This is a genomic window from Rhodoferax sp. BAB1 (assembly GCF_013334205.1).
Taxonomy (GTDB): domain Bacteria; phylum Pseudomonadota; class Gammaproteobacteria; order Burkholderiales; family Burkholderiaceae_C; genus Hylemonella.
Genome location: NZ_CP054424.1, coordinates 1589963 through 1646478, shown reverse-complemented (window position 1 = coordinate 1646478; position 56516 = coordinate 1589963). Strand labels below are relative to the sequence as shown.

At 65.8% G+C, this 56516-nt stretch carries 50 protein-coding genes, 1 tRNA gene and 2 pseudogenes (2 of these 53 running past the window's edge); 24 read left to right on the top strand and 29 right to left on the bottom strand.

What is annotated here, in order from left to right; genetic code table 11:
- Together HTY51_RS07905 and HTY51_RS07900 are read left to right on the top strand one after the other, a co-directional pair.
- Positions 1–627: the final stretch of a DUF4157 domain-containing protein gene (locus HTY51_RS07905; protein ID WP_217448254.1), read on the top strand. It extends 2379 nt beyond the left edge of the window; 627 of the gene's 3006 nt are visible here — the last part of the coding sequence; the start codon falls outside the window, past its left edge; it ends in the stop codon at positions 625–627.
- A 540-nt stretch (positions 628–1167) separates the two neighbouring features.
- Complete coding sequence (locus HTY51_RS07900) at positions 1168–4443, top strand: DUF4157 domain-containing protein (protein WP_254607020.1); 3276 nt, start codon at positions 1168–1170, stop codon at positions 4441–4443.
- A gap of 17 nt (positions 4444–4460) precedes the next feature.
- Here HTY51_RS07900 and argA read toward each other — a convergent pair whose 3' ends face one another.
- Positions 4461–5810: an amino-acid N-acetyltransferase gene (gene argA / locus HTY51_RS07895; protein WP_174252229.1), complete on the bottom strand. Its 1350-nt coding sequence runs from the start codon at positions 5808–5810 to the stop codon at positions 4461–4463.
- Between the two features lie 331 nt (positions 5811–6141).
- Here argA and hrpA point away from each other — a divergent pair, with 331 nt between their 5' ends.
- Positions 6142–10050 carry an ATP-dependent RNA helicase HrpA gene (hrpA, locus tag HTY51_RS07890; protein ID WP_174252228.1) on the top strand — a complete coding sequence of 1303 codons (3909 nt, stop codon included), beginning with the start codon at positions 6142–6144 and terminating at the stop codon, positions 10048–10050.
- A gap of 133 nt (positions 10051–10183) precedes the next feature.
- Here hrpA and HTY51_RS07885 read toward each other — a convergent pair whose 3' ends face one another.
- The 4 genes and pseudogenes from HTY51_RS07885 to HTY51_RS07870 all read right to left on the bottom strand — a co-directional run bounded on the left by HTY51_RS07885 (position 10184) and on the right by HTY51_RS07870 (position 13885).
- Positions 10184–10891, bottom strand: coding sequence for an ABC transporter ATP-binding protein (locus tag HTY51_RS07885; protein ID WP_174252227.1), 708 nt, complete (start codon positions 10889–10891; stop codon positions 10184–10186).
- A 9-nt stretch (positions 10892–10900) separates the two neighbouring features.
- On the bottom strand, positions 10901–12091 hold the full coding sequence (locus tag HTY51_RS07880; RefSeq protein WP_174252226.1) for an ABC transporter permease: 1191 nt from the start codon (positions 12089–12091) through the stop codon (positions 10901–10903).
- A pseudogene (locus HTY51_RS07875) lies at positions 12088–13280 on the bottom strand (efflux RND transporter periplasmic adaptor subunit). The gene HTY51_RS07880 and the pseudogene HTY51_RS07875 overlap by 4 nt, the downstream one beginning before the upstream one ends.
- The gene (locus HTY51_RS07870; RefSeq protein ID WP_174252225.1) at positions 13277–13885 is read right to left on the bottom strand and encodes a TetR/AcrR family transcriptional regulator; all 609 of its coding nucleotides are present in this window, start codon (positions 13883–13885) and stop codon (positions 13277–13279) included. The pseudogene HTY51_RS07875 and the gene HTY51_RS07870 overlap by 4 nt, the downstream one beginning before the upstream one ends.
- 140 nt (positions 13886–14025) lie before the next feature.
- Here HTY51_RS07870 and HTY51_RS07865 point away from each other — a divergent pair, with 140 nt between their 5' ends.
- Both HTY51_RS07865 and HTY51_RS07860 read left to right on the top strand, forming a co-directional pair.
- Positions 14026–14913, top strand: coding sequence for a DMT family transporter (locus HTY51_RS07865; RefSeq protein WP_174252224.1), 888 nt, complete (start codon positions 14026–14028; stop codon positions 14911–14913).
- 82 nt (positions 14914–14995) lie between these two features.
- The gene (locus tag HTY51_RS07860; RefSeq protein ID WP_174252223.1) at positions 14996–15700 is read left to right on the top strand and encodes a (2Fe-2S)-binding protein; all 705 of its coding nucleotides are present in this window, start codon (positions 14996–14998) and stop codon (positions 15698–15700) included.
- 14 nt (positions 15701–15714) lie between these two features.
- Here the strand turns inward: HTY51_RS07860 and HTY51_RS07855 are convergent, their stop codons facing one another.
- The gene (locus HTY51_RS07855; RefSeq protein ID WP_254607017.1) at positions 15715–16248 is read right to left on the bottom strand and encodes a MarR family winged helix-turn-helix transcriptional regulator; all 534 of its coding nucleotides are present in this window, start codon (positions 16246–16248) and stop codon (positions 15715–15717) included.
- 86 nt (positions 16249–16334) lie between these two features.
- On the opposite strand from HTY51_RS07855, the gene HTY51_RS07850 reads away from it, so the two are divergent.
- Together HTY51_RS07850 and HTY51_RS07845 are read left to right on the top strand one after the other, a co-directional pair.
- Positions 16335–17312 (top strand): tripartite tricarboxylate transporter substrate binding protein, encoded by a 978-nt coding sequence (locus tag HTY51_RS07850; RefSeq protein WP_174252222.1) that lies wholly within the window; start codon positions 16335–16337, stop codon positions 17310–17312.
- 367 nt (positions 17313–17679) lie between these two features.
- Positions 17680–18645 (top strand): hypothetical protein, encoded by a 966-nt coding sequence (locus HTY51_RS07845; RefSeq protein WP_174252221.1) that lies wholly within the window; start codon positions 17680–17682, stop codon positions 18643–18645.
- 61 nt (positions 18646–18706) lie between these two features.
- Here HTY51_RS07845 and HTY51_RS18845 read toward each other — a convergent pair.
- The 5 genes and pseudogenes from HTY51_RS18845 to HTY51_RS07825 form a co-directional block, all read right to left on the bottom strand.
- Positions 18707–18829: pseudogene (locus HTY51_RS18845) on the bottom strand (methionine aminotransferase); the annotation flags it as partial.
- Positions 18829–19212 (bottom strand): type II toxin-antitoxin system RelE/ParE family toxin, encoded by a 384-nt coding sequence (locus HTY51_RS07840; RefSeq protein ID WP_174252220.1) that lies wholly within the window; start codon positions 19210–19212, stop codon positions 18829–18831. The pseudogene HTY51_RS18845 and the gene HTY51_RS07840, both read right to left, overlap by 1 nt.
- Complete coding sequence (locus HTY51_RS07835; RefSeq protein ID WP_174252219.1) at positions 19205–19534, bottom strand: type II toxin-antitoxin system Phd/YefM family antitoxin; 330 nt, start codon at positions 19532–19534, stop codon at positions 19205–19207. The genes HTY51_RS07840 and HTY51_RS07835 overlap by 8 nt, the downstream gene beginning before the upstream one ends.
- Positions 19535–19683: 149 nt before the next feature.
- Entirely contained in the window at positions 19684–20115 is a 432-nt protein-coding gene (locus tag HTY51_RS07830; RefSeq protein WP_174252218.1) for an HAD domain-containing protein, read from the bottom strand.
- Between the two features lie 60 nt (positions 20116–20175).
- On the bottom strand, positions 20176–20637 hold the full coding sequence (locus HTY51_RS07825; protein WP_174252217.1) for an isoprenylcysteine carboxylmethyltransferase family protein: 462 nt from the start codon (positions 20635–20637) through the stop codon (positions 20176–20178).
- A gap of 227 nt (positions 20638–20864) precedes the next feature.
- Here HTY51_RS07825 and HTY51_RS07820 point away from each other — a divergent pair, with 227 nt between their 5' ends.
- The 3 genes from HTY51_RS07820 (at position 20865) to HTY51_RS07810 (ending at position 22619) form a co-directional block, all read left to right on the top strand.
- Positions 20865–21254 (top strand): hypothetical protein, encoded by a 390-nt coding sequence (locus tag HTY51_RS07820; protein ID WP_174252216.1) that lies wholly within the window; start codon positions 20865–20867, stop codon positions 21252–21254.
- 79 nt (positions 21255–21333) lie between these two features.
- Complete coding sequence (locus tag HTY51_RS07815; RefSeq protein ID WP_174252215.1) at positions 21334–21903, top strand: sigma-70 family RNA polymerase sigma factor; 570 nt, start codon at positions 21334–21336, stop codon at positions 21901–21903.
- A complete protein-coding gene (locus HTY51_RS07810; protein ID WP_174252214.1) occupies positions 21900–22619 on the top strand; it encodes an anti-sigma factor domain-containing protein in 720 nt (239 codons plus the stop codon). Before HTY51_RS07815 ends, HTY51_RS07810 begins: the two co-directional genes overlap by 4 nt.
- 19 nt (positions 22620–22638) lie before the next feature.
- On the opposite strand, the gene HTY51_RS07805 is transcribed toward HTY51_RS07810, so the two are convergent.
- Both HTY51_RS07805 and HTY51_RS07800 read right to left on the bottom strand, forming a co-directional pair.
- Positions 22639–23796 carry a pyridoxal phosphate-dependent aminotransferase gene (locus HTY51_RS07805; RefSeq protein WP_174252213.1) on the bottom strand — a complete coding sequence of 386 codons (1158 nt, stop codon included), beginning with the start codon at positions 23794–23796 and terminating at the stop codon, positions 22639–22641.
- A 13-nt stretch (positions 23797–23809) separates the two neighbouring features.
- Positions 23810–24763: a CysB family HTH-type transcriptional regulator gene (locus HTY51_RS07800; protein WP_174252212.1), complete on the bottom strand. Its 954-nt coding sequence runs from the start codon at positions 24761–24763 to the stop codon at positions 23810–23812.
- A 131-nt stretch (positions 24764–24894) separates the two neighbouring features.
- Between HTY51_RS07800 and HTY51_RS07795 the strand changes: the two genes are divergently transcribed.
- Positions 24895–25296: a GFA family protein gene (locus HTY51_RS07795; RefSeq protein WP_174252211.1), complete on the top strand. Its 402-nt coding sequence runs from the start codon at positions 24895–24897 to the stop codon at positions 25294–25296.
- A 61-nt stretch (positions 25297–25357) separates the two neighbouring features.
- Here HTY51_RS07795 and HTY51_RS07790 read toward each other — a convergent pair whose 3' ends face one another.
- The 12 genes from HTY51_RS07790 to lptF all read right to left on the bottom strand — a co-directional run bounded on the left by HTY51_RS07790 (position 25358) and on the right by lptF (position 39566).
- Positions 25358–26626: a TolC family protein gene (locus tag HTY51_RS07790; RefSeq protein WP_174252210.1), complete on the bottom strand. Its 1269-nt coding sequence runs from the start codon at positions 26624–26626 to the stop codon at positions 25358–25360.
- Between the two features lie 13 nt (positions 26627–26639).
- Entirely contained in the window at positions 26640–29744 is a 3105-nt protein-coding gene (locus tag HTY51_RS07785) for an efflux RND transporter permease subunit (RefSeq protein ID WP_174252209.1), read from the bottom strand.
- Between the two features lies 1 nt (position 29745).
- Positions 29746–30822, bottom strand: coding sequence for an efflux RND transporter periplasmic adaptor subunit (locus tag HTY51_RS07780; protein WP_174252208.1), 1077 nt, complete (start codon positions 30820–30822; stop codon positions 29746–29748).
- 78 nt (positions 30823–30900) lie between these two features.
- Positions 30901–31269 carry a hypothetical protein gene (locus HTY51_RS07775; RefSeq protein ID WP_174252207.1) on the bottom strand — a complete coding sequence of 123 codons (369 nt, stop codon included), beginning with the start codon at positions 31267–31269 and terminating at the stop codon, positions 30901–30903.
- A gap of 151 nt (positions 31270–31420) precedes the next feature.
- On the bottom strand, positions 31421–32533 hold the full coding sequence (locus tag HTY51_RS07770; RefSeq protein WP_174252206.1) for an ABC transporter substrate-binding protein: 1113 nt from the start codon (positions 32531–32533) through the stop codon (positions 31421–31423).
- 170 nt (positions 32534–32703) lie between these two features.
- Positions 32704–33345, bottom strand: coding sequence for an HAD-IB family hydrolase (locus tag HTY51_RS07765; protein ID WP_174252205.1), 642 nt, complete (start codon positions 33343–33345; stop codon positions 32704–32706).
- Positions 33330–34865 carry a glycosyltransferase family 39 protein gene (locus HTY51_RS07760; protein WP_174252204.1) on the bottom strand — a complete coding sequence of 512 codons (1536 nt, stop codon included), beginning with the start codon at positions 34863–34865 and terminating at the stop codon, positions 33330–33332. The genes HTY51_RS07765 and HTY51_RS07760 overlap by 16 nt, the downstream gene beginning before the upstream one ends.
- Positions 34865–35773 carry a lysylphosphatidylglycerol synthase transmembrane domain-containing protein gene (locus HTY51_RS07755; protein WP_254607016.1) on the bottom strand — a complete coding sequence of 303 codons (909 nt, stop codon included), beginning with the start codon at positions 35771–35773 and terminating at the stop codon, positions 34865–34867. Before HTY51_RS07755 ends, HTY51_RS07760 begins: the two co-directional genes overlap by 1 nt.
- Positions 35774–36047: 274 nt before the next feature.
- Positions 36048–36914 carry a decaprenyl-phosphate phosphoribosyltransferase gene (locus HTY51_RS07750; protein ID WP_174252203.1) on the bottom strand — a complete coding sequence of 289 codons (867 nt, stop codon included), beginning with the start codon at positions 36912–36914 and terminating at the stop codon, positions 36048–36050.
- A 38-nt stretch (positions 36915–36952) separates the two neighbouring features.
- A complete protein-coding gene (locus HTY51_RS07745) occupies positions 36953–37333 on the bottom strand; it encodes a sirohydrochlorin chelatase (protein WP_174252202.1) in 381 nt (126 codons plus the stop codon).
- Between the two features lie 5 nt (positions 37334–37338).
- Positions 37339–38445 (bottom strand): LPS export ABC transporter permease LptG, encoded by a 1107-nt coding sequence (lptG, locus tag HTY51_RS07740; protein ID WP_174252201.1) that lies wholly within the window; start codon positions 38443–38445, stop codon positions 37339–37341.
- Positions 38442–39566 carry an LPS export ABC transporter permease LptF gene (gene lptF, locus HTY51_RS07735; protein WP_174252200.1) on the bottom strand — a complete coding sequence of 375 codons (1125 nt, stop codon included), beginning with the start codon at positions 39564–39566 and terminating at the stop codon, positions 38442–38444. Before lptF ends, lptG begins: the two co-directional genes overlap by 4 nt.
- A 22-nt stretch (positions 39567–39588) precedes the next feature.
- On the opposite strand from lptF, the gene HTY51_RS07730 reads away from it, so the two are divergent.
- The 6 genes from HTY51_RS07730 to HTY51_RS07705 all read left to right on the top strand — a co-directional run bounded on the left by HTY51_RS07730 (position 39589) and on the right by HTY51_RS07705 (position 44001).
- The gene (locus tag HTY51_RS07730; protein WP_174252199.1) at positions 39589–41061 is read left to right on the top strand and encodes a leucyl aminopeptidase; all 1473 of its coding nucleotides are present in this window, start codon (positions 39589–39591) and stop codon (positions 41059–41061) included.
- Between the two features lie 20 nt (positions 41062–41081).
- Positions 41082–41519 carry a DNA polymerase III subunit chi gene (locus HTY51_RS07725; protein ID WP_174252198.1) on the top strand — a complete coding sequence of 146 codons (438 nt, stop codon included), beginning with the start codon at positions 41082–41084 and terminating at the stop codon, positions 41517–41519.
- Positions 41519–41821 (top strand): hypothetical protein, encoded by a 303-nt coding sequence (locus HTY51_RS07720; RefSeq protein WP_174252197.1) that lies wholly within the window; start codon positions 41519–41521, stop codon positions 41819–41821. Before HTY51_RS07725 ends, HTY51_RS07720 begins: the two co-directional genes overlap by 1 nt.
- A gap of 104 nt (positions 41822–41925) precedes the next feature.
- On the top strand, positions 41926–43101 hold the full coding sequence (locus HTY51_RS07715; RefSeq protein WP_174252196.1) for a branched-chain amino acid ABC transporter substrate-binding protein: 1176 nt from the start codon (positions 41926–41928) through the stop codon (positions 43099–43101).
- 109 nt (positions 43102–43210) lie between these two features.
- Positions 43211–43300 (top strand) — tRNA-Ser (locus tag HTY51_RS07710).
- A 230-nt stretch (positions 43301–43530) separates the two neighbouring features.
- Positions 43531–44001 carry a thermonuclease family protein gene (locus HTY51_RS07705; protein WP_174252195.1) on the top strand — a complete coding sequence of 157 codons (471 nt, stop codon included), beginning with the start codon at positions 43531–43533 and terminating at the stop codon, positions 43999–44001.
- Between the two features lie 25 nt (positions 44002–44026).
- Here HTY51_RS07705 and HTY51_RS07700 read toward each other — a convergent pair whose 3' ends face one another.
- The 3 genes from HTY51_RS07700 to HTY51_RS07690 all read right to left on the bottom strand — a co-directional run bounded on the left by HTY51_RS07700 (position 44027) and on the right by HTY51_RS07690 (position 45942).
- Positions 44027–44509, bottom strand: coding sequence for an acyl-CoA thioesterase (locus HTY51_RS07700; protein ID WP_174252194.1), 483 nt, complete (start codon positions 44507–44509; stop codon positions 44027–44029).
- A gap of 73 nt (positions 44510–44582) precedes the next feature.
- The gene (locus HTY51_RS07695; protein ID WP_174252193.1) at positions 44583–45494 is read right to left on the bottom strand and encodes an SPFH domain-containing protein; all 912 of its coding nucleotides are present in this window, start codon (positions 45492–45494) and stop codon (positions 44583–44585) included.
- A 16-nt stretch (positions 45495–45510) separates the two neighbouring features.
- Positions 45511–45942 (bottom strand): NfeD family protein, encoded by a 432-nt coding sequence (locus tag HTY51_RS07690; protein ID WP_174252192.1) that lies wholly within the window; start codon positions 45940–45942, stop codon positions 45511–45513.
- A 145-nt stretch (positions 45943–46087) separates the two neighbouring features.
- Here HTY51_RS07690 and HTY51_RS07685 point away from each other — a divergent pair, with 145 nt between their 5' ends.
- Positions 46088–48361 (top strand): arginine/lysine/ornithine decarboxylase, encoded by a 2274-nt coding sequence (locus HTY51_RS07685; RefSeq protein ID WP_174252191.1) that lies wholly within the window; start codon positions 46088–46090, stop codon positions 48359–48361.
- Between the two features lie 69 nt (positions 48362–48430).
- Here the strand turns inward: HTY51_RS07685 and fabI are convergent, their stop codons facing one another.
- A complete protein-coding gene (gene fabI / locus HTY51_RS07680; protein ID WP_174252190.1) occupies positions 48431–49228 on the bottom strand; it encodes an enoyl-ACP reductase FabI in 798 nt (265 codons plus the stop codon).
- Between the two features lie 57 nt (positions 49229–49285).
- On the opposite strand from fabI, the gene HTY51_RS07675 reads away from it, so the two are divergent.
- The 6 genes from HTY51_RS07675 to nusA form a co-directional block, all read left to right on the top strand.
- Entirely contained in the window at positions 49286–51133 is a 1848-nt protein-coding gene (locus tag HTY51_RS07675) for an extracellular solute-binding protein (protein ID WP_174254205.1), read from the top strand.
- A gap of 3 nt (positions 51134–51136) precedes the next feature.
- Complete coding sequence (locus tag HTY51_RS07670; protein WP_174252189.1) at positions 51137–52171, top strand: microcin C ABC transporter permease YejB; 1035 nt, start codon at positions 51137–51139, stop codon at positions 52169–52171.
- The gene (locus HTY51_RS07665) at positions 52171–53205 is read left to right on the top strand and encodes an ABC transporter permease (RefSeq protein WP_174252188.1); all 1035 of its coding nucleotides are present in this window, start codon (positions 52171–52173) and stop codon (positions 53203–53205) included. The genes HTY51_RS07670 and HTY51_RS07665 overlap by 1 nt, the downstream gene beginning before the upstream one ends.
- 56 nt (positions 53206–53261) lie before the next feature.
- Positions 53262–54866: an ABC transporter ATP-binding protein gene (locus tag HTY51_RS07660; RefSeq protein WP_174254204.1), complete on the top strand. Its 1605-nt coding sequence runs from the start codon at positions 53262–53264 to the stop codon at positions 54864–54866.
- Between the two features lie 188 nt (positions 54867–55054).
- Positions 55055–55630, top strand: coding sequence for a ribosome maturation factor RimP (gene rimP / locus HTY51_RS07655; RefSeq protein ID WP_174252187.1), 576 nt, complete (start codon positions 55055–55057; stop codon positions 55628–55630).
- Between the two features lie 20 nt (positions 55631–55650).
- Positions 55651–56516: the 5' portion of a transcription termination factor NusA gene (gene nusA, locus HTY51_RS07650; protein ID WP_174252186.1), read on the top strand. It continues 640 nt past the right edge of the window; the window shows 866 of its 1506 coding nt (coding positions 1–866); its start codon is at positions 55651–55653; the stop codon falls past the right edge of the window.

The window sequence follows — 56516 nt, the reverse complement described above, 5'->3', positions numbered from 1 at the left end:
TCTCCGGCAGCCAGCACGACAACCCCGGCGAGCCCTGTCGACGACCTGAATGTCGACGCGGCGCTGTCGCCGGGGGCTCCGATGGACCGGGGCGAAATGGGTATGAGCGGGCGAACGGTGGCGTCAGGCCGCAGTAGAAACTTCACATCGTTGACGCGAGCCGCCTTGAATCCCGCGCAGAGGCTAGCGGCAATCCGTTTGCACGGCCAACGGTTCGGCGCTGCCCTGCGGCAGGCGTGGTTGCAGACCCGCAATGCCCGTGAAGTTGCCGATCTGCAGACCATCGCCAATCACTGGAATGCAGGAAGACGAGACGAGGCCCGGACTTTGGCGCGCGCCACCTATGATCGGCACCGCGGAAGATTCTGGCGTGCAGTGCGCGCGGACCCGACGCTGCGGTCGATATTTACAGATGCTGGAATGACCTTCCCGACGGGGGGCAATCGACCACCAGTCTATGTTGATCCCGTCACCGGCGACGAGATCGATTTCATGTCACTGGAACATAACACGCGTTTGACGGATGATCCAACTCTTGCGCTCGATGCAAACAATCTGCAAACCGTTCTGGGCGATGAGAATTCGGTGATGCTCGAATGGATACGGCGCAATGATCCATTTCAGTAGCTCTCGGTTCAACGACGGGTATCTGATGGCATTCAACTAATGAAAGCTATTGTGTCGACAAAGGTGACCGACGACAGTAAGAAGCATCTGTCGGGTCACGCCAGCGGCTTGCCTGAAGCGATCCTTGCTTCAGGCTCTTCGCAATCTCCATCGCTTCTGCTTCAACGCAAGGCAGCATGTCCTTGCGGTGGCGGCTGTCCCGCTTGTCAGGCGGGCGGTGGTGGCATTCGAGTCTCCGTGTCGGGCGAACCTGCGGAGCTTGAAGCCGACCAGATTGCGGACAAGGTCATGAACATGTCACCTGGCGAGATTCGTCCTGTCGGCGGAGGACGCACTTCGGGGCCGGATAGAAGGAGGGAAAGTTCCGGAGAATCGGAGTCTCAGGAGGAAGCCCCCGCAACGCTTCAGATGAAGGAGCGGTTCGCTTCCGCTTCCCCTCTACCTCCGGGAGGAGGTGGGCCTTCAATTCCGAACCTCCTCAATTCAGAAGGGCATCCACTCGACCAGGAAGCCCGAGGGTTTTTCGAACCACGGCTGGGCGTGAACCTTGGTCAGGTTCGGGTGCATACCGATGCGACCGCCGCACAGTCGGCCCGCGGCATCAATGCAAGAGCGTATACGTTCGGAGAAGACATCGTCTTTGACAGTGGCGAGTACCAACCCGATTCAGCGACGGGAAAACACCTTCTTGCGCACGAACTCGCGCACGTCATCCAGCAGAGAAATTCCGGGAACTATCTATTCGCGCGGCAGGAGGGCGACGTTGCCGCCGCGTCAGCGGTGTCAGGCATGCCGGCCCAGGGGCAGATGTTTGTTGGCCAGACGCCGGGCGGAGTCTGGTACTACATGTTCAATCCGGCGGACTATGTGGGCTGGATACAGAGCCTGGAACGATTCGTCATCCTGCACATCAATAACGCTTTTCAAGGCGTGACGGAAGCAGCGATCCGTGCGTTCCTCGCTGAAGAGCATCATTTCTCACTCTCCCGAGACGATCCGACGACCACTGGTTATCCTCCCGATCGTCCGGTGCGCCTGTCGATTGCCTTGGACTTTCACCGGCAAATCGCAGGCTGGATGGCGTCTCACTATCCTGATGTCCGGGAAAGAGAAGTTCGAACCGGCTTGCAGGAGTTGCCGCCAGAGCCGGTCGGATTGGACAGCATTGCCCGGGAAGGGGCGCACCCAGAGCCTGCTGCTTCTGCCGATCCTGCTGCCGCCACGACGGATCGCCATATCTACCCCGCACGTACTGACCTGACGGTCATGGAGGGCAATGCCCGTCTGAGCCTGCTCTATCTTTTGATGATGCAGCATTTCACAAGCCTGCCGCTGAACGACGCCAACCGTGCGCTGGCCAGTGACGGCCTGACGCCTGAAGAGCTGGAAGCGCTGATCGATGATGACAGCCTGCGTCGCATTCTTACAGCCTTGTTCACGCAGGGGTGGGTTGATTTCGTGAATGCTGGTGGGAGCAGTCCCGATACTTTCGGCTCTCTGATTGAGCGGATACTGGAGCAATACACACGTGGCAATCCAACGGCAACGGCAAACCGTCTGCGCATTGGCCACGGCATTCCCGAGGGAGAAATACTGGGCATCGTCCATCGCAACAACGGCATCCTCTTGTACGACGATCTCGGTCAGCCGTTGAGATGGAGCTTTGCTCCCCGGGATCACGGCTATATCGGGTTTGCGGTTTCCGAGTCGGCGTTGCGTGAATCGATGGCCAGCAGCGAGCCGCCGATGACGCATCGGGAAGAGATCGACATGCTCACCCTCAACCTGTTCCTGCAGGCGACGGGGACACACGATATCGCCATGGTCGAGCAGGCCGCGTTGATAACGTTTCAGCACATCGAGACCGTCTCGGGAAGAATCCGCGAAGGCTTGCCGGGTGACATCACCGTGGCGCTCGCCGAGACCATAGGTGTTCTGACAGGTTTCATGGTCGGCCATGCCTTCACTGCGTTTGCGATGCGCAACCCGAGTCCCTACATCTTCGGGCTAGGCGTTGCCGTGGAAGTCCTCCTTCGTGGCGCAGGGTATGTCATGGGGATCCGGTTCCTGTCCGATGTGGAAGAGGTATTGCTGGAGGCCGGTTTTCATATGAGCCGAGTCAGGGACGATGAGCAAGGCAACCCGACCGCGCTCTCGGAATACCACATGAATATGGCGGCCGAGCCGATCCGTCAGCTGATCATTGACACCGCGGTTTTCATGGGGGGCGCCGCCTTTGCAGGCGCGGCGCGAAGCGCCACTGTTCGTGGCGCCGTGCTGCGCTGGGGACGGGTTGCCGGCATGGGACTTATGCTTGGTGTCGCGGACGCCGTTCCGGCCGCCCGGGGGGCGGGTGGTGGTCCGGGCAGAGTTGGTGGCGCAGGGCCCATGGTCGAAGCACCTGCCTTGGTCGAATTGCCGCTGATCCCCGAGTCCGAGATTTTTGTTGATCCGGCTCGCGCGGCCGAATCTCCGAGACTGACAACCGCGACACCTCCCGTCGAGACCGCCGCCGCTCCCGTCGCACCACCGGTTGCAGAGATAGCTCCCCCCGTCGAGGTAGCCCCGGCTCCTGCCGCCCCAGTCGCAGAGACGGCCCGCCCCATCGATGTTGCTGCCGCTCCTGCCGCGCCGGTCGCAGAGATGGTGCCTCCCGTCGAGACAGCCGCAGCTCCTGCCGCGCCGGTCACGGGGACGTCTCCCCTGGTTGAGGCGGTTGCGCCGACAACCACATCAACTCCGCCTGCGCCAGATGTTGCGTCGCCCGCCGCGCCCGGTATGCCCAACGCCTTGGTAGACGCCTATCTCGCCGACCCGACAGGCACCATCCGCCGGGCAAGGCTTGCCCGCTTGCGCGAGATCATCGAGACATGGCGGTCGGATCGGGAGGCATTGCGCGAACATCTCAGCACCGAAGCCGGGCGGGCGGCAATCAGGGCCATGCGCGACGAAATCGCCAGGCTTGAGCGCGAGACGGCAGCAATGCCTGTTGAAGAAGTCGTGCCGGAGGAGCCGGGATCTGAAACAGCGGCCGAAGCCGGTGCGGAATCCGGATCGGCAAGCCCCGAGTCTGCGCCGCCTGAATCGCCCGCAGCCGAAGCAGCCCCTGAAGCTGCCAGAACCCCGCGTGTTCTCGATCCTTCCGAGCGAGTCAGCGTCAATCCAGACGGATCGATCTATTACCCCGAAGGAACCCGCTATCACGGGCACACCGCCGCTGGATGGACGGAAATGACGGTTGCGGAAGCAGAAGCCCGAGGGGCTCGCCGGACTGCCATGCCCGAAAGAATTCCTTCAGGGGTTTACTCGTTCGAGCGGCCTGCTCTGGGCGATCAGAGGGTGGTCTTGCGGGCATGGCTGGGGTTCAGGGAAGTCCGCGCCGGACTGGAACGTCACATGAGGAGCGCCGGCGAATATGCGATTGAAGTATTGAGAGGCTGGCAGCGCGCTCATGCGTCGGGGGCGGGTCTTGGCGCCGAAAGCGGCGAGGCTATCCGCCTGGCACCGGAGTTTGTCAACCAGATACTCCAGAATCGTGGGATCGAGCGGTTCTTGCGCGATCTCAGGGATCGGATTCTTCCGGAGGGAGGGCGGATCCACGTCACGACGGTGGTGGAAACCCATCCTACGACGCTGAGACTGGCCGCGATCGAATACCGCGTCGAAGTGTTAGGCGAAAGTGGTTTGACATCTCTGGGAGATGTTCGTATTGAAGTGACCCCCGAGGGGAATGCTCAAGGATTCGCCCGATCTGCCGGCGGCGACACTTACGCCTCAACCCCGATATTCGATACCTCCGGCCGGCCCGTCAGGTGACGCCGGGCCCGCAGGTCCTACCCCAGCTTCTTCACCAGCACCTGAGACTTGCGGTCCCAGTTGTACTTGCGCTTGCGCGCCTCGGGCAGCCAGTCCGGGTCCACGTTCTGGAAACCCCGCTTGATGAACCAGTGCATGGTGCGCGTGGTCAGCACGAAGATGCTGTCCAGGCCCATGGCCTTGGCGCGCTGCTCGATGCGCTTCAGGACCTTCTCGCCGTCGCCCTGGCCCTGGGATTCGGGCGAGACGGTCAGCGCCGCCATCTCGGCGGTCCTGGCCTCGGGGTAGGGGTAGAGCGCGGCGCAGGCGAAGATCACCCCGTCGTGTTCGACGATGGTGTAGTTGCCGATGTCGCGCTCGATCTCGGTGCGGTCGCGCTTGACCAGGGTGCCGTCCTTCTCGAACGGTTCGATCAGCTGCAGGATGCCGCCCACGTCGTCGGCCGTGGCTTCGCGCAGTTCCTCCAGCTTCTCGTCCACCACCATGGTGCCGATGCCGTCGTGCACATAGACCTCCAGCAGCAGCGCGCCGTCCACCGCGAAGGGGATGATGTGGCTGCGCTCCACGCCGCCCTTGCAGGCCTTCACGCAGTGCTGCAGGTAGAAGGCGGTGTCGGTCGGGCGCTGGCCGGCCGGCATCTGGGCCAGCAGCAGTTCGGCGGCGGCCAGCGGCAGTTCGGTGTCGATGGGGTTGTCGTCGCTCTCGGGCTCGTTGGCGTGGATGCGGATGCCCGGCACCTCGGTCACGAAGATCAGCTTGTCGGCGTGCATGGCCATGGCCACGCTGGTGGCCACCTCTTCCATGGTCAGGTTGAAGGCCTCGCCCGTGGGCGAGAAGCCGAAGGGCGAGAGCAGCACCATGGCGCCCATGTCCAGGGTGCGGTTGATGCCGGCCACGTCCACCTTGCGCACCAGGCCCGAGTGCTGGAAGTCCACCCCGTCGACGATGCCCACCGGGCGCGCCGTGATGAAGTTGCCCGAGAGCACACGCACCGTGGCGCCGGCCATGGGCGTATTGGGCAGGCCCTGGCTGAAGGCGGCCTCGATTTCGTAACGCAGCTGGCCGGCGGCCTCCTGCGCGCAGTCCAGCGCCACCTCGTCGGTGATGCGCATGCCGTGCGAGTACTTGGCGGCGTGGCCCTTGGCCTTGAGCTGTTCGTTCACCTGCGGGCGGAAGCCGTGCACCAGCACCACCTTCACGCCCATGCTCTGGATCAGCGCCAGGTCCTGCGCCAGGTGCTGCAGCTTGCCGGCGGCGATGGCCTCACCCGCGATGCCCACCACAAAGGTCTTGCCACGGTGCATGTGGATGTAGGGCGCCACCGAGCGGAACCAGGGCACGAAGGTGAAGTTGAAGACGGCGGACATGCTGGGTAGGGCGGGCGAGGGTGTAATGGCAGGGATAATTAGGGCCTGCTAACGCCAATTTCGCAAGTGCGAAAGTGCTTAAAACCGCGCCAATCTAGGCGCGCGACGACGCCCAGGCAGGTCGCCTGGGCTAGGAGTGCAACAACGAGTGGCACGGTTTTAAGCACTTTCCCTTCGGGTTGCGGCCAAAAAAGCCATGCGGGGTGTTGCGCGGACTTGCCGGGGATGACCCCGGCGGCGTCCACGCGCCTACCGCATGACTTTTTTGATCCGCAACGCATCTTGCGAAATTGGCGTTAGCAGGCCCTGTGATTCTCCCTGAAGTTGCCCCTTGAGTTCCTCTCCCCTGAAAATCGAGTTCCCCGAGTCGCTGCCGGTGTCGGCCAAACGCGACGAAATCGCGGCCGCCCTGGCGCAGCACCAGGTCATCATCGTCTGCGGCGAGACCGGCTCGGGCAAGACCACCCAGCTGCCCAAGATCGCCCTGGCCATGGGCCGCGGCAAGCTGAACTACCCCGCCGGCCAGCGCGGCCGCCTGATCGGCCACACCCAGCCGCGCCGGATCGCCGCCAGCTCGGTGGCCAAGCGCATCGCCGAAGAGCTCAAGACGCCGCTGGGCGAGGTAGTGGGCTACAAGGTGCGTTTCCAGGACCGCCTGTCGAAAGATGCGTCCGTCAAGCTCATGACCGACGGCATCCTGCTAGCCGAGACCCAGACCGACCCGCTGCTGCAGGCCTACGACACCATCATCATCGACGAGGCGCACGAGCGCAGCCTCAACATCGACTTCCTGCTGGGTTACCTGCGCCAGATCCTGCCGCGCCGCCCGGACCTCAAGATCGTCGTCACCTCGGCCACCATCGACGCCGACCGTTTTGCCCAGCACTTTGCATCGAGCAAGGGCCCGGCGCCGGTCATCATGGTCTCGGGCCGCACCTTTCCCGTGGAGCAGCGCTGGCGGCCTTTTGAAGAAAGCCGCGAGTTTGATCTCAACGACGCCATCGCGGAAGGCGTGGACGAACTCTGGCAAGGCAACGCCGCGGGCGACATCCTGGTCTTCCTGCCCGGAGAGCGCGAGATCCGCGAGGCCGCCGACCACCTGCGTAAGCACCTGAGCCACAACGCCATCACGCGCAATGCCGAGGTGCTGCCGCTGTTTGCCCGCCTGAGCCAGGCCGAGCAGGACCGCGTGTTCGACAGCCACAGCGGCCGGCGCATCGTGCTGGCCACCAACGTGGCCGAAACCTCCCTCACCGTGCCCGGCATCCGCTACGTGATCGACACCGGCACGGCCCGCGTCAAGCGCTACAGTTTCCGTAGCAAGGTAGAGCAGCTGATGGTGGAGCCGGTCAGCCAGGCCGCCGCCAACCAGCGCGCCGGCCGCTGCGGCCGGGTGGCCAACGGCATCTGCATCCGCCTCTACGACGAGAAGGACTTTGCCGGGCGTGAGCGTTTCACCACGCCCGAGATCCTGCGCTCCTCGCTCGCCGGCGTCATCCTGCGCATGAAGTCCCTGCACCTCGGTGTGGTGGAAGACTTCCCCTTCCTGGAAATGCCTTCCGGCCGCGCCATTGCCGACGGCTACCAGCTGCTGGCCGAACTCGGCGCGGTGGACGAGCAGAACGAACTCACCCCCATGGGCCGGGAACTGGCCAAATTGCCGCTGGACCCGCGCGTGGGCCGCATGATCCTGGAGGCCAAGGCCCGCGGTGCGCTGGAAGAGGTGCTGATCATCGCCAGCGCCCTGAGCGTGCAGGACGTGCGCGACCGCCCCATGGAGATGCAGACCCAGGCCGACCAGGCCCATGCCAAGTTCGACGACGAGAAAAGCGAGTTCACAGGCTATTTGAAGCTGTGGAAGTGGATCAACGAGGCCCGGGGTGACAAACACGCCCACCCGGCCGGTGCAGGGGCCACCCACAAGCTGTCCAACCGCCAGTACGAACAGCTGCTGCGCCAGAACTTCGTCAACATCCGCCGGGTGCGCGAGTGGCGCGACATCCACAGCCAGCTGCTGACCGTGGTGACCGAGCACAAGTGGCAGATCAACACGGCCCCTGCCAGCTACGAACAACTGCACCTGTCCATGCTGGCTGGCCTGCTGGGTAACGTGGGCTGCAAGCTGGAGGAAGAGGCTAGCGCCGGTGAGTACCTGGGGGCGCGCGGCATCAAGTTCCACCGCCACCCAGGCGCGCACCTGAGCAAACGGCCGGGCCGCTGGATCGTGGTGGCCGAACTCGTGGAGACCACACGCCTCTTCGGCCGCGGCATCGCCAACATCGAGCCTGGCTGGATCGAGCAGGTGGCCGGCCACCTGCTCAAGAAACAACTGCTGGACCCGCACTGGGAAAAGAAGGCCGCCGAAGTGGTGGCGCTGGAGCGTGCCACGCTCTACGGCATCGTGGTCTACAGCGGGCGCCGTGTGAACTACGGCAAGGTGGACCCGGTGGCCGCGCGCGAGATCTTCATCCGTGAAGGCATCGTGGGCGGCGAGTGGGAAACCAAGCTGCCTTTCATCGCCGCCAATGAAAAGCTGATCCGCCAGGTCGAAGAGCTGGAGCACAAGTCGCGCCGGCAGGACGTGCTGGTGGACGACGAACTCATCTACGCCTATTACGACCAGCAGCTGCCGGCCGATATCTGCAGCGGTTACGAGTGCGAGCGCTGGTACCGCGAAGAAAGCAAGAAGAACCCGAACCTGCTGCGACTGACGCGCGAAGAACTCATGCGCCACGAGGCCGCGGGCATCACCACCAATGCCTTCCCCAAGACCCTGCGTTTAGGGGGAGTCGATTGTGCCGTCAGCTACCTGCACGAACCCGGTGACCCGCGCGATGGCCTCACCGTGAGCGTGCCGCTGTTCGTGCTGAACCAGGTCAACGAGGACCGTTGCGAGTGGCTGGTACCCGGCATGCTGAAAGACAAGATCCAGGCCCTGCTCAAGAGCCTGCCGCAGCGCCCGCGCAGCCGCTTCGTGCCGCTGCCGGAGTCGGCGGCCAAACTGGCCGAGACCATGGGCACGCCCGAAGCTTTCGGCCGCGGCGGCCTGACCGATGCGCTGCTCAAACAGGTGCGCGACATCACCAGCCTGGACGTCAAGCGCGCCGACTTCAAGCTCGACATGCTGAGCCCCCACCTCTTCATGAACTTCCGCGTGGTGGACGAGCATGGCCGCCAGATGGGCACAGGCCGTAACCTCGGCGCACTCAAGGCCGAACTCGGTGCGCAGGCACGCGGTGCCTTCCAGGCCCTGGCCGGGCTCAAGCTGGCGTCGCAGGCCCAGCCCAATACCGTTCGCCCTGAGCCTGTCGAAGGGCAGCGCGTGCCGGGGACAACGACCGCCTCAGTCCGAACGGAGAAGAATGCAACAGCCGCACCCACCGTACCTGCGGACCAGCGCTACACGGCCTGGACCTTTGGCGAGCTGCCTGAGCTCATGGAGATCCGCAAGGGCGGGCAGACCCTGATCGGCTTCCCGGCCCTGATCGATCTGGGCGAGGCCGTGGGCATCGAGGTCTTCGACGAACCCGAGGTGGCCGCGGCCAGACACCGCGGCGGCCTGCGCCGCCTGTTCGCCCTGCAGATCAAGGACGCGCTCAAGTACCTTGAAAAGAACATCCCCGAGCTGCAGAAGATGGCCGTGGCCTATATGCCCCTGGGCACGATGGAAGAACTGCGCGCCCAGATCATCGACGTGGCGCTGGAACGCGCGTTTCTGCTGGACCCGCTGCCGGCCGACGAATTCGATTTCAGGAAGCGGCTGGAGGAGGGCAGAGGCCGCCTGACCCTGATCGCCAACGAAGTGGCGCGCCTGGCCGGTGTCATCCTCATCGAATACGCTGCAGCGGTGCGCAAGATCAAGGACACCAAAAACGCGCCCGACGCCACGGCCGACTGCACCCAGCAGCTGCAGCGCCTGATGCCCAAACGCTTCATCGCCCAGACCCCCTGGCCGCAACTGCAGCACTTTGCCCGTTATCTCAAGGCCATCACGGCCCGCCTGGACAAGTACCGCGCCGACCCGGCCCGCGACGCGGCCCGCCTGGCCGAGCTGCGCCCGCAGGAACAGCGCTACTGGCGCCTGGTGGCCGAGCGCAAGGGTGTGATGGACGAGCGCCTGCAGGAATTCCGCTGGCTGCTGGAGGAACTGCGGGTGAGCTTTTTTGCGCAGGAGTTGCGTACCCCGCAACCGGTGAGTGTGAAGAGGTTGGACAAAGCTTGGCAGCAGCTGAACAGCTGATGCCAAGCTTTGCAGCGTAGGCTCATATGGCCGCAGCCATGTGATGCTGGAGCTACAAGGCCTGGGTCGGCCGTCAGGTCGACGCCGGGCGACAGCCCGGCAGCAGCTCACCAGTTAAGCCGCAGTTCTTTCGTCACAGGGCGAGCCCTTCGCCCGCCTCCTCGTAGGTACGCCCATCCCGGATGTGATAGATGCGCTTGAAGGTCGGGATGATCTTCTCGTCGTGCGTGACCACGATGATGGCCGTGCGGTACTGCTGGGCCATCTGGTTCAGGATGCGCATGACACCCAGCGCGCGTTCGCTGTCCAGCGGCGCCGTGGGTTCGTCGGCCAGGATCACCGGCGGCTGGTTGGCCAGGGCGCGGGCAATCGCCACGCGCTGCTGTTCGCCGCCCGAGAGTTGCGAGGGCTCGGCGGCGGCGCGGTGCGCCACGTCCAGGGCCTGCAGCAGCTCGCGGGCCCGGGCACGGGCCTTGCCGTTGGGCTGGCCGGCCAGCATGGGCAGCAGGGCCACGTTGTCGGTCACGTCCAGGAAGGGAATCAGGTAGGGCGCCTGGAAGACGAAGCCGATGCTGTCGCGCCGCAGCGCGCGCAGGTCGGGGATGGTCCAGCCGTCGTCGTAGATGGTCTGCTTGCCCAGCGTCATGCGCCCGGCCGTGGGTTCGATGATGGCGCCCAGGCACTTGAGCAAGGTGCTCTTGCCCGAGCCCGAGGGGCCGATCAGACCCACCACCTCGCCCGGCGCCACGCTCATGTTCACGTCCTTGAGCGCGTGCACGGCGGCGTCGCCTTCGCCGTAGCGTTTGCTCAGGCCTTCGATGCGGATGCCCAGTTCACTCATGGTCTGTCCTTATCCAATCGCAGCGCCAGGATCGACCCGTAGCGCCACGCGGATGGCCAGCGTGCTGGCCAGGGCGCAGATCACCATCACGGCGATCAGGCCGCGCACGGCGTCGCCCGTCTCCAGCAGCACGTACTTGGGGAAGAAGGGCGCCCAGACCGTGGCCGCCGTCTTGCCCACGATGAAGCCGATCAGGCCCAGGCCCAGCGCCTGCTGCAGGATCATGCCGGCGATGGTGCGGTTGCGCGTGCCGATGAGCTTGAGCACGGCGATCTCGCGCAGCTTGCCCAGGGTCATGGTGTAGATGATGAAGGCCACGATGGCCGCGCTCACGATGGCCAGGATCACCAGGAACATGCCGATCTGCTTGGCCGAGGTGGCGATCAGCTTGGCCACCAGGATTTCTTCCATCTGCTCGCGCGTGTAGGCCTCCAGGTGCTTCCAGCGGCGGATCGGTTCGGCCACCTGCTCCGGATGGAAGCCCGGCTGGAGCTGCACCAGCACCGCGTTCACGTTGTGGTTGCTGCTTTGCGCAGCCTGCACGGCTTCCAGCAGGCCCGGCACGGCCGGGCGGTTCAGGGCCGGGTTGGCGGCGGTGCGGGCGCGATCGTTGAGGATGGCCTCGTTGTCTTTCAGGAACTGGGCTTCCTGCGCGTCGGCCAGCGGGATGAAGACCATGGGGTCGCCGCCGGAAGACACCATGCGCTGCGTCAGGCCGACCACGCGGTAGTCATGGCGGCGGATGCGGATCTGGTCGCCCAGGCGAAACCCCGTCTTCACGTCGACCACGGCCTCGTAGTGGTTGCGCGTGAGGTGCCGGCCGGCCACCAGATAACCGGCTTCGCCCGGCTGGCCGGGCACCATGCCCACCACCATGGCGCGCACGTCGTTGCCGTCGCGCCGCACCTGCATGGTGAAGTAGGTCACGTTGGCCGCGCGGGCCACACCGGGCATGCCCAGGATCGAGCGATAGACGTCGTCGCGCAGGCTGGACGACTCGGCATACGGTCCCTGGGTGTCTTTCTGCACCACCCAGAGCTCGGCGCCGCTGTTGTTCAGCAGGGCGCGCGCGTCGTCCACCATGCCGCGGTAGACCCCGGCCATGGTCAGCGTGACGCCGATCAGCAGGCCAAGGCCGATGCCGGTGAAGACGAACTTGGCCCAGGAGTGCAGCACATCCCGGCCGGCCAGGCTGATCATTGCGCTGGCTCCGTGAGTGTCGGCACCACCTTGATACGGCTGCCGGCACCGATCTCCTTCTCGCTGTACACGACGACCGTCGCGCCGGCTTGCAGGCCGTCGAGCACACGCACCTGCCCATCGAGACTGGTCTCGCCCAGCTGCAGCGGTGCGAAGCTCAGCTGGTCGTCCACCATCAGCCAGACGCCGGCCTGGCCCTGGTGACGGCGGATGGCGGCATTGGGCAGTACCAGCGAGCGTGGTGTTGCGGGCAGGCGCAAGGTGACCTCGGCCAGTTCGCCGACCGACAGGCCGGGGGGGGCTGGTCGAAGCTGATCTGCGCAATGCGCTCCTCCGTCACGCTGTCGCCCTGCAGCTCCACACGGCTGACCTTTCCCGCCAGCGGGCTGTTCGGGCGCGAACGCAGCACGATCCCGGCGGCCAGACCCGGCGCCAGCCCGGTCGAACGGCCTTGATCGAAACGCGCCTTGATCCAAAGACTGGCCGGATCGATGAGCTTGAGCACGGCCTGGCCGGCCACCACCGTGGAGCCCGGCTCGGCATCACGTGACAGCACCACGCCGTCCTGCGTGGCCAGCAGGCGCGTGTTGCGGCGTTGTTGCTGCAGGGCAGAACGTTCGGCCTGAAGCCGGGTCAGGTCCTGCGCGGCGGCAGACAGATTGGCCTGGGCCGCCCGCACCTGGGCCTCGGCCGAGAGCAGTTCCTGTTGCCGGGCTTCCACCACGCCCGGGCTGACAAAGTTCTGCTGCCCCAGCTCCTGGTAGCGCCGCGCATTGGCCCGGGCCAACTCGCGCCGGGCCTGGGCATCGGCGACCTGGGCCTGGGCCGCTTCGTTCATGCTGGCCGCGCGTGCCAGCGAGGCCTCGAGCGCCTCGACGCGCTGCTGCAGGTCCACCGGGTCCATCTCGGCCAGCAATTGCCCGGCCTTCACGCGCTCGCCAGCGTCGACCAGTACGCGCAGCACACGGCCGGCACTGGTGGGGCCGATCAGGTAGCTGCGGCGGGCTTCTACCGTGCCGATGCCGTACAGCGCCGGGGTGATGGCAGCTTCGGCAGCGGTGACGACGGTCACGCGCACCGGGGCCAGCGGCCCGGAGCGGCGGATGATGAAGACCAGCGCGGCCAGCAGCAGCAGGCCCATGACGAGCAGCACCAGCAGCCGGGGCGAGAGTGACTTGATTTTTTTCATGAGGGAGCGCGCAGGCTGCGCAGGTAGAGATCGAACACGCGGGGTGCTTCGGAGCGCAGGGTGGAGACATGGCCGCTGAGCATGGACTGCATGACCAGGCCCTGCATGATCCCGACGAACATCGTTGCCGCCGCCGGGGCATCCAGATCGGGGTCGCACTGCCCCGCCTGGATAGCCTGCTTGATCAGGTTCAGCAGCAGCTGGCGGTAGCTTTTCATCAGCCCGCGCACGCTTTCCTTGAGGGATGAGTCCACAGGCTGCTGCAGTTCATGGAAGATCAAACGCGGCACGCCGGGATGGTGCGCCACAAAACCCACATGCGCGTCGAACACCTTGCGCAGGGCCTGTAGCGGCTCCGGGCTGGCGGCCGCGGCGGTCTGGATTTCGTTCAGCAGGTTCTCGCGTACCCACTCCATGGCGGCCAGCCAGATCGCCTCCTTGTTCCCGAAATGCTTGAACAGGGCCCCCTGGGTGACCCCGATCGCCTGGGCAATGTCCGTGGTGGTGATCAGGGCAGGGCTGCGCTCCTGGGCCAGCCGCAGGGCCGCCGCGACGATCTCCGCCTGCCGGGAAGCCGTGGCCAGTCGTGGGGTGGGAGAGGTCATGGAATCAATTGGTAAGTAATAGAATACTTACCAAGTATACATGCGCGACAGGCCGGCACGCAAGCGGGGACTAAACTGGGCCGATGCGCGTCAGGGGACAACACAAACTCAAACCACATCGCAGCCCCTGGCGCCGGCGAATGGACCTGACGCGGCACCGCGCCGGCCGGCTGGACCCTACGGTGCAGGGCCTGCTCTGGTCCGTGGCGGCCGGGCTGTGTTTCGTGCTGCTCAACACCATGACGCGTTACCTCACCACGCAGATCCCGCCGCTGCAGTCGCAGTTCCTGCGTTACCTCTGCGGGGTCATCGTGTTGCTGCCCCTGGTGCTGCGCAGCGGCATGGCGGCCTGGATGCCCCAGAACATACGCGGGCAGTTCGTGCGCGGTTTCGTCCACACCACGGGCCTGGCCATCTGGTTCACGGCCATCCCGCATATCTCGCTGGCGGACACCACGGCCATTGGTTTCACCACGCCCATCTTCATCATGCTGGGCGCCTGGATCTTCCTGCGCGAGCCCATGCGCTGGGAGCGCTGGCTGGCCGCGCTGCTGGGTTTCGGCGGCGTGCTCATCGTGGTGGGCCCCGGCCTCACGGCCAGCGGCGGTTATTACAGCCTGGTCATGCTGTCCTCGGCGCCCATGTTCGCGGCCTCCTTCCTGATCAGCAAGGCGCTCACGCGCTACGAGTCGGCCGGGGTCATCGTGCTCTGGCAGTCCATCACAGTGACGATCCTGAGCCTGCCCCTGGCCCTGCTCAACTGGCAGCCCGTCTCGGCGGCACAGTGGGCCGGCTACATGCTCTGCGGCCTGCTGGGCAGCGGCGCGCATTACCTGCTCATGCGCTCCTACGCCGTGGCCGAGATCTCGGCCACCCAGTCCGTCAAGTTCCTGGACCTGGTCTGGGCCGCGCTGCTGGGCTGGCTGGTGTTTGCCGATGTGCCCACCAGCCACTCGCTGATCGGCGGCACCATCATCGCGGGCGCCACGCTGTGGATCGCGCGGCGCGAAGCGCGCCGGGGTACCTGAGCGCTTGACAGGGGAAGGCGGCCCCAGATAAATTGGGCCGCATCCGGCCATCCCGCCGGTCCTTCCTTGACCGGGAGTTCGCATGGACCGTCGCCAGTTCGTCGAGACCTGTTCCACCAGCGTGGCCTGCCTCACGGCGGCCGTGGCCCTGCCCAGCTTCGCGGCCGACGCCAAACCCAAGACCTACGCCCGCGTGCTGCTCACCAACGAGTTCGGCGACCCGATCAAGGCCAGCCAGCTCCAGGCCCAGACCAACTACGTCTTCCACTACCCCTTCGAGGCCACGCCGGTGTTCCTGCTCAAGCTGGACAAACCCGCCGCTCCGCAGCCGCTGGCTACCCGGGCCAAGGACAGCTACGTCTGGCCCGGCGGCGTGGGGCCGCAACGCAACCTCGTGGCCTTCAGCGCCATCTGTGCGCATCAGCTGGTCTACCCCACGCAGCAGGTGAGCTTCATCAGCTTTCGCAAGAGCAAGGCCAAGAAGGGCGTGGCCGACAACCTGATCCACTGCTGCGCCGAACACAGCCAGTACGACCCGGCCCAGGGCGCGCGCGTGCTGAACGGCCCGGCCGAGCAGCCCCTGTGCGCCGTGCTGCTGGAGCATGATGCGAAGGCCGACACGCTGACGGCTTATGCCACGCTGGGTGGTGAACTGTTCGACGAGTTCTTCCGCAAGTACGAGTTCAAGCTCAGCCTGGACGTGGGGCCCAAGGCGAAGAACGCTGTGGCCGGCAAGGCCGCGGTGCGGGAGCTGGAGAAGTTCTGCCGCAACCCGATCCAGTGCTGATCCGCGCCACGGGCTTATGCCGCCCCGCGCTGTTGCAGCTTGCGCCGCGAGCCGCCTTGCCCGCGACCGGCCTTGATGTCGGTGGCCAGCGCCAGGTTCAGTTCCTGCGCCTTGGCCTTCAGGCGTTCGATGGCCGTCGCCAGCGCATCGACGGTGGCGTCGTCCAGCGCCGACACGAGCTGCGCATTGATGGCCGCAATCTCGGGAAACACCTCGTCGTAGAGCCGCCGCCCGGCCGCCGTCAGGCTGACCTGTGCGCGACGCGGATCGCTGGCCAGGGTTTCGCGCAGGGCCAGCTGCTTGGCGACCAGCATGCCGATGGAGCGCGAAGTCCGCGCCCGGTCCAGCTGCCCCTGTTCGGCCAGCGTGGAGGGCGACAGCGGCCCGCGATCGGCCAGCAGCGCCAGCAGGCGCCATTCGCGCCGGGTGATGCCATGGCGGCCTTCCAGCAGGCGCACGATGGGCGCGCCGCTCACGGCCTGCAGCATGTGCAGCTGGAAGTTCAGCAGATCATCGAGCCGGCGAGGTTGGCGTAGCGGGTTCGTCACGGGTTTTCCCTAGTCAGAATTGATTTGATCAATTCAAGAGAGGCATCCTAAGCTCTCCTGATCCCCACAACACGCAGGAGACCGCCATGCATCCACGCCGTACGCTCTTCGCCAGGGCAGGCCTGCTGGCCCTGTCCGTGCTGTGCGCCCCGCTGGTTTCGGCCCAGACCGGCGCGATCAAGATCGTCGTGGGCTTTCCGGCCGGCGCCACCTCGGACGCGCTGGCGCGGGTGGTGGGCGAAGCCATGGCCAGGCGGCTGAACCAGCCCGTGGTCATCGAAAACAAGACCGGCGCCGGAGGGCAGATCGCCAACCAGATGGTCAAGCTGGCGCCCGCCGATGGCAACACCCTGCTCATGACACCGGTGGCCACCATGTCCATCTTCCCGCACAGTTACGCGGGCCGACTTCAATACGACCCCTTCAAGGACTTTGCCCCGGTGGCGCACCTGAGCAACTTCCAGCTGGGCCTGGGCGTGGGCCCGGGCGTGCCGGCGCGCACGCTGGCGGAGTACGTGGCCTGGGTCAAATCCAACCCCGAGAAAAACGGTTTCTACGGCTCGGCCGCGCCGGGCAGCCTGCCGCACTTCTTCGGCGTGATGTTCGGCAAGACCGCCGGCATCAAGCTGCAGCACGTGCCCTACCGCGGCACCGCGGGTGCCATGCAGGCATTGGCCAGCGGCGAGATCGCCGCGCTGTCCACCGTGGCGGCCGACATCCAGGCCCTGGTGCAGGGCAAGCGCGCCACCCTGCTGGCCGTTGCCGGCGAGAAGCGTAGCCCGCAGTTCCCCAGCGTGCCGACCTTCCGCGAGCAGGGCTACGACCTGGTGGCCACGCCCTGGTACGCGCTGTTTGCGCCGGCCGGCACACCGGCCGCCACCGTGCAGCGCCTGGCCAAGGCCGCCATCGAGGCGGTGCAGGACCCGGCGGTGGCACAACGCCTCGCGGACATGGGCGTGGAGCCCACGGGTTATGCGCCCGAGAAGCTGGCCGAGATCATGAAGGCCGACTACGAGCGCTGGGGACCGCCCATCCGCGAGTCGGGGTTCAAGCCCGGGGAATGAGGGTGCGGTCTGCATGGGCGCCTGGGCCACGCAGGGTGGCGAACTGTGCGACGGATTTCTTCCGCAAGTACGAGTTCAAGCTCAGCCTGGACGTTGGGCCCAAGGCGAAAAACGCGGTGGCCGGCAAGGCGGCGGTGCGGGAGTTGGAGAAGTTCTGCCGGAATCCGATTCAGTGCTGAAGGGGCAGCGAGTTTGCATGATCCCTCGTCGTGGGCTCGAACCATTCATCTAAGCGCTCTGCTAATGAGCGGCGTTGCCGATGCATCGAAATCAGATGCAAGGATGAATAAGTATGGGCTGATCGCTGTATATAGACTCATCAAGAAACGATAGCTAAGCTGCTTTTGATGGCAAATTCGGAAACCACATGAGTGAGGCTCCAAAATTCAAAGAAATCAACGCGTACCCTTCCTTGCCAAGTCTTCAGGATGTGCAGGTGAGGATCAGTGAACTTGAAGGCCTCGATCTTGCCAAAGCTGATTTTGAATTCATCAAAGATCGTCTCCGACTTCTTGTTCATGGGTTTTCAGTTCAAGCTTTTATTTTTGAAAAGGGCAGAATTTTTTATAGAGGTCGACTTCTTGAATCGCCTCCAAAAAGTATTGCTGAAGTTGGAATGCGTTCTGCAGAACTCAACGAAGGGTACGGCAGACTGCATCGCCCCAAAACCACAGTTCTTTATACGAATCTTGCGGTTGGCAGCGTCAGTCGTGAAATTAAAGCTGAGCCTGGCAAAACGATTGCCTTATCTTGTTTTCGGGCCAAACGCCCGTTCCATGCAATTGGTGCTGGATTGGATGACGAGGCGATCCGTGGAAAAGGCTGGAGCCGAAATGGAATGGATTGGTCTCGTCTCAAACAAGGAGAGTTGGCTCGAACGCTGAATATAGAGGTGAACCGTTTCTTGGCTAAGCAATTTGTGAAAGACGTTCCAGGCGATCAAGATTTTCAGTACATGATCTCAGCTGCCTGGGCCGAATCCATCCTCGGAGCTAATGCGGTTGATGCCGTGGTATATCCATCCGTTGCGAATAGTGCGATCTCGGACAATGTCGGCTTTAAAGCAAGTTCTGTTGATGATCTGCTTGAACTCGTTCGAGTTGATTTCATTCGGCTCGATGACTTGCCGCAAGGCGCCAATACCATCACCTTTCTAAATAAGTCGACCTCAATAGTTGCCGACGGAACCTTGCTATTCAGCTCGCCGACTCCGTTTGACGTCATCAAGCCTTGGTCAGGAACTGTTGACCTCTTATCTTTTCAGCTTGAAGGTACGCGGTGGACTATGACTACTCGCGCAGGAGAACTGCTCGCAATTGAGAGGGAAAGCTGAGGGAGATTCGTAGTCAATTGCTGTGAGGACTCATCTAGGAAATGGTGCGGTTGACTTGAGCTTATAGCCGTTCCAGCCACTCCAGCGCCTTCCTCAGCATCTCGTCTTTCTTGGCAAAGCAGAAACGCACCGCTTTCTGGTCCAAGCCATTGTTATAGAAGTCCGAGCGCGGAATGGCCGCCATTAGCCTCCGGGCCACAGCCTTGCAAAGTCAAACGAAAGCTGGCGGTGGTGCCGGATGGACAGAAGATATACGGTGGTGTCGGCTTCCGAGGCCGCATAGAGCATCAGGTAGTCGCCATGCAGGTAGACCCGCAGCGCGACAGGAGCGCCGGCCGGCAGCGAGGCCAGTTGGGTCAGCGCCTCGGCGGATTGGGGCGGGTGGTCCAGGTAGCGCCGGCCGATGCGCGGAAAGCGGCGCAGATTGGGAAAAACCGTGGTCCGCAGCTCGTCCAGCAGGGCATCGAAGGCAAAGGCGGCGTCGGCTTCCGTCAGAAACGCCTCGATGCTGTCCAGGCGTTCCAGGAAGCTGGCGGTCAACTCGACCCGGTACAGGGACTCAGCCACGCTTTCTGGCGGCAGGCTTCGCTGTCTTGGCGCTGGCGGCACGGCGTTTTTGCAGCTGGGCCAGGGCGGCATCCGCTTCATAGGTGCGGCCGGCGGCGATGTCGTCCAGGCCGCGCTTGGCATCATCCAGCAGCAGCAGGTGGATGCGTTCGCGTTCCAGGCGGTGGTAGTAGTCCAGCCGGTCGGCGTCGATCAGCGCGACGTAGCTTTCACCGTTTTTGGTGATGATCTTCTCGGCACCGGCCTTGGCCTGGTCGGCCAGGAGCGAAAGATTGGATCGCGCCAGGGTGAAGGGCACGACATCGTTGGTGGCAATTCCCATGGCGGCTCCTGACGAGGTTACAGAATTCTGTGCATTCTATACCCGCGATGTTCCCAGCAAGACCTGCGGATGAACAGTCCGGCGCTCTAGATTGCCGAAGGTCAATAAGCCATCATGCGTGCCATACGCCTTCATGTCGGTCCCCCTTGTCAAGACGCGACGACCAAAATGCCACGCATCTTCTCCAGGTCTGTTTCGAGAAGTCCCAGGCGACCGTCACACTGCACCAAGCGTTTTCTCAGCCGTGGTGCGTAGTTCTCCGCTTCGTCATCCAGGGCAACCCAGGGTACGAGCGGTAGGCCTGCCAGCCACGCCTCAACCTCTTCGCCGCGCTCGTATTCGCTTGAGTAGTCTTCAAGCTTTGGCGTGACACCCGCAATCCGCGCCGCAATATCAGGGGAAAAGAAGCTGCGCAACCTGGGGAGGCTGTACGCTTCCCGCCAAGTTGACGTGATCACGATACGCGTTGGTGCCAGATCGTTCTGGCGCAGAAACAACTCAAGAAGCGGCAGCCGCGTAAAGTGCGTTTGCCCTGCTCCTTTGGGGTGCAACACGCCGTCGAAGTCGAGGAATAGAACCATAGGTCAGCCTCACTTTTCGATTGGCAGCCCGGTCGACGTCATTTGCGGGAGCACCTTGCTTCAGTAGACCCACGGCACAAACCGCTTGGTCTGCTCCCGGTAATGCGCATACCCCGGGTGCTGCGCCAGCATCCAGCGCTCTTCCAGCGTGGACTTGAACCACAGCACCAGCGAGAGCGCCCACCAGGCCAGCCAGGCCGCACCGCCGTCGGCGGTGCGCGCCAGCGCAAAGGTGCCGAGCAGGAAGGCGGTGTACATGGGGTGGCGGATCCAGGCGTAGGGGCCGCTGGTGACCAGGGTGCCGCCCACGCGCGGGCGGGGGTGGATGTTGAAGTTGCCCAGGCGGTTGGCGCGCAGGGTCCAGCCGAAGAGCAGCAAGGCCCCCGCGGCCGCGGCCCAGGCGGCCAGCGGAACGGCCCCGGTCTGCGCGGCAGGCCAGGCCAGCAGGGCCAGCACGGCCAGCAGGCCGAACTGCAGGAGCACCAGCCCCGAACCGAGCCACAGGCGTTGACGTTCGTTCATGTTCAAACTCCCGGTTTGGCCAGGCACTCCGGCGCCGTGGTCAGGTTTCTTCATGCCAAGCAGGCAGTTTAAGCCTGCTGCGCGGCGGGGAAGCCGGGAGTTTGGCCTGGCGGCAGGGAGGTGAAATATTTTTTCCAGCCCATGCATCCAGACGCCGATTCACTCCGTTCTAGAGGTGGGACGCAATGGTGCGGCCCATCAACCCAACCTTTCAGGACGAGGACATCATGAAAAAAAGCTCTCTTTTTGCCGCCTTTGCGTTTTCCATGCTGGTCGCCGGCGCTGTCCAGGCGCAGCCGGTCATGCGTGACGGTGTGCTGGCGGACGCGGCAGGCCGCACGGTCTACATCTTCGACAAGGACGAAGCGGGCAAGAGCAACTGCAGTGGCGGCTGCCTGGCCAAGTGGCCGGCCTTCGTCGCCAAGCCCGGTGCTGCTGCCAAGGGCGAGTTCGGCCTGATCGACGCCAACGGCGCACGCCAATGGACGGTGAACGGCAAGCCGCTCTACTACTTCGTGGGGGACAGCAAGGCCGGGGACCGCAATGGCAACGGCATCGGCGGTGTGTGGCACGTGATTTCCGAGAAGCCCGTGACCACGCCCCAAGCGGCGTATTAAGAAGGCCGGGGGCGTGGCTGGAGCGCATACGTGTCGGGTATGCTCTCCAGCGCCACGCCACCCTGGAGACCAGCCCCTGATGGATGACCGTGAAGAAGTAGGCGCGCTGCTGGCGCGCATTGCCCTGCGCGATGCCCGGGCGTTTGAAGCCCTCTACCGCCTGGTCGCCAGCCGGCTGATGGCGGTGGCCTTGCGCGTGACGCAGGAACGCGCCATGGCCGAGGATGTGCTGCAGGAGGTTTTCGTCACGGTCTGGAATCAATCCGCGGCGGCGGCGCCCGGGCAGCGCCTGACGCTGGCCTGGCTGTGCGTGGTGACCCGCAACCGGGCGATCGATCTGCTGCGCAAACGCAAACCCGAGTTGCCGCTGCACTGGCAGGACGAGAACGGCGACGAGCAGGTGCACGACCTGCAGGACGAAAGCGGCTCTCCCATGGATCAGCTGCTGACGCATGAAGACGGGGCGCAACTGGCGCATTGCATGGAGGCCCTGGAGCCCGAACCCCGGCGGGCGCTGCTGCTGGCTTTTTACGATGGTTTGACCCACCCCGAGATTGCCCTGCGCATGCAGCGGCCCCTGGGGACCGTCAAGGCCTGGACACGGCGCAGCCTGATGCGCCTCAAAGGCTGCATGGAGGCTCTGGCATGAACTGGTACCGGAACCCATCGGCTATCGAACCACTGGCCGCGGCCTATGTGGCGGGCACCCTGCGCGGGAGGGCGCGCCAGCGCTTCGAGGCCGTCATGCGGCACCAGCCGGCCCTGGTGGCCGCGGTGAATGACTGGACGGAACGTCTGGCGCCGCTGCACCGTGCCTTGCCGGCCCAGGCGCCCGGCGCGGAACTGTGGAGCCGCATCGCGAAGGCGACCGGCACCGCCCCGGCGGCCGTGGCGCCTTCCTGGTGGCGTCGCCTGCTGGCCCCGGCGCCCGCGGGGGCCCTGGTCCTGGGCTTGTTGATGGGCACCCTGGTGCCGGTCATGTGGCAGGCCTACGGCGACTACCAGCGCGATATGGAATTGCCGGCCAGTTATGTGGGCGTGCTGGCTACCGCGCAGGGGCAGCCGGGCCTGATCATTTCCAGCCTGCGGCGTGGCAAGGTGGTCGACATCAAGCAGGTGACGCCGGTGGCCGTGCCGCCGGGGCAGACGCTGTACCTGTGGCGCATCGACAAGGCGGGCGCGGTGGAGCCGGTGGGGCCGCTGCCCAATGGCAACTTCACCCACCTGGCGCTGAGCGACACCGCCGAGCAGGTGTTTTTGCCGGCGGTGGAGCTGGCGGTGTCGCTGGAGCCCGTGGGGGCCCAACCCGGCGCACCCACGCAGCCCTTTGTCTACCGCGGGCTGTGCGGCAAGCTCTGGCGCTGAGTCCCGCGGGCGCCCGGTTTTACAGGCGGGCCAGGCGCTCCAGCGCGGTATTCAGCGTCTCGTCCTTCTTGGCAAAACAGAAGCGCACGACCTTCTGGTCGAAGCCGTTGCCGTAGAAGGCCGAGAGCGGAATGGCGGCCACGCCGATCTCGGTGGTGAGCCACTTGCAGAACTCCGCTTCGTTCAGGTCGCTCACGGCCGAGATGTCCACGCACTGGAAATAGGTGCCCTGGCCGGGCAGCATCTTGAAGCGCGTTTTCTTCAGGCCTTCGCGGAAGAGGTCGCGCTTGCGCTGGTAGAAGGCGGGTAGTTCCAGATAAGGTTTCGGGTCGGCCATGTAGGCGGCCAGGCCGTGCTGCACCGGGGTGTTGACGGTGAAGACGTTGAACTGGTGCACCTTGCGGAACTCGGCCGCCAGCGGCGCGGGCGCGGCCACGTAGCCCACCTTCCAGCCCGTGACGTGGTAGGTCTTGCCGAAGCTGCTGACGATGAAACTGCGCGCGGCCAGGGCGGGGAAACGCGCGGCGCTCTCGTGCTGCTTGCCGTCGAACACCATGTGCTCGTAGACCTCGTCGCTGATGACCAGGATGTCGGTCGGGTCCAGCAGTTCCTGCAACTGCAGCATTTCCTCTTTCGTCCACACCATGCCGCTGGGGTTGTGCGGGCTGTTGATGAGGATGGCACGCGTCCTGGGCGTGATGGCGGCGGCGATCTTGCTGAAATCGGGGCGGAAGCTGCCGGGGGTGAGCGGCACGCGCACCACCACGCCGCCGGCCAGCTCGATATTGGGCACGTAGCTGTCGTAGCAGGGCTCCAGCACGATGACCTCGTCGCCCGGGTGCACGATGGCCAGGATGATGGTGAGGATGGCCTGGGTGGCGCCGGCGGTGATGGTGATCTCGGTATTGGCGTCATACGTGTGGCCGTAGATCGCCTGGTTCTTTTTGGCGATGGCCTCACGCAGGGCGGGCACACCCGTCATGGGCGGGTACTGGTTCAGGCCGTTTTTCATGGCCTGGGTCACGGCGTCCACCAGGCGCGGGTCGCCCTCGAAATCAGGGAAACCCTGGCCCAGGTTCACAGCGCCCTTTTCGGTGGCCAGGGCGGACATGACGGTGAAGATGGTGGTGCCTACATTGGGCAGGCGGCTCTTGAGGGCGGGTGTTCTGATGGTCATGTTGAAAGGATACTCAAAGCTCGTAATCTGTATGCTCGCCGCGCATGACACGCGCCACCAGGTCGCGCTGCAGGCGGTCGCTGAGCAACTGGGCGAATTCGTAGACGAAGTTGCGCAGGTAGGCGCCTTTCTTGAAGGCCACGCGTGTGACGTTCTTGCCGAAGAGCTGGCCCAGCGGGCGGACCACCAGTTCGTCACCGCTGGCCTGGGCCGGCAGGTTGCGCACGGCCATCTCGGCCACCAGGCCCAGGCCCATGCCCAGCTTGACGTAGGTGGTGATCACGTCCGAGTCGATGGCTTCGAGCACGATGCGCGGCTCCAGCTTGCGCTGGGCAAAGGCGTGGTCAATGCGCGTGCGGCCGGTGAAGGTGGGGTGGTAGGTGATGAGCGGCTCGGCAGCCAGGTCTTCCAGGCTCAGCCTCTCCCTGGCCGCCAGCGGGTGGCTGGCCGGCAGCACCAGCACGTGTTCCCATTCGTAGCAGGGCAGGGTGACGAGCTCGTCGTAGTTGGCCAGCGACTCGGTGGCGATGCCGACTTCGGCGATCTCGTCGATCAGCATGCGCGCCACCTGGTCCGGGTTGCCCTGGTGCAGCGAGAGGTTGACCTTGGGCCAGGCCGCGCGCAGTTTGGCCACGGGCTCGGGCAGCACGTAACGCGCCTGGGTATGGGTGGTGGCAATCGACAGGGTGCCGCTGTCCTGCGCGCTGTACTGTTCGCCGATGCGTTTGAGGTTGCCCACCTCGCGCATGATGAGTTCGATGCTTTGGAGCACCTGCTGCCCCGGCTCGGTGATGCGCTTGAGGCGCTTGCCGTGGCGGGCAAAGATGTCGATGCCCAGCTCTTCTTCCAGTTCGATGATGGCCTTGGACACGCCCGGCTGCGAGGTGTGCAGGGCCTTGGCCGCCTCGGTCAGGTTCAGGCCGTGGCGCGCGGCCTCCTGGACGAAGCGGAATTGGTGCAGGTTCATGGCTAAATCCGGCTAAAACTGACGTTTATTATGCCTCGCGCATCTATAGGGGCGACGGGCTGTCTTTGCCATCGTGTCATGTTCTGGAGTAGGCTGCCCGACGATCCAGAAAACGCCAACGGAGGAGCGCCATGCTGAAAACCTACCGCGGAAGTTGCCACTGCGGTGCCGTCCAATTTGAGGCCGAGCTGGACCTGACGCAAAGCACCTACCGTTGCAACTGCTCGATCTGCCGGCGCACGCGCTTCTGGCCGGCGGTGGCGCGCGAGGAGGGTTTCCGCCTGCTGGCTGGCGAAGGCGAGCTCACGCGGTACCTCTTCAACACGCGCAAGAACGAGCACTACTTCTGCAAACACTGCGGCGTGCGCGCCTTCGGCATCGGCACGGAGACGCCCATCGGCAAGATGTACGGCGTGAACCTGGGCTGCATCGACGAACTGGACGACGAGGCGCTCTCACGCCTGCCCATCACCTATGTGGACGGCCGGGCGGACTGCTGGGGCAGCGCACCGGCTTTCTGCAGCCATCTCTGAGCCTGGCCAGGGCCCGCCGCCATGGCGGTTGGCTCGCAGCGCCGGGCCTGGCGATCAAGGCTTATTCATCGAAGTCCCATATCCGGTGCAGGTCCAGCTCGATCAGCGCCAGGCCTTCGAGCACCTCCAGCTGCGCCAGCCGGGCGCTGGTGAGCTGCTCGGCCGCGAGGCGGCGGTTCTGGATGAGTTCGGTCATGGTGTGCTCACCCAGGGTATAGGCCCTGCGCGATTTTTCGGCCGCCAGCTGCTGGGTCAAGGCGGCCGTGTCGACGCTGATGGCCGCACGGGCCAGGTGTTGCAGGCTGTTGTACCGCGCCTCGATGTCGGCCCCCAGGCTTTGTTCCAGCTGCTGCACCCGGTCTTCTGCGGTCTGGGCGTCGGCCGCGGCGGCCAGGGCGTGGTTCTGGCGCACCTTGCCCGAGATGGGCACGCTGATGGACACGCCGATGACGCGCTCGGCACCGGCGCGCTCGTTGGCGGTGTAGATGCCCAGGGTGGGGTCGGGCCACTGGTCGCGGTCCGTGCGTTGTGCCAACAGGCGCAGGCGTGCCGCTTCGCTGCGCCACAGATTGAGCTGGTGGTTGCGTTCCAGGTACTGTTGCCGCAGTTCCGGCAGGGTGGGCAGCGCTTCCAGCCGGGTTTGCAGCCAGGCCGGATCGGGCAGCGGGGGCTGTGCCAGCGTGATGCCTGGATAGGTGCGCGTGAGCCGTGCCACCGCGGCTGACTGGGCCCCGCGTGCCTGGTCGAGTGCCGCCTGGGCGCGCTGCAGTTCGGCCTGCGCCAGGCTGGCGTCGAGCTGCGAGATCTCGCCCAAGCGCAGGCGTGTCGCCGCCAGGCGGTCCAGTTCCTGGGCGAGGGTGAGGTTGGTCTGGGCGTTGTCCTGGCGCATGCCGGCGCGCAGGGCTTCGACCCACAGTTGCAGCAGTTCGCGGCTGGTTTCGTGGATGGCATCGGCATAGGCCAGCCGCGCCGAGGTGCGGCTGGCGCCGGCCTGGTCCGCATCCAGCCCGGCCTTGCCCCACCAGCGCACGGGGCGCTCCAGGCTGAGCTGGGTTTCCGAGTAACGCTCTGCCGGATCGGACACGTGGCGGTTTTGCTGGCTCAGGCGCGCGGTGAACTCGGCGGGGCCGCTTTCGGTGATGTCGGCGCGGCGCAGCTGGCCGTCGCGTTGGGCCAGGGCGGCACGCGTGGCCGGGCTGCGCAGCACGACGTCCTGCACCTGGTGTGCGGGTGGCAGCAACGCCTGCAGCGGGTCGGCAGGCGGCTGGGGTTGTGCCATGGCGAGCAGGCACAGACCCTGCAGCGCGAGGAAGATCGATAGTTTCTTCATCTGGTTTCCTCCTTCAGGCCCGACGCCCGGGCAGATGGCGGCGCAGCCGGGCAGCGAGCTGTGCGAGGCTGTCCGGTGCGCCCAGGTGTTCGTAGATCTTGGGCAGCAGCAGCAGGGTGAGCAGGGTGGAGCTGACCAGCCCGCCGGTGACCACGATGGCCAGTGGCTTCTGGATTTCCGAACCGGGGCCGGTGGCGAAGAGCAGCGGGATCATGCCCAGGGCGGTGATGATGGCGGTCATCAGCACGGGCCGCAGCCGCCGCTCGGCCCCCAGGCGCACGACGTCATGCATGGCTTCGCCGCCCAGTCGCCGTTCGTTGAAGTGCGTGACCATGACCACGCCGTTGAGCACGGCGATGCCCAGCAGCGCGATGAAGCCGACCGAGGCCGGCACCGAGAGGTATTCGCCGGAGACGGCCAGCGCCACCACCCCGCCCACCAGCGCAAACGGGATGTTCAGGAAGATGATGGTCGCCTGCATCGCCGAGCCGAAGGTGAGGGTCAGGATCAGGAAGATGATGCCCATGGCCGCGGGGATGACCAGACCCAGGCGCGCCGCGGCGCGCTGCTGGTTTTCGAACTGCCCGCCCCAGACGATCTGGATGTCGCGCGGCAGGTCCACCTTGGCCACGGCCTGCTGGGCGTCCTGCACGAAGCCGGTGAGGTCACGCCCCTCGACCGAGACCTGGATGGTGGCCAGGCGCCGGCCCAGTTCATGATCGACACGTATGGGACCGTCAACCTGCCGGATGTCGGCCAGCGCGCCCAGCCGCCAGGCGCGGCCGTCGGCACCGAGCAGCGGCAGGTAACGCAGGGCCTCGGGGCTGTTGCGCACAGCCTCGCTGCCGCGCAGCACCAGCGGCACGCGCACGCCGTTTTCGTTGACCAGGCCGGTGGTCTCGCCCTCGACCTGTTGTTTGAGCGCCTGTTGCACGCTCTCCACGCTCAGGCCCGCCTGGCCGATGGCATGCCGGTCGAGCGCCACGGTCAGGTATTGCATGCCTTCGCCGCGCGGCGCGATGACTTCGGCCGCCCCGTTGACCAGGCGCACGGCCTGCGCGACTTTCTGCGCGTTCTCCACCAGCTCGTCCAGGTTGTTGCCGAAGAGCTTGATGGCCACGTCGCCGCGGGTGCCGGTCAGCATCTCGGAGACCCGCATTTCGATGGGCTGGGTGAAGCCGTAGACCAGGCCGGGGAAACCGTCGAGCACCTCGCGCAGCGCGTAGATGATGTCTTCCTTGCTGCCGCGCCATTCGCTCTTGGGCCGCAGCACGAGGAAAGTGTCGGTCTCGTTCAGGCCCATGGGGTCCAGGCCCAGTTCGTCCGAGCCCGTGCGGGCCACGATGGATTTCACCTCGGGCACCTGCGCCAGGATGGCCTGCTGCACGCGGATGTCCAGTTCGAGCGAGGCCTCCAGCGTGATGGTCGGCACCTTCTGCAGCTGGACCAGGACATCGCCTTCGTCCAGGGTGGGCATGAAGGTCTTGCCGACCAGGCCGTAGAGCACCGCGGCCAGCACCAGTGAGCCGAGCGCAGCACCGGCCAGCCAGCGCGGGTGCCGCCAGGCGCTGTCGCGCAGGCGCACATAGCCTGCGGACAGGCGCCGCATCAGGGCGGACTCGTGGGCGGCCTCGGGGCGCAGCACCAGGGAGGCCAGCGCCGGGATGACGGTGAGCGCCATGAGCAGCGAGGCGGCCAGCGCCATCACGATGGTCAGCGCGACCGGGCTGAAGAGCTTGCCTTCCAGTCCTTCGAGCGTCAGCAGGGGCAGGAAGACCACGCCGATGATGAGCACGCCCGCCACCACCGGCTTGACGACCTGCTGCACGGCATGCAACACGCGCTCGCCGCTGGCTTCACCGGGGGTGCCTGGTGAGCTCTCGATGTTCTCGACCACCACCACGGAGGCGTCGACCAGCATGCCCAGGGCGATGGCCAGGCCGCCCAGGCTCATGAGGTTGGCCGTGAGCCCGGCGAATTGCATGAGCTGGAAGGTGGTCAGCAGCGTCAGCGGCAGGGACAAGGCGACGACCAGCGCGGCGCGCAGCCCGCCCAGGAAGAGGTAGAGCACGACGCAGACCAGCACCGCCGCTTCGGCCAGGGCCTTGATCACGGTGTCAGCCGCCCGCGTGACCAGCTCACCGCGGTTGTAGAAGGTCCGGATGCTCATGCCTTCGGGCAAGCGCGTTTTCAGCTCGTCGAGTTTCAGGGCGATGGCGTCGACCAGCTGGCGCGCATCGGCGCCGCGCAGGCCCAGCACCAGGCCCTGCACGGCTTCGCCACGTCCGTCCTGCGTGACGGCGCCGTAGCGCGTGAGCGCGCCCAGGCGCACGGTGGCCACGTCTTCCAGCAGGACCGGCTGCTGGCGCCCGGGCAGCGACAGGCGGATGGCTCGCAGGTCGTCCAGGCTGCGGATCGCGCCTTCGATGCGCACGACGAGGGACTCCTCGCCGGTTTGCAGGCGGCCGGCGCCGTCGTTGCTGTTGTTGCTGCCCAGGGCCAGCCGAAGGTCGGCCATCGAGAGGCCCAGCGCCGCCATCCGGGCCGTGTCGGGCACGACCTCGTAGGTCTGGACTTCGCCACCCAGGGAGTTGACCTCGGCCACGCCGGTGATGGTGCGCAGCTCGGGGCGCAGCACCCAGTCCAGCACGCGGCGGCGCTCGGCCAGGCTGTAGCCTTCGCCGTCCACGGTGAACATGTAGAGCTCGCTCAGCGGGGTGGTGATGGGGGCCAGGCCGCCGCTGACGCCGGCGGGCAGTTCGGCCATCACGCCGGTGAGCCGTTCGTTGACCTGCTGGCGGGCCCAGTAGATGTCCACGCCCTCGTCGAAGTCCAGCGTGATGTCGGCAATGCCGTATTTGGAGACCGAGCGCACCATGCGCTTGCGCGGGATGCTCAGCAGTTCCTGCTCGACGGGCTTGACGACCCGCAGTTCCACTTCCTCGGGGGTCATGCCCGGGATCTTGAGGATGATCTTGGCTTGGGTGGGGGAGATGTCCGGGAAGGCATCGATGGGCAGCTGCATCCAGGCGCGCAGGCCCACGGCCATCAGGACGGCAGCCAGCAGCAGCACCAGCAGGCGATGCCGCAGGCTCAGGTGTATGAGGGCATTGAACATGTCACTCGCCCTTGTCCATCAGCGCGCGCAGCGAGGCGATGCCGGTGTGGGCGACCTGGCGGTCCGGCCCCAGCGCGCCTTCCACGACCGCCTGCTCGTCGTTGCCCGACAGGACCCGGACCCGGGTGGGCATGAACCCTTGGGGCGTGGCCAGCAGCACCCAGGACTGTCCGCGGTACAGAACGATGGCGCGCGCAGGCACCAGCCAGGCCGGGGCGGCGCTCTTTTCACGCGTGGGCTGGATCTGCACGGACAGGACCTCGCCGACCTGCAGGCGCCCGGGGGTGGTCACGCGGGCCCGTGCGCGGGCCTGCTGCGACGCGTCCAGGGCCCGGCTGACACCGGTCAGCGTGGCGCGGGCTTCGCGCGCCGGCACCGTGACGCTGTCGCCGGTGTGCAGGAGGCCGGCCTTGTCGCCGGAGAGCACGATGTCCAGTTGCAGCTGCCGCAGGTCGGCGATGCGGAACAGGACGGCACCCGCTTCCACGCGTTGTCCCACGCCGGAGATCGCCTCCACGACACTGCCCTGGCGCGGCGCGCGCACGGTGCCGCTGGCGTAGTCGCCGGTGGGCGCCTCGCTGGCGCCGGTGGCGCGCAGCATGGCTTCGTGGGCCTGCCGGGCCGACTCGGCAGCGCGGTAGCGGTTCTGGCTGAGCTGCAGCCGGGCGGCCGGGATCAGGCCTTCGTCGTACATGGACTGGTCGCGCTGCAAGGCCGCCTGGGCGTTCATGGACTCCAGCTGGGCCTCACGCGCCTGGCGCCGGGCATCGGCGAGCATGGGGCTGCTGAGGGTCAGCAGCGCTGCGCCCTGGCGCACGGTATCGCCCAGGCCGGCGTCGATGCGCGTGACTACGCCGGCAAACGGTGCGGTCACCGTGACTTCCTGCCCGGGCGGTACGGCGACCGTGGCCGATGCCAGCAGCAGCCCGGTGGCGGCGGGTTTGACCGCAACGGTGCGGATGCCGAGCGCGGCCTGCTGCCTGGCGTCGATCGACAGCTCGGTGGTGGCGGGTTGGGCCTGGGCCGCCGCAAGGCTGGCGCCGGCCATGATGAACAAAGCGATGAGCAGTCGGGACATGACCGCCTCCTGGAATCGAAAAAAGGAAAATACACCGCCGCAGGACGGTGAGCCGCGCAGGACCAAGCCTGCCTGGGTTCAGGCGGTCAGGGCGGGAGGTGCGAGGGCCGGAGGTGGCCAGCCGTCGCGGTAGGCGCGGGCGGCTTGCGGATCGGTGGCCGCAGGCCTGATCCGTAGGGAAGATTGATGGGGCAGCAGGCACAGCACGCATGCCAGCAGCAGGGCGGCCGGCAGGAGCAGGTGGCCGTCGTCGGACTTCGGCAAGGAGGCAGCCACGCCCAGTGCGGGGGATTCATCGTCCACGGCGCTCATGCTGTGGACAGACCCGGCTTCATCCGCGTGGGCGACAGCATGCAGCCCATCCACATGAAAACCGGAAACGTGCGAGGTGCCGAGATGGCCGTGCAGGAAGGGCCCCAGACTCACCAGTCCGATCAGGACGGTCATCAGACCCCGCTTCAGCAACTGGTATCTCATCAAGATGTGCACCGCCCGATTATAGGGAGCGCGACCGGGACGCGCCTGATCCAGATCAAGCCCTTGCCCGCGGCAGGGCCTGCCTGAGGTGCCTGTCACGATGGATGGCGCCGTGACTGCCTTATTGCACGAAGCGGTTGCCGCGCGAGAGGATGGTCAGCTCCACCCAGCTGCTGCCGTGGTGCTGGTTGGGGCCGAAGGCCAGGCTGAAGCCCTTGAGGTCGATGCGGCCCAGGTTGCCCATGGCCTGCAGCAGGCTGGCCCGCGTGACCTGGGGGCCGGCCTTCTTGAGGGCTTCGACCAGCACCTTGGCGGCGATGCAGGATTCCAGCGAGGTGTAGTTGAGCCTGGCGCCGTTGAGGGCGTTGAGCGCTTCGGCACATTCCTTGACCAGGGGCACCGAGATCTGGTTGGCGCTGCGCGGCGAGGGCATGACCTGGGACACGACGGTGCCGCGCGCCAGGTTGCCCACGGACTCGACCAGTTCGTCGGGGTTGACGAAGGACAGTGCGGCGATCGGCACCGCCACGCCCTTGTCATTGGCGATCTTGAGGAAATCACCCACCACGCTGAACTGCGTGGTGGCCAGCACGTAGTGCGGGGCGTCCTTGACCATGGCGTCGACCAGTGCCGCGTCCAGTGCCGCGCCGCGCTTGACGGCCACGCCGCGGGGTTTGTCGCTGCCGGCCTTGGTGAAGACGCCGGCCACGGCCTCGTAGTTGCTGCGGCCCACCTCGTCGTCGTAATAGACGACCACGGTCTTGTTGGCCCCGACGCCGCGCTTGGCCTCCAGGATCTTGAGCGCCTCGTCTTCGTAGGAGGCGCGGATGGTGTAGACGCTGGGGTGGCTGCGCAGGCTGAGCGAACCGCTGAAGGGCGCGAAGAACAGCATGTTGTTCTGCGCGACCAGGGGCAGCGCGTCCACGCTGTTGGTGGCCGAGTTGTAGCCGAAGAGCGCCATGGCATTGTGCTGGCCCAGCAGCTGTCTGGTGTTGTCGGCGGCGCGCTGGCGGTTGTTGGCGTTGTCCAGCGTCACGAGCTGGATCTTGCGGCCCCCCAGCTGGTTGCCAGCGTTGACCCGGGCGAAGATGGCCTGGGCGCCGTCGCGCATGTCGCGGCCGATGTCTGCATTGGAGCCGCTGAGCGGCACGGACTGGCCGATCACGATGTCCTGGCTCCAGGCGGCCGGGGTCATGGCCAGGGCGAGCAGGGCCAGAGAAAAAAGCTTTCTCATCTTGTCTCCTTCGTTGTACCGGGGTCTGTTCACATTCATTTCTCAAGTGTGAACAGGCCCCACGCGGGGATGTCGTGAGGCTGCCTCTACCGGGCGGCTCCCAACGCAACCCATTCTAGGGAGACAAGCGTGTCTGGCGCTGATGCAATGCCTGCGTGGCGCTTATGGGTTCAGCCGTGTTGCCAGGGTTTTTCGCGGTACCAGGCGACGCTGGCCAACCGCAACATGGGCTTGTCGCCCGCGGTGTCGCCGTAGGCGTGCAGTTGGGGCGGCTCGGCCCCGGGCTCGCCGGCCAGCCAGGCCTGCAGCCGGCGCACCTTTTCTTCGCCGTGGCAGTTGGGTGTGGCCAAGTGGCCGCTGTAACGGCCGTTCACCACCTCCATCTCGGTGCAGAGCACGGCGTCCACGCCCAGGCTCTCGCCCACGAGGTGCATGTAAAGGCTGGTGGAGGCGCTGACGAGCACGCAGCGGTGGCCCAACTGCTGGTGTTGCACCAGCTGGTGCATGGCCCAGGGGCGCCATTGCAGGGGCAGATCGTCCCGCACAAAAGCCCGGGCGCAGCGCTCCACCTCGCTCACCGTGCGGCCGGCCAGCGCGGCGTGCAGCAGGCGGGCCTTGGCGCGGTGGTTGCTGGTCAGGCGCAGGGCGTAGGCGACCAGCCAGGGGCTGCAGACCCACAGCACCCACAGCAGCGTGGGCAGGCCCAGCAGGCGGCGCAGAAAGGGCAGCAGGGTGTCGCGCCAGGTCAGGGTGCCATCGAAGTCGAAGGCGGCCACCACCACGCGCGGCGACGCGTTCACGGTTTCGGGCATGAGACCTGGCCGCAGTAGCGCACGCAGTAGGGGCAGCCCGTCATGGGCAGCCAGGTGGGGATGTTGTAGTAGCGCTGGAAAACCTCGGCCAGCACGCCCTTGCGGTAGGCCTCGAAGTTGAAGTTGCGGCCTTCGACGACGTGGAAGGTCACGCCGCTTTGCACCACGGTCCAGGTCTGCACGCTTTCGAAATAGGGGGTGTATTCGTCCAGCTTCGGGGCGTCGACCATGAGCACGCGGATGGTCTTGCCCTGGTAGAGGCTGTAGTCGACCAGCAGGTCGTCCTGGCGCGCATGGAACTTCCCCGGACCGAAGACGGGCACGTACTGCTGGCTCACATAACCGTAGACCGCGGCCGGCGAATAGGCGTTGGCCATGAGCACGGTGTCGGGCGTGCGCACCTGGGCCAGCAGCTCGGCCGTGCGGAAGGCGCGCACGAAGCTGGCGTAACCCGGCTTGCCGGCCCACTGCTCCAGCGTGGTGAAGGAGATGGCCAGCACGAACAGCACGTGCAGGCCGGTGAACCAGGCCAGGCCGCGGGCTGCACTGCGAAGGGCGGCCACGGGCAGCGCAAAGGCCAGCAGCACGAAGACGAAGGGGTAGAAGGACAGCACCCAGTGCAGGCCCACCACCTTCTTGAGCGAGAGCAGCGCGAAGAAGAGCAACGGCACCACGACCAGCAGGCTCACCAGGCGCAGCTGGCTGGCGGTGGCGCGCAGGAGCTGCCGGTGTTTCCAGCCCAGCCAGAGCAGGGCGGGGGTCAGCAGATAGGCCAGCATGCCGAGGTACATCAGGGGCTTGCGCCACTGGAAGTCCGCATTCTCGTGGCGGTTGATGGCGTTGAACATGATGTTGGACCAGCCGTGGTCCATGTTCCATGCGATGTTGATGGCCGGGCCGGGCAGGGCGCAGAGCACCAGCAGGGCGAAGGCCGGCCAGCGTTCGCGCCGGTACAGGGCAAAGTAGACCAGGTAGCTCAGGCCCAGCACCACGGAGAAATACTTGGAGAGGAAGGCACAACCCAGGGCCAGGCCGGCCAGCGCATAGAGCGCCCAGGCACGGCCGTCGAGCTGGGCGCGCCGTTCGGCGCGCAGCAGCAGGGCGGCCGAGAGCACCGACCAGAAGATCAGCGGGGTGTCGGTGGTGATCAGCGCGGTGAGCCAGTTCAGCGGCGCCAGCCAGATCAGCAGCACGGCCCAGGCCGCACGTTCGCGGTTCAGCGGCTTGAGCGCCCACCAGACCAGGCCACCGACAGCCAGGGGCAGCAGCACGATGGGCAGGCGGATGGCCCAGGTGGCTTCCCCGAAGAAGGTGCGCATGAGCCAGATCAGCCAGCCCACCATGGGCGGGTGGTCGTAATAACCCCAGTCGGGGTAGACGCCCCACCAGTAGAAAAAGGCCTCGTCACCCGTGATGGGCAGGGCGTAGGCGATCCACAAGCGCAGCGCGAGTGCGCCCAGGGCGGTGAGCAGCAGCCAGCGCGGCAGAGAGAAGGCGGAGTCGGTGGGCGTGGGGGACATCAGTGCAGGGAAATATCGCGGGAAACGGCTGCACTATATAGGAGGGCCAGCACGCCGATGGCCACGGCCAGCCACAGCGTGAGCAGGCGCACCAGTACCGTGATGGCCAGGGCCGTGGCCAGCGTGGCACCCTGCAGCACCAGCAGGCCGGTGAGCAGGGCTTCGGTGCCGCCCAGGCCGGCGGGTAGCAGCGAGAGCGCGCCGCCCACCATGGCCAGGGCGTAGAAACCGGTGGCCAGCAAGGGGTCCAGGCCCAAGCCCAGTTCGCGGCAGACCAGCCACATGGCCAGGCCTTGCGCGGCCCAGGCCACAAGCGTGAGGCCCAGCCAGCGCCAGGGACGCATGGCCAGGCAGGACCAGGCCGCGTGCAGCCAGGGCAGTCGGGTGAACAGGCTGTGCCTGAACCGGAAGAACAGACCCAGCACCAGCAGTCCTGCGACGGCGGCCGCAGCGACGAGCTGCAGCTGCCAGGCCGCCGCACCGGGCAGCTGCGCCAGCCACCACAGGCCGGGCAGGGTGAGCAGCAGCAGGGCCAGCAGGTCGGCTACGCGCTCGGCGCCGAAGACGGCCAGGCTGTCGGCCGCGCCCAGGGGCTGGCGCAGCAGCAGGCCGCGCGCGGCTTCGCCCACATTGCCGGGCGTGGGGGTGAAGGTGTAGCCGGCCAGGTACAGGCGCAGGCCCTGGGCGAGCGGCAGCGGGCGGCCGTAGTGCGCCATCCACAGGCGCCAGCGCTGGCCGCGCAGCCCGTAGTTCAGCAGGCACAGGGCGGCGGCGAGTGCGCCGGCCGGCGTCCACAGGGCCGCCCCGAGCGCGGCCAGCGGGGCGTCGCCGTTGAGCAGCAGGACCGCGGCGTAGACGGTGGCGGCGCCACCGATGACGAGCAGCAGCGGTTTGAGGGGCAGCTTCAAGGAGGGTCTGTTCACACTGATTTCTCAAGTGCGAACGTGGTGAAAACCGCGCCAATCTAGGCGCGCGACGACGCCCAGGCTGGCCGCCTGGGCTAGGAGTGCAACAACGAGTGGCGCGGTTTTCACCCCGTTCCCTCCGGGTTGCGGCCAAAAAAGCCATGCGGGGTGTTGCGCGGACTTGCCGGAGATCACTCCGGCGGCGTCCACGCGCCTACCGCATGACTTTTTTGATCCGCAACGCATCTTGAGAAATCAGTGTGAGCAGACCCTGGTCCTAACGCCAGAACCGCGTGGCGAGGAAGAGGCCGAGCCAGGCTATGCCTGCGGCCAGGATCCAGGGGTCGCGCAGCAGGTCGCGCGAGACGTCCTCGCCGCGGCCGCGGTGCACCTGGTAGGCATAACGCAGCAGGCCGAAGATCACCACGGGCACGGTGTAGACCAGGCGTTCGCCGTGCTGCTGCATGGCTTCGATGCTGGTGGCGTACAGGCCGTAGGTGATGACGGTGGCCGTCATGGTGGCGGCGATGTAGGTGTCGAGCAGGGCGGGCGGGTAATGCTCCAGCACGGCGCGTTGCTGTTCCGGTTCGTGGAAGGTCTCGGCCTTGCGCTTGGAGAAACCCAGGAAGAGGGCGATGAAGAGGCCGGTGAGCAGCAGCCAGCGCGAGGGCGGGATGCCCACGGCCACGGTGCCGGCCAGCAGGCGCAGCATGAAACCGCTGGCGATGATGGAGACGTCGACCACCGGCACGTGCTTGAGGCGCCAGCTGTAGGCCAGGTTGAGCGCCACATAGAGTGCCAGGATCAGCAGCAGGGCGCGGCTGCCCCAGGCCAGGCCCAGGCCGGCCAGCAGCAGCACGGTGGCGAGGATCAGCGCCTCGCGTGGACTCACCGCACCGCTGGCCAGCGGGCGCAGGCGCTTGGTCGGGTGCTGGGCGTCGGCGGCGCGGTCGCGCCAGTCATTGAGGATGTAGACCAGGCTGGAGAAGCAGCAGAAGGCCAGGAAGGCGTAGAGCACACGCTCGACCAGCGGGCCGTTGTGCCAGGCCTGGCTGAACAGCAGGCCGGCGAAGACGAAGACGTTCTTGAGCCACTGGTGTGGCCGCATCAGTCGGATCAGCGGGGGCAGCTTGGAGGTGCTCATGGAAGGGGCGTTTCGCTGGAGGGTCGGGAGGGGCCGGCTTATGTGGGGGACAGCGCAATGCGCGCCAGCATGTCGACCACACGCTCGTCTTCGCCGATGGCCGGACGCAGTTCGAAACGGATCTGCGGGTAATTCTGGGTGAGTTCGGCCAGGATCAGCGGCAGGTCTTCACGCGCATGACGGCCCACACCCAGGAACATGGGCACGATGGTGATGTGCTGCAGGCCCTGCGCGGCCATGGTGGCGGCGCAGGTGGGCAGGTCGGGTGTCATCAGCTCCAGGTAGGCACAGGCCACCCGGGCCTGCGGCTCCAGCGCGGCGGCACGGGCGGCGACGGCCTCCATGGGGGCGCGCCACAGCGGATCACGCGAGCCGTGGGCAAAAAGGATGAGACCGCGCTGGGGCGTTGGAACTTGCATGGGGGTCACCTTCTGAGCACCAGCCAGCCGAAGGCGGTGAGTGAGATCAGCATGAAGATCATGCCCGGTGCGGCGGCGGTGAGCCAGGGGATCCAGTGCTGCAGCTCGCCGATGTAACCGAACATGTTGTTGAGGAAAAAGAAGCTGATGCCGGCCATCACGCCGCCGAAGACGTAGACGGAGATGCCCTCGCTGCGGAAGTGCAGGTAGGCGAAGGGCAGGGCCATGATGACCATCACCAGGCAGGACAGGGGGTAGAAGACCTTCTTCCAGAACTCGATCTCGTAGCGTTCGGCGGTCTGCGCGTTGGCCTTGAGGTGGCGGATGTACTGGAACAGGTCGACCGCGCTCATGCGGTCGGGTTTGAGCACGGCGGCCGAGATCATCTCGGCCGAGATGCCGGTGGGCCAGCGGAACAGCGGCAGCTTGATGCGTTCGACACGGCTGAGGGCGGCACCGGGGGCATTGAATTCGGTGCGTTCGGCGTTCTCGAGCAGCCAGGCCTCGTCTATCGTGAAACGCGCCACCGGCGCCTGGGTCATGGAGACCAGGGCGCTCTGGTTGTCGAACTCGAAGATGCGTACGTTGCGCATGGAGCCGTCCGGCGCCAGCGAGCCGACGTTGACACCGTACTGGGCGTAGGCCTCGCGCTCGCGCAGCCAGGCACCGGTCTGGCCGACCGTGAGGTTGCCCTGGTAACGCGCCTTGAGCAGCTGGGCCGTGCGGTCGGCCCAGGGCGTGAGGTAGTCGCCGATCACGAAGGTCAGAAGCGCGAAGGTGAAACCGGCACTCAGCAGCATGCGCAGCGCACGCCAGGGCCCCAGGCCGCTGGTGCGCAGGATGGTGAACTCCGAGCTCTGGGCCAGCCGGGTCATCACGTAGATGGTGCCGATCAGCACGGTGATGGGCAGCAGTTCGTACAGGTGGCTGGGCACCAGCAGCAGCACGTAGAGCGCAGCCTGCGGGACCTGGTAACCCGGCATGTTGGGCCGGCCGATGGCCGAGAGCTGGTCGACGAAGTCGAAGAAGGCGAACAGCGCCAGGAAGGCCAGGGTCACGAAGACCACGGCGGCGAAGACTTCGCTGTGGATCAGGCGGCGGATGGTCCTCATGCGGGCTTGCCCCCTGCGGTGGCGGGGCGGCGCCGGCCAGTCATGGCGGACAGCGGCCACCAGGTCCAGTTGTGGTGGCGCTTGGCCAGCCAGAGCAGGCCGGCCCCCAGCATGCCGCCATGCAGCAGCAGGTTGAACGCGAAGAAACTGACCTGGCCGCGCGAGATCCAGTTCTGGCCCAGGATCAGCAGGTTCAGGTAGATCTGGAACAGCAGCAGCGAGAACAGCAGGTTGCCCGTGCGGCTGACCCGCGGGTTGATGCGGGTGGCCGCCAGGGCCAGCACGATGAGGTTGAGCGAGGCCAGGGCGTAACCGATGCGCATGGTGAGTTCCCCCAGGTTTTCCGGGGTGGGCTGGGCGATCAGGACCAGCGTGGGGCGTTTGTCGGCCACATCGGCAGCGGCGCGGATCAGGGGGTCGCGCGCCACGAGCATGGTGAAGCGATCGAACTCGCTGACCTTGACACCGGCCTCGCCGGTCTGGCTTTCCAGGCGCTGGCCGCGCTGCAGGATGAGGAAGCGGTCGCCGTTGATGATTTCGGTGTGACCGCTACGCGCCGAGATCACGGTCTTCTTGTCCTTGTCGGAGGTGGAGACGAAGACATTGCTGGCCCGCAGTTCATCGATGTCGCTTTTTTCGGCGAAGAAGACGCGGCTGCCGTCGGCCGATTCCTGGAACTGGCCGGGCTGCACGCGTTCCAGGTCGCCCCGGCGTTCATAGCGGGCCCGCATGTCATCGATCTGGTCCTTGGCCCAGGGGCGCACGAACAGGGCCAGCACGGCAATGGCCATCAGCACGGGCCAGGCAAAACGCAGCAGCGGCCGCAACAGGCTGCCCAGTCCGACGCGGCTGGAGAACCAGATCACCATCTCGCTGTCGGCGTACAGGCGCGAGAGCGTCATGACCACGGCGATGAACAGGCCCAGGTTCATGAGGTTGGGCAGGAAGCTCAGCACGTTGTAGCCCATCACGAGCATCACGTCCGAGGGATTGAAGCTGCCGCGCGAGGCCAGGCCCAGCGTGCGGATCAGCGTCATGGTCATGACCACCGTGACCAGGACGATGAGCGTGGCGCCAAAACTGCGCGCCAGCTCCTTGCGGATGGAGGAATCGAATAACATTGCTCGTCAGGAAAACGCCATTATGAACTTCGAACTCAAGTCCCTGGACCTCGCGGCCGCTTCCGTGCAGGTCTGCGATGCCCTCATCCTCCTCGTTCCTGCCGGTTTCAAGCCGGGCCGGGACCCCCTGTCGGCCCTGATCGGCCAGGCCCTCAAGGCCGGTGACCTGGACAGCAAGGCCGGCAAGCTGCTGGCCCTGTACCGCCCGGCCCAGGCCAAGGCGCCCCGCCTGCTGCTGGTGGGCGCCGGCGACGGATCACCACGCCAGGTCAGACTGGCCGTGAACGCGGCGTTGGGCGCCTTGCGCACCGGTACCCCGGTGGTGAAGCGGCTGGTGCTGGGTTTCACGCTGGCGCCGCCGGCCGGTGCCGTCCGGGCGGCCGTGCAGACCGTGGCCGACAACAGCTATGTCTACACCACCACCAAGTCCAAGGCCGAGGCCCGCAGCCTGGTGCGCGTGACCCTGGGCCTGCCCAAGGCGGCCGAGGCCAAGGCCGAGTTTGAGCGGGCAGCTGCAGCCGTGGCTGGCATCGAGCTGGCCAAGGAATGGGCCAACCGCCCTGCCAACCACGCCACGCCCACCGACCTGGCCCAGGCGGCGCGGGCGCTGGCGAAGTTGCCGAAGATCAGCTGCCAGGTGCTGGGCCCGCGCGAGGTGGCCAAGCTCAGGATGGGCGCTTTCATGGCCGTGGCCCAGGGTTCGGAGCAGCCGCTGCGTTTCATCGTGCTGCAGTACAAGGGCGCACCGGCGGCCCAGGCCCCCACCGTGCTGGTGGGCAAGGGCATCTCCTTCGACACCGGCGGCATCTCCATCAAGCCGGCGGCCGAGATGGACGAGATGAAGTTCGACATGGGCGGTGCGGCCAGCGTGCTGGGGGTGTTCCGTGCCCTGGGCGAACTCAAGCCGGCCCTCAACGTGGTGGGCCTGATCCCGAGCTGCGAGAACATGCCCGACGGGCGGGCCATCAAGCCCGGCGACGTGGTGACCAGCATGAGCGGCCAGACCATCGAGATCCTCAACACCGACGCCGAAGGCCGCCTGATCCTGTGCGACGCGCTGACGTATGCCGAGCGCTACCAGCCGCAGGCCGTGGTGGACATCGCCACCCTGACCGGCGCCTGTGTGATCGCCCTGGGCGCGGTGCGCAGCGGCCTGTTCAGTCCCAGCGACGAGCTGGCACAAAAGCTCTTGCAGGCCGGCGAGGCCGCGCAGGACCTGGCCTGGCGCATGCCGCTGGACGATGACTATGCCGAAGGGCTGAAGAGCAACTTTGCCGATGTGGGCAATGTGGCCGGCCGCGCCGGTGGCGCCATCACGGCGGCCAAGTTCCTGCAGCGTTTCACGGCCAAGTTCCCCTGGGCGCACCTGGACATCGCCGGTACCGCCTGGAGGAGCGGCGCGGCCAAGGGCTCGACCGGCCGCCCCGTGGGCCTGCTGCTGGAATTCCTGCTGGCCCAGCAGGCGCCTGCCAAGGCTACCCGCCGCAAGGCCTGAGAGACAGGGCGCGCAGCAGCATGACCGAAGTGGCCTTTCATTTCAACGCGCCGGACAAGCTGGCCTACGCCTGCCGCCTGCTGCGCAAGGCGGTGGCGGCCGGCTCCAAGGTGGTGGTCACGGCGCCGGCCGATGCGCTGGCCCGGCTCGACACCCTGCTGTGGACTTTTTCCCAGACCGATTTTGTGGCCCATGTGCGCCAGCCCGCCGAGCCCGGCGCGCTGGCGGCCTCGCCCGTGGTGCTGACCGAGACGCCGGCGCAGGACCAGCCGCACCGCCAGGTGCTGCTCAACCTGGGCACGCAGTTGCCGGCCGGCTTTGATCGCTACCAACGGGTGATCGAGGTGGTCAGCCTGGACGACGAGGACCGGCAGCTGGCGCGCGGGCGCTGGAAACAGTACACCGAGCTCGGTTACACCATCGTGCGCCACGACCTGAACCTGAAGGGAGCCAGCTGATGGCCGCGCTCTCCAAGAAGCTGTTGCGCACCCTGCCCACCCTGACCGAGGTGGTGGACGTGCCGGCGCCTGCCGCGCCGGGCGCCCCGGGCGAGTTGGAGGAGGCGCTGGTCCAGCGCGTGTTGCAGCGCCTGGAGCAGACCCTGGACGCCCAGGTGCAGAAGGTGGTGGCCGACGCCTTGCAGGAGCAGATGAAAGAGCTGGCCCCGCGCATCCGCCAGCGCGTGGACAACGCCGTGCGCAAGGCGGTGACTCAGGCCGTGGCCGCCGAGACCGGGCCACCGGTGCGCCGGGCCGGCTGAGTCGCCATCGCCCGAATGGGGATAAGCGTGCGGGCTGCAGAATTTGAGGTAGTCTTGCGTTCGTCAGTTTTTTTCACCTGCCTGTTTCAATAATGGAGTTCGCCATGTCCGTGAATCAAGTGAATCGTGTACTGCTCGTCGTTGCCGCCGCAGCCCTGCTGGTGGCCTGCGGCAAGAAGGAGGAGGCCGCCTCGGGCGCTGCCTCGATGCCTGTCGTGAAGATCGGCCACGTGGGCCCGGTCAGCGGCGCCATTGCCCACCTGGGCAAGGACAATGAATACGGCGCGCGCATGGCCATCGACGAGCTCAACGCCGCCGGTGTCACCATCGACGGCAAGCAGGTCAAGCTGGAACTGATGGCCGAGGACGACGGTGCCGATCCCAAGCAGGGCACGGCCGTGGCGCAGAAGCTGGCCGATGCCAAGGTGGTCGGCGTGATCGGCCACCTGAACTCGGGCACCACCATCCCGGCCTCCAAGATCTACAGCGACGCCGGCATCCCGCAGATTTCCCCTTCCGCCACCAACCCCAAGTACACCCGCCAGGGCTACAAGACGACCTTCCGCGTGGTGGCCGATGACGTGCACCTGGGCAGCACCCTGGGCAAGTACGCCGTGGGTACGCTCAAGGCCAAGAACGTGGCCGTGATCGACGACCGCACGGCCTACGGCCAGGGCGTGGCCGAGGAGTTCACCAAGGCCGCCGAGGCCGCCGGTGCCAAGATCGTGGCCAAGGAATTCACCACCGACAAGGCCACCGACTTCAACGCCATCCTGACCAGCATCAAGGGCAAGAAACCGGATGTGGTCTTCTTCGGTGGCATGGACGCCGTGGGCGGCCCCATGCTCAAGCAGATGAAGTCCCTGGGCATCACGGCCAAGTTCATGGGCGGTGACGGCATCTGCACGGCCGAGCTGCTCAAGCTGGCGGGCGACGCCATCGGCAGCGAGCAGGTGTTCTGCGCCGAAGCCGGCGGTGTCGAGGGCGAGGGCAAGGCCGGCATGGACAAGTTCCGCGCCGACTTCAAGGCCAAGTTCAACGTCGATGTACAGCTCTACTCGCCCTACGTCTACGACGCCACCAAGGTCATGGTGGCCGCGATGGTCAAGGCCAACTCGTCCGATCCGGCCAAGTACCTGCCCGTGCTGGCTGCCACCGCCGACTACAAGGGCGTGACCGGCCCGATCGCCTTCGACGAGAAGGGCGACATCAAGAACGGCGCGCTGACCCTGTTCACCTACAAGGGTGGCAAGCGCGAGCAGTTGGCCGTGATCCGCTGATCAGCCTGCCAGGCTCCCCTGAAAAAGCGCCTGCGGGCGCTTTTTCTTTGCCCGTTTCGGTCCCGGTCGCTGCGAGGCGGCCCCAGGCTCGGCTACAATAGCGGGCTTCGGAGAGGTGGATGAGCGGTTTAAGTCACACGCCTGGAAAGCGTGCGTGGGGTAAAACTCACCGCGGGTTCGAATCCCGCCCTCTCCGCCAGAAAAGAAAACCCCGCCTCGGCGGGGTTTTATTTTTTGCGGATTCGGACGCGCGTAGCGCGGGGGCGTAGCCCCGAGAAATTCGCGTCAGACGAATTTCGAGCAATCCCGCCCGGTGAAGGCGGGAAGTACCGTCGTTGGTGAGAAGTGCTGGAAACAAGAGTAAGTTGGGACGCATCGGCCCTGCCGTTGCGCGCAGAAAACAGTTTCCGCAGGGTTCGTGCCCTCGCGGTGCTCCTGCTCGTCTGCCTGGCCCTTTCCGTCGCTGCCAGCACCCTGACAGGCCGTGTCGTGGCCATTGCCGATGGCGACACACTGACGGCGCTGGATGAGCACAAGGTGCAGCACAAGATCCGGCTGGCGGGCATCGATGCGCCGGAAAAACGCCAGGCCTATGGGCAGCGCTCCCGGCAGTCCCTGGCCGATCTGGTCTTCAACCGGGTGGTGCAGATCGAACTGGGCAAAAAAGACCGCTATGGCCGCGAAATTGGCAAGGTGATGCTGGACGGCCAGGACATCAATCTGGAATTGCTGCGCCTGGGCCTGGCCTGGCACTACAAGGCGTATGAGCGGGAGCAGTCGGTCCAGGACCGGGCCCTTTATGCGCAGGCCGAGCAGCAGGCGCGTGCCGGCCGGCTGGGACTGTGGCGCGACGACCATCCCCTGGCGCCCTGGGCCTACCGTAAAAACGCACGACCCTGAGCGTGGGCCGTGGCGGCGTCAGCGCTCAGCCGGCGTGGCGGATGGCCGCAAACTTCTGTTCCATTTCCCGCCGCATGGCGCGGCGCATTTCGGCTGCCGCATGACGTCGCCGCTCTTCGGCGCTCACCGGCTGCCAGGGCGGCACGGCGGTCGGTTTGCCGTCGTCGTCGACGGCGATCATGGTGAAGAAGCAGCTGTTGACGTGCCGCACCACCTTGCTGCGGATCTCCTCGGCGATCACCTTGATGCCGATTTCCATCGAGGAGGTCCCGGTGTGGTTGACGCTGGCCATGAACGTGACCAGCTCCCCGACCTGGATGGGTAGACGGAACATCACCTGGTCGACACTCAGGGTGACCACATAACGCCCGGCATACCGGCTGGCACAGGCATAGGCCGCCTGGTCGAGCAGCTTGAGGATGGTGCCGCCGTGCACCTTGCCTGAAAAATTGGCGGTGTCCGGTGTCATGAGCACCGTCATGCTCAGTTGGTTGGAAGGCAGGTCCATGGAGGTCAGGTGAGGGGTATCGCTGCGGGAAGCCGGTCACCCGGCTTCCCGTCGGCCTGGCGCAGCGCCAGGATCAGCTTCTGGTCTGGCGCACCAGGGTCATGGCCGAAGCGATGAGCGCCGAGACTTCGCTCATATTGCCGGGCACGATGAGGGTGGTGGTGGCGTCGGAGGCCACCTGGCCGTAGGCCTCGACGGCCTTCTCGGCCACCTTGAGCTGCACGGCCTGCTCGCCACCGGGCTGGCGGATGGCCGCGGCCACGCGCTCGATGGCGCCGGCGGTGGCGTCGGCCACGGCGGTGATGGAAGCAGCCTCGCCCTGGGCCTTGTTGATGGCGGCCTGCTTCTCCCCCTCGGAGCGGGCGATGAAGGCCTCGCGTTCACCGGTGGCGATGTTGATCTGCTCCTGGCGGCGGCCCTCGGAGGCGGCGATCAGGGCGCGCTTCTCGCGCTCGGCCGTGATCTGGGCCTGCATGGCGTGCAGGATTTCCTTCGGCGGCGTCAGGTCCTTGATCTCGTAGCGCAGCACCTTGACGCCCCAGTTCAGCGCGGCCTCGTCGATGGCCTGGACCACCTGGGCGTTGATGATGTCGCGTTCCTCGAAGGTCTTGTCCAGCTCGAGCTTGCCGATCACGCTGCGCAGCGAGGTCTGGGCCAGCTGGGTGACGGCCACGATGTAGTTGGACGAGCCGTAGCTGGCGCGCATGGGGTCGGTGACCTGGAAGTACAAGATGCCGTCGACCTGCAACTGCGTGTTGTCGCGCGTGATGCAGACCTGGCTGGGCACGTCCAGCGGCACTTCCTTGAGGCTGTGCTTGTAGGCAACCTTGTCGATGAAGGGGAAGATGAAGTTCAGGCCGGGCGTGAGCGCGCCGTGGTACTTGCCCAGGCGCTCGACCACCCAGGCGTTCTGCTGCGGCACGATCTTGACCGAGCGGCTGACAAAGATGACGGCGATGACAAAAACGAGGATGGCGATTTCCATGGTGGTACTCCCTGCTTCAGTTGGCGATTTTTTCGAGGATCAGCTGGCTGCCGCGCACCTCGACGATGCGGTGCGCACCGGTGGCACGGCTGCTGACATCCCGTGGCATGGCCAGCCACTGGGCGCCGCGGTACTTGATATGGGTGCTGCCATCGGGCAGCCAGGACTCGACCTGCACGGTTTCACCAACGTCCAGATTGACGTCCGGGTTGCTGCCGGCCTCCTGGTTGGCCGCCGCGCGGGGGCGCCAGAAGTGCCAGGCCAGAACGGCGCCACCGCCCACCAGCGCGGCGATCACCACCTGTGGGGTGGCCGCCAGCCCGGTGTGGGCCGCCACAGCCCCGGCAGCCAGGCCCCCGGCCAGCATGAGCAGGTAGAAGGTGCCGGTGGTCAGTTCGGCGGCCACCAGGATGCCGGCAGCCAGCCACCAGAGGGTCGAATCAGCCATGACTTGCTTTGCTCCTATCGGTGCTTGTGATTCAATTGCGACATTCTGCGGCAAATCCAGTGACAGATCCGGGTCAGCCGCCAATTAATCCGTACACTTCGCGCTCGTTTTTCCTTTTTCTCAGTCCGGCTGGAGTCCATCGTCCATGAAGTTTCGCTTTCCCATTGTCATCATTGACGAAGACTTCCGCTCCGAGAACACCTCGGGCCTGGGCATCCGGGCCATGGCACAGGCCATCGAGGCCGAGGGCTTCGAGGTGTTGGGTGTCACCAGCTACGGTGACCTCTCGCAGTTCGCCCAGCAGCAGTCGCGCGCCAGCGCCTTCATCCTGTCGATCGATGACGAGGAGTTCACGCCCGGCCCGGACCTGGACCCGGCGGTGCTGAACCTGCGCAAATTCATCGAGGAAGTGCGCTTCAAGAACGCCGACGTGCCGATCTACGTCTACGGCGAGACCAAGACCAGCCGCCACCTGCCCAACGACATCCTGCGCGAGCTGCACGGCTTCATCCACATGTACGAGGACACGCCCGAGTTCATGGCGCGCCACATCATTCGTGAGGCCAAGAGCTACCTGGAAGGAATCCAGCCGCCGTTTTTCAAGGCCCTGCTGGACTACGCGGAGGACGGCTCCTATTCCTGGCATTGCCCGGGCCACTCGGGCGGCGTGGCCTTCCTCAAGAGCCCGGTGGGCCAGATGTACCACCAGTTCTACGGCGAGAACATGCTGCGCGCCGACGTCTGCAACGCGGTGGAGGAGCTGGGCCAGCTGCTGGACCACGACGGCGCCATCGGCGAGAGCGAGCGCAACGCCGCGCGCATCTTCAATGCCGACCACTGCTATTTCGTCACCAACGGCACCAGCACCTCCAACAAGATCGTGTGGCACCATACGGTGGCGCCGGGTGACGTGGTGGTGGTGGACCGCAACTGTCACAAGTCCATCCTGCACGCCATCATCATGACGGGCGCAGTGCCGGTCTTCCTCAAGCCCACGCGCAACCACTTCGGCATCATCGGCCCGATCCCGCAGAGCGAGTTCGAGCCGGCCACCATCCAGGCCAAGATCAAGGCCAATCCGCTGCTCAAGGGCGTGGATGCCAAGAAGGTCAAGCCACGCGTGCTGACCTTGACGCAGTCCACCTACGACGGCGTGCTCTACAACACCGAGACCATCAAGGGCCTGCTCGACGGTTATGTCGACAACCTGCATTTCGACGAGGCCTGGCTGCCGCACGCCGCCTTCCACCCCTTCTACGGGCGTTACCACGCCATGGGCAAGAAGCGCGGGCGCCCGAAGAACTCCATGGTCTACGCCACCCAGTCCATCCACAAGCTGCTGGCCGGCATCAGCCAGGCCAGCCACGTGCTGGTGCAGGATTCGGAGAACACCAAGCTGGACCACCACCTCTTCAACGAGGCCTACCTGATGCACACCAGCACCAGCCCGCAGTACAGCATCATCGCCAGCTGCGACGTGGCCGCCGCCATGATGGAGCCGCCCGGTGGCACCGCGCTGGTGGAGGAAAGCATTGCCGAGTCGCTGAATTTCCGGCGCGCCATGCGCAAGGTGGCCGAGGAGTACGGCCAGGACTGGTGGTTCAAGGTCTGGGGCCCGGACAAGCTGGTGGACGAGGGCGTGGGCGCGGCCGAGGACTGGATCATCCGCAGTGACGGCCGGGGCAAGAACGGCAGCAAGTGGCACGGCTTCGGCCAGCTGGCCGACGGCTTCAACATGCTGGACCCGATCAAGTCCACCATCGTCACGCCCGGCCTGAACCTGGACGGCAAGTTCGACAAGACCGGCCTGCCGGCCTCCATCGTGACCAAGTACCTGGCCGAGCACGGCGTGGTGGTGGAGAAGACCGGCCTGTACAGCTTCTTCATCATGTTCACCATCGGCATCACCAAGGGCCGCTGGAACACGCTGCTGACCGCGCTGCAGCAGTTCAAGGACGACTACGACAAGAACCAGCCCATGTGGCGCGTCATGCCGGAGTTCTGCAAGAAGCAGCCCAAATACGAGCGCATGGGCCTGCGCGACCTGTGCCAGTTCATCCACGAGATGTACGCCAAGTACGACATCGCGCGCCTGACCACCGAGATGTACCTGAGCGACCTGACGCCGGCCATGAACCCGAGCGACGCCTATTCCCACATCGCGCACCGCACGACCGAGCGGGTGGAGATCGACCAGCTCGAAGGCCGCATCACGGTGGGCCTGGTCACGCCGTACCCGCCTGGCATCCCGCTGCTGATTCCGGGCGAGGTCTTCAACCGGAAGATCGTGGACTACCTGAAGTTCGCCCGCGAGTTCAACGCCCAGTGCCCGGGTTTCGAGACCGACATCCACGGCCTGGTGGAAGTGGTGGCGGAAGACGGCAGGAAGCACTACTACGCCGATTGCGTCAAGGCCTGAGCCTTTCTTCTCTCCCAATGAAAACGCCCCGCGATGCGGGGCGTTTTCATTCGGGAAACGGCTGCCGGATCAGGCTTCGACGATGGCCACGGCAGTCTGGCTGAAGCCGCCGTCCACGTAGGTGATCTCGGCGGACATCCCGCTGGCCAGGTCACTCAGCAGGAAGGCGGCGACATTGCCCACGTCCTCGATGGTCACGTTGCGGCGGATCGGCGAGGCGCCGGCCACCACGGCGAGCAGCTTGCCGAAATCCTTGATGCCGCTGGCGGCCAGGGTCTTGATGGGGCCGGCACTGATGCCGTTGACGCGGATGCAGCGGCCGTCGGGCAGGCTGCCCACGGCTTCGGCCAGGTAACGCACCGAGGCTTCCAGGCTGGCCTTGGCCAGGCCCATGGTGTTGTAGTTGGGGATGGCGCGCAGGGCCCCCAGGTAGCTCAGCGTCAGCAGGGCCGACTTGTCCTTCAGGTAGGGCAGGGCCGCCTTGGCCATGGCCGGGAAGCTGTAGGCGCTGATGTCGTGGGCGATGCGGAAGTTCTCGCGGGAGAGGCCGTCCAGGAAGTTGCCGGCAATGGCCTCGCGCGGGGCAAAGCCGATGCTGTGGACGAAGCCGTCGAACTGGGGCCAGTGGGCCGACAGGTCCTTGAAGAGCTGTTCGATCTGGGCGTCGTCGCCGACGTCACAGTCGAAGATCAGCTTGGAGCCGAAGTCGGCGGCGAACTCGGTGATGCGGTCCTTGAATCGCTCGCCCACGTAGCTGAAGGCCAGTTCGGCCCCCTGGTCGTGGCAGGCCTTGGCGATGCCGTAGGCGATGGAGCGGTTGCTCAGAACGCCGGTGATCAGGAATTTCTTGCCGGTAAGGAAACCCATATTTTTTCTCGGTAGGTCTGGGGAAGTAAAAATTCTGTGCAGAATTGTCGCATGCGGATGCGTTGTTTCCTCCTGGGCCTGGTTTCGCTGCTTTCGGCAGGGCCGCTCTGGGCTGCCCACGCCTATGCCCAGTTCGGCGACATCAAGTATGCGCCGGGTTTCAGCCACTTCGACTATGTGAACCCGGCCGCCCCCAAAGGCGGGGAGATCACGCTGGTGCCGCCCACCCGCCTGTCGAACTTCGACAAGTACAACCCGTTCACGCTCAAGGGCAGTGCGCCGCCCGGCCTCAATGGCCTGGTGTTCGAAAGTCTGCTGACCGGCACCATGGACGAACCGACCACGGCCTATGGCCTGCTGGCCCAGGACGTGAGCGTGGCGCGCGACCGGCTGTCGGCGGTCTTCACACTCCACCCGCAGGCGCGTTTCCACAACGGCGATCCGGTGCTGGCAGCCGACGTCAAGCATTCCTTCGACCGGCTGACGTCCAAGGAGGCCGCGCCGCAGTTCCGCACCATCTTCGGCGAGATCCGGGGGGTGACGGTGCTGGGCGAGCGTCAGGTGCGTTTCGATTTCAAGCGCATCAACGCCGAACTGCCGCTGATCGCCGGCAGCCTGCCGGTGTTCAGCCGTCAGTGGGGCCTGGAGAACGGCAAGCTGAAAGCCCTGGACCAGATCGTGACGGACATCCCCATTGGCAGCGGCCCCTACCGCATCGGCAAGGTCAACTTCGGCAAGGACATCAGCTACGAGCGTGACCCGGCTTACTGGGCGCGTGACCTCAATGTGCGCCGTGGCCTGTTCAACTTCGACCGCATCACCTACAAGATCTACAAGGACAACACAGCCCAGCTGGAAGCCTTCAAGGCCGGCGAGTTCGACTACATCCAGGCCTTCATCGCGCGCGAATGGGCACGGGCCTATACCGGCAAGCAGTTCGAGCGCGGAGAACTGATCAAGAAGGAGCTGCAGCACGGCAATGCCGGCGACTTCCAGGGTTTCCTCTTCAATATGCGACGCGAGAAGTTCAAGGACGTACGCGTGCGCCAGGCCATCGCCCTGGCCATGGACTACGAGTGGATGAACCGCCAGCTGTTCTACAACGCCTACACCCGTGTGCGCGGTTATTTTGTCGGCAGCGACTTCGAGGCCCAAGGCAGGCCCGGCCCCGAAGAGCTGGCCGTGCTGGAGCCGCTGCGCCGCCAGCTGCCGCCCGAAGTCTTCAGCGAAGAGGTGCCGCTGCCGCCCGTGACCAGCCTGGACCCGGCCTCCGGCCACACCCTGCGCGACAACCTGCGCCGCGCGCGCGATCTGCTGGCCGCCGCGGGCTGGACCTACCGCGACGGCGCGCTGCGCAACGCGAAGGGGGAACCCTTCGCCATCGAGTTCCTCGACAACTCCGGCTCCATGGGCCGTGTGGTCACGCCGTATGCGCGCAGCCTCGAGAAACTGGGCATGCAGGTCAACTACAAGGTGTTCGACTTCGCCATCCTGCAAAAGCGCATGGACGTCTTTGATTTCGAGATCATCAGCAACCGCATGATAGGCAGCGAGGCACCGGGCACCGAACTGCTGGAGCGTTACGGTTCCAAGGCCGCCGACACCGAGGGCTCCAGCAATGTGATCGGCCTCAAGAGCCCGGCGGTCGATGCGCTGCTGGACCAGGTGATCTCGGCCCAGACCCGGCCCGAACTGGTGGCGCGCCTGCGCGCGCTGGACCGGGTGCTGCGCCATGGCCACTACACCGTGCCGCACTGGTACAGCGGGGTGCACCGCGTGGCCTGGCGTGCCGGCCGTTTCGAGCAGCCGGCCGTGACGCCGCGTTATTACCAGCCCGAGGCCTGGGTGACCTCCGTCTGGTGGGCCACCCCTGCGAATCTTGCAGCGGCTGGGGGAGGGCGCTAAGCCATGCCGGCCTACATCCTCAAGCGTCTGCTGCTCATGATCCCGACGCTGTTCGGCATCCTGCTGCTGACCTTTGTCGTGATCCAGTTCGTACCGGGTGGGCCGGTGGAGCAGATGGTGGCCCAGCTGCAGGGGCGCGACACGGGCGGCGAGGGTGCGGCGTCCTCCGGCGCCGGTTATCGTGGCCGCCAGGGCGTGGACGCCGCGCGCATCGCCGAGATCCGCGCCTTCTATGGTTTCGACAAACCTGCCCATGAGCGCTTCTGGCAGATGCTGGGCCAGTACGCGCGCTTCGACCTGGGCAAGAGTTTCTTCTATCCCAAGAGCGTCTGGGAATTGGTCAAGGATAAATTGCCGGTGTCGATCAGCCTGGGCTTGTGGACCTTTTTCCTGAGTTATCTGATCTCCATCCCCCTGGGCATCGCCAAGGCGGTGCGCGCCGGCAGCCGCTTCGACACGCTGACCAGCCTGATCGTGCTCATTGGTTATGCCATTCCCGGTTTCGTGCTGGGCGTGGCCCTGCTGGTGATCTTCGGCGGCCAGCTGCAATGGTTCCCCCTGCGCGGCCTGACCTCGAGCAACTGGGAAACCTTGAGTTGGGGCGCGAAGATCGTCGACTACCTCTGGCATATCACCCTGCCGGTGACGGCCAGCGTGTTGGGCGCCTTCGCCGTGACCACCATGCTGACCAAGAACGCTTTCCTCGAGGAAATCCGCAAGCAATATGTGCTGACGGCCCGCGCGAAGGGCCTGGGCGAGAACCGCGTACTGTGGACCCATGTGTTCCGCAATGCGCTGATCCCCATCGTCACCGGCTTCCCGGCCGCTTTCATCGGTGCCTTCTTCGCCGGCTCGCTGCTGATCGAGACCCTGTTCTCGCTCGACGGCCTGGGCCTGTTGTCCTATGAGTCGGTCATGCGGCGCGACTATCCCGTCGTGCTGGGCACGCTCTATTTGTTCACGCTGATCGGCCTGGTGACCAAGCTGATTTCCGACCTCTGCTACGTCTGGGTCGATCCGCGAGTGAAGTTCGACTGATGGCTGGCGTTTCCCTTTCCCCCTCACAGCGTGCCTGGTTGCGTTTCCGGCGCAACCGCCTGGGCTATTGGAGCCTGCTGATCTTCTGCACGCTTTTCGTGCTGAGCCTGGGCGCCGAGCTGATCTCTAACGACAAGCCGCTGCTGGCGCGCCACCACGGCCAGTGGTATGTGCCCATCCTGCACAACGTGCCGGAGACGGCCTTCGGCGGCGACTTCGAAACGCCGACCGACTACCTGGACCCTTTCATCCAGCAGCAGTTCGCCAAGGAAGGCAACTTCGCCCTGTATCCGCCCAATCCCTATCACCACAGCACCATCAACTATTTTGCCAAGGAGCCCAACCCTTCAGGCCCCTCGGCCGACAACTGGCTGGGCACCGACGACCGCGGGCGCGACGTGGTGGCGCGCCTGCTCTACGGCTTCCGCATCTCGGTGCTGTTCGCCCTGGCGCTGACCATCATCGGCGTGCTGCTGGGGGTGCTCACCGGGGCCGTGCAGGGTTATTTCGGCGGCAAGATCGACCTGGGTTTCCAGCGGTTCATCGAGATCTGGGGCTCCATGCCCGAGCTCTACCTGCTCATCATTTTCTCGGCCATGTTCGACCCCAGCGTGGCCCTGCTGCTGATCCTGCTCAGCCTGTTCGGCTGGATGGGCCTGTCGGACTATGTGCGGGCCGAATTCCTGCGCAACCGCCAGCTCGACTATGTGCGGGCGGCGCGCGCCATGGGCCTGTCCAACGGGCAGATCATCTGGCGCCACATCCTGCCCAACAGCCTGACCCCCGTGGTGACCTTCCTGCCTTTCCGCATGAGCGCGGCCATCCTGGCGCTGACTTCGCTGGATTTCCTGGGCCTGGGCGTGCCGCCCGGCACGCCGTCCCTGGGCGAGCTGCTGGCCCAGGGCAAGAACAATATCGACGCCTGGTGGATCTCCCTGTCCACCTTCGGCGTGCTGGTCATTACCCTGCTGCTGCTGACCTTCATGGGCGATGCGCTGCGCGATGCGCTGGACCCCAGGAAGGCCGAGAAATGACAGCCCCCACGCTCGGCACTGACGTGTCCTCGCTGCCCCCCGAGGGGGGGGCGCTCATGCCCGAACTTCTGCTGGATGTGCACGGCCTGAGCGTCGCCTTCGCCGGCAAGGAAGTGGTGCGCGGCCTCGATTTCCAGATCGCGCCGGGGGAGAAGGTGGCCCTGGTGGGCGAGTCCGGGTCCGGCAAGACCGTCACGGCGCTGAGCCTCTTGCGCCTGTTGCCCGAGGCTGCCGTGAGCGGCGCCGCCCGCTTCCAGGGCAGCGAGGGCGCGGCGGACCTGCTGACCCTGCCCGAGCGCGAGTTGCGCGGCGTGCGTGGCCGCGACATCGCCATGATCTTCCAGGAGCCCATGACGGCCCTGAACCCGCTGTACACCATCGGCGACCAGATCACCGAGGTGCTGCAGCTCAAGCTGGGCCTGGACCGTGGTGCGGCGCTGGCACGGGCCATCCAGCTGCTGGCCGACACCGGCATTCCGGAGCCGGCACAGCGCGTGGCGGCCTACCCGCACCAGCTCAGCGGCGGCCAGCGCCAGCGCGCCATGATCGCCATGGCCCTGGCCTGCCAGCCCAGGCTGCTGCTGGCCGATGAGCCGACCACGGCGCTGGACGTTGCCCTGCGCGGCCAGATTCTGGACTTGCTGGACGGCCTGCAGGAAAAACATGGCATGGCCGTGCTGATGATCACCCACGACCTGAACCTGGTGCGGCGTTTTGCCAGCCGGGTCATCGTGATGGAGGGCGGGCGCATCGTGGAGCAGGGGCCGGTGGCCGAGGTCTTTGCCCGTCCGCAACATCCCTACACCCGCAGCCTGATCGACAGCCGCCCGGTGCGCGACGTGCAGGAAGTGCCCCAATTGGCCGGGGCCCCGGCCCTGATGCAGGCGCGGGGGCTGCGGGTGGGCTACCCCGTGCCTATCCCCGGCCTGCGCGGCTGGTTCCGCCGCGGCGAGTTCGTGGCGGTGCAGGGGGCCAGCTTCAGCATTCCGCCCGGCCACACCCTGGGGGTGATCGGCGAATCGGGCTCGGGCAAATCGACCCTGGCCCTGGCGGCCCTGGGCCTGCTGCCGTTCCGGGGAGAACTGCAGGTGGACGGCCAGGCCTGGCAGGGCCGGCCGGCGCTGGACAAAGCCTTGCGCCGTGTGGTGCAGGTGGTGTTCCAGGACCCGTTTTCCTCGCTGTCGCCGCGCCTGACCGTCGAGGAGATCGTGGGCGAGGGGCTGACCATCCATGCGCCGATGCTCTCAAAAGAGGAGCGCAAGGCCAAGGTCGAAAGCGCGCTGGAGGAGGTGGGTTTGACCGAGGTCCAGTTCCCGGGGCTGCTGCAGCGCTACCCGCACGAGTTTTCCGGTGGCCAGCGCCAGCGCCTGGCCATTGCCCGGGCATTGATCGTCGAGCCGCGCCTGATCGTGCTGGACGAGCCCACCAGCGCGCTGGACGTGACCATCCAGAAACAGGTGCTGCAACTGCTGCAGCGCCTGCAACGCGAACGGGCCCTGAGTTACCTGCTGATCACCCACGACGTGGACGTGATCCGGGCCATGGCGCACGAGGTGCTGGTCATGAAGGGCGGCGACATCGTCGAGTCCGGCCCGGTTTCGGTTTTGCTGGACGCCCCGGCCCACCCCTACACCCGGACCCTGGTGCAGGCGGCGGCCTGAAAATCGCCGCTTGCTGCCAAGCCGGCGATTTCGATAAAACGAGCCGGCCCGGGCTCATTTTTCCTTGAAAATCAAGGGTCTAATCCCGATTTTCGAGTACAATTCGGCAATTCTCGACCAAACGGGCGGATTACCAACCGCCCTTTTTTTATGGTCGAACGCTTTTTGATGGCCAGGGAAGGGCAACGTTGACACTGCAGCAAATCGTCGAACAGACCGTGACCGGTTTCGGTTACGACCTGGTGGAGATCGACCGCTCCGCCGGGGGATTGCTGCGCGTGACGATCGACCTGCCCTGGGATCCTCAGGCAGGCGAACGTTTCGTCAACGTCGAGGACTGCGAGAAGGTCACACGCCAGCTGCAGTATGCGCTGGAAGTCGATGGCATCGAATACAAGCGGCTCGAGGTGTCCTCGCCGGGTATCGATCGCCCGCTGCGACACGAAAAGGATTTCGAGCGTTTTGCCGGCCAGGTGGTCGACATCACGCTCAAGGCGCCGATGGGTGCGGCAGCGGCCGGCCAGGTCAGCGCCAACCGCAAGAAATTCCGCGGCACGCTCGAACGCGTGAACGCTGCCGACGGCAGCATGGGCTGGCAGATCGTCTGGAGCGACGCGCCGGCACCCAAGCCCGGACAGAAGGTGAGCAAGAAGCGTGAAGCCCCGCCGTTGCAGGCGCTGGGTTTCACACTGGACGAATTGCGCGAGGCGCGTCTGGCGCCGATCGTGAGCTTCAAGGGCCGCGATGCGGCCACAGGTCATTGAAGGTATTGGAGGTTAGAGGCATGAATCGCGAACTGTTGATGCTGGTGGAAGCCATTTCCCGCGAAAAGAACGTCGAACGTGACGTGGTCTTTGGTGCGGTCGAATCGGCTCTGGCGCAAGCCACCAAGAAGCTGTACGAAGGCGACGTGGACATCCGCGTGGCGATCGACCGCGACAGCGGCGTCTATGAGACCTTCCGTCGCTGGCACGTCGTTCCCGACGAGGCCGGTCTGCAACTGCCCGACCAGGAAATCCTGCTGTTCGAAGCCAAGGAGCAGATTCCCGACATCGAGGTCGACGAGTACATCGAGGAAGCCGTCGAGTCGCTGCCGATCGGCCGCATCGGCGCCATGGCTGCCAAGCAGGTCATCCTGCAGAAGATCCGTGACGCCGAGCGCGAGATGCTGCTCAACGACTTCATGTCGCGCGGCGAGAAGATCTTCGTGGGCACCGTCAAGCGCATGGACAAGGGCGACATCATTGTCGAGTCCGGCCGGGTCGAAGGCCGCCTGCGCCGCGGCGAGATGATCCCCAAGGAAAACCTGCGCACCGGCGACCGCGTGCGCGCCATGATCATGGATGTGGACCTGACGCTGCGCGGTGCCCCCATCATCCTGTCGCGCTCGGCCCCCGAGTTCATGATCGAGCTGTTCCGCCAGGAAGTGCCCGAGATCGAGCAGGGCCTGCTGGAGATCAAGTCCTGCGCCCGTGACGCCGGTTCGCGCGCCAAGATCGCCGTGGTGTCGCATGACAAGCGCGTCGACCCCATCGGCACCTGCGTCGGCGTGCGCGGTACCCGTGTGAATGCCGTGACCAACGAGCTCGCCGGCGAGCGCGTGGACATCGTGCTGTGGAGCGAAGACCCGGCCCAGTTCGTGATCGGTGC

Coding starts and splice junctions, on each gene's coding strand:
- HTY51_RS07685 (WP_174252191.1), top strand. CDS start 46,088: ATGAAGTTTCGCTTTCCCATTGTCATCATTGACGAAGACTTCCGCTCC.
- HTY51_RS07725 (WP_174252198.1), top strand. CDS start 41,082: ATGACCGAAGTGGCCTTTCATTTCAACGCGCCGGACAAGCTGGCCTAC.
- HTY51_RS07845 (WP_174252221.1), top strand. CDS start 17,680: ATGAGTGAGGCTCCAAAATTCAAAGAAATCAACGCGTACCCTTCCTTG.
- HTY51_RS07805 (WP_174252213.1), bottom strand. CDS start 23,796: ATGACCATCAGAACACCCGCCCTCAAGAGCCGCCTGCCCAATGTAGGC.
- HTY51_RS07695 (WP_174252193.1), bottom strand. CDS start 45,494: ATGGAAATCGCCATCCTCGTTTTTGTCATCGCCGTCATCTTTGTCAGC.
- HTY51_RS07870 (WP_174252225.1), bottom strand. CDS start 13,885: ATGACCTCTCCCACCCCACGACTGGCCACGGCTTCCCGGCAGGCGGAG.
- HTY51_RS07670 (WP_174252189.1), top strand. CDS start 51,137: ATGCCGGCCTACATCCTCAAGCGTCTGCTGCTCATGATCCCGACGCTG.
- HTY51_RS07885 (WP_174252227.1), bottom strand. CDS start 10,891: ATGAGTGAACTGGGCATCCGCATCGAAGGCCTGAGCAAACGCTACGGC.
- lptF (WP_174252200.1), bottom strand. CDS start 39,566: ATGTTATTCGATTCCTCCATCCGCAAGGAGCTGGCGCGCAGTTTTGGC.
- HTY51_RS07780 (WP_174252208.1), bottom strand. CDS start 30,822: ATGTCCCGACTGCTCATCGCTTTGTTCATCATGGCCGGCGCCAGCCTT.
- HTY51_RS07770 (WP_174252206.1), bottom strand. CDS start 32,533: ATGAGAAAGCTTTTTTCTCTGGCCCTGCTCGCCCTGGCCATGACCCCG.
- argA (WP_174252229.1), bottom strand. CDS start 5,810: ATGTCCGCCGTCTTCAACTTCACCTTCGTGCCCTGGTTCCGCTCGGTG.
- HTY51_RS07750 (WP_174252203.1), bottom strand. CDS start 36,914: ATGAGCACCTCCAAGCTGCCCCCGCTGATCCGACTGATGCGGCCACAC.
- HTY51_RS07795 (WP_174252211.1), top strand. CDS start 24,895: ATGCTGAAAACCTACCGCGGAAGTTGCCACTGCGGTGCCGTCCAATTT.
- HTY51_RS07880 (WP_174252226.1), bottom strand. CDS start 12,091: ATGATCAGCCTGGCCGGCCGGGATGTGCTGCACTCCTGGGCCAAGTTC.
- HTY51_RS07775 (WP_174252207.1), bottom strand. CDS start 31,269: ATGACCGTCCTGATCGGACTGGTGAGTCTGGGGCCCTTCCTGCACGGC.
- HTY51_RS07690 (WP_174252192.1), bottom strand. CDS start 45,942: ATGGCTGATTCGACCCTCTGGTGGCTGGCTGCCGGCATCCTGGTGGCC.
- HTY51_RS07720 (WP_174252197.1), top strand. CDS start 41,519: ATGGCCGCGCTCTCCAAGAAGCTGTTGCGCACCCTGCCCACCCTGACC.
- HTY51_RS07665 (WP_174252188.1), top strand. CDS start 52,171: ATGGCTGGCGTTTCCCTTTCCCCCTCACAGCGTGCCTGGTTGCGTTTC.
- lptG (WP_174252201.1), bottom strand. CDS start 38,445: ATGAGGACCATCCGCCGCCTGATCCACAGCGAAGTCTTCGCCGCCGTG.
- HTY51_RS07835 (WP_174252219.1), bottom strand. CDS start 19,534: ATGGGAATTGCCACCAACGATGTCGTGCCCTTCACCCTGGCGCGATCC.
- HTY51_RS07660 (WP_174254204.1), top strand. CDS start 53,262: ATGCCCGAACTTCTGCTGGATGTGCACGGCCTGAGCGTCGCCTTCGCC.
- HTY51_RS07700 (WP_174252194.1), bottom strand. CDS start 44,509: ATGGACCTGCCTTCCAACCAACTGAGCATGACGGTGCTCATGACACCG.
- HTY51_RS07715 (WP_174252196.1), top strand. CDS start 41,926: ATGTCCGTGAATCAAGTGAATCGTGTACTGCTCGTCGTTGCCGCCGCA.
- HTY51_RS07730 (WP_174252199.1), top strand. CDS start 39,589: ATGAACTTCGAACTCAAGTCCCTGGACCTCGCGGCCGCTTCCGTGCAG.
- HTY51_RS07785 (WP_174252209.1), bottom strand. CDS start 29,744: ATGTTCAATGCCCTCATACACCTGAGCCTGCGGCATCGCCTGCTGGTG.
- fabI (WP_174252190.1), bottom strand. CDS start 49,228: ATGGGTTTCCTTACCGGCAAGAAATTCCTGATCACCGGCGTTCTGAGC.
- HTY51_RS07860 (WP_174252223.1), top strand. CDS start 14,996: ATGGACCGTCGCCAGTTCGTCGAGACCTGTTCCACCAGCGTGGCCTGC.
- HTY51_RS07830 (WP_174252218.1), bottom strand. CDS start 20,115: ATGGTTCTATTCCTCGACTTCGACGGCGTGTTGCACCCCAAAGGAGCA.
- HTY51_RS07820 (WP_174252216.1), top strand. CDS start 20,865: ATGAAAAAAAGCTCTCTTTTTGCCGCCTTTGCGTTTTCCATGCTGGTC.
- HTY51_RS07815 (WP_174252215.1), top strand. CDS start 21,334: ATGGATGACCGTGAAGAAGTAGGCGCGCTGCTGGCGCGCATTGCCCTG.
- HTY51_RS07765 (WP_174252205.1), bottom strand. CDS start 33,345: ATGCCCGAAACCGTGAACGCGTCGCCGCGCGTGGTGGTGGCCGCCTTC.
- HTY51_RS07825 (WP_174252217.1), bottom strand. CDS start 20,637: ATGAACGAACGTCAACGCCTGTGGCTCGGTTCGGGGCTGGTGCTCCTG.
- HTY51_RS07790 (WP_174252210.1), bottom strand. CDS start 26,626: ATGAAGAAACTATCGATCTTCCTCGCGCTGCAGGGTCTGTGCCTGCTC.
- HTY51_RS07865 (WP_174252224.1), top strand. CDS start 14,026: ATGGACCTGACGCGGCACCGCGCCGGCCGGCTGGACCCTACGGTGCAG.
- HTY51_RS07745 (WP_174252202.1), bottom strand. CDS start 37,333: ATGCAAGTTCCAACGCCCCAGCGCGGTCTCATCCTTTTTGCCCACGGC.
- HTY51_RS07800 (WP_174252212.1), bottom strand. CDS start 24,763: ATGAACCTGCACCAATTCCGCTTCGTCCAGGAGGCCGCGCGCCACGGC.
- HTY51_RS07675 (WP_174254205.1), top strand. CDS start 49,286: ATGCGTTGTTTCCTCCTGGGCCTGGTTTCGCTGCTTTCGGCAGGGCCG.
- HTY51_RS07850 (WP_174252222.1), top strand. CDS start 16,335: ATGCATCCACGCCGTACGCTCTTCGCCAGGGCAGGCCTGCTGGCCCTG.
- HTY51_RS07810 (WP_174252214.1), top strand. CDS start 21,900: ATGAACTGGTACCGGAACCCATCGGCTATCGAACCACTGGCCGCGGCC.
- HTY51_RS07760 (WP_174252204.1), bottom strand. CDS start 34,865: ATGTCCCCCACGCCCACCGACTCCGCCTTCTCTCTGCCGCGCTGGCTG.